The sequence below is a fragment of the Pseudomonas sp. DWP3-1-3b3 genome, assembly GCF_049896305.1.
Taxonomy (GTDB): domain Bacteria; phylum Pseudomonadota; class Gammaproteobacteria; order Pseudomonadales; family Pseudomonadaceae; genus Aquipseudomonas; species Aquipseudomonas azotoformans_A.
In genome coordinates, this window is sequence record NZ_JAFCUA010000010.1 from 57672 (window position 1) to 115342 (window position 57671).

41 protein-coding genes and 1 pseudogene (2 of these 42 cut by a window edge) are annotated in these 57671 nt (G+C 62.0%); 21 read left to right on the top strand and 21 right to left on the bottom strand.

Annotated elements, in window-relative coordinates; genetic code table 11:
• Together ACP7BX_RS25495 and ACP7BX_RS25500 are read right to left on the bottom strand one after the other, a co-directional pair.
• On the bottom strand, positions 1 to 7466 hold the 5' portion of the coding sequence (locus ACP7BX_RS25495) for an amino acid adenylation domain-containing protein (RefSeq protein ID WP_426161317.1). It extends 316 nt beyond the left edge of the window; 7466 of the gene's 7782 nt are visible here — the first part of the coding sequence; the start codon lies at positions 7464 to 7466; the stop codon falls past the left edge of the window.
• Positions 7467 to 7469: 3 nt separating this feature from the next.
• Positions 7470 to 21506: a non-ribosomal peptide synthase/polyketide synthase gene (locus tag ACP7BX_RS25500; protein WP_426127912.1), complete on the bottom strand. Its 14037-nt coding sequence runs from the start codon at positions 21504 to 21506 to the stop codon at positions 7470 to 7472.
• Between the two features lie 209 nt (positions 21507 to 21715).
• Here ACP7BX_RS25500 and ACP7BX_RS25505 point away from each other — a divergent pair, with 209 nt between their 5' ends.
• Positions 21716 to 21967, top strand: coding sequence for a type II toxin-antitoxin system HicA family toxin (locus tag ACP7BX_RS25505; RefSeq protein WP_426127910.1), 252 nt, complete (start codon positions 21716 to 21718; stop codon positions 21965 to 21967).
• A complete protein-coding gene (locus ACP7BX_RS25510) occupies positions 21964 to 22329 on the top strand; it encodes a type II toxin-antitoxin system HicB family antitoxin (protein ID WP_314532425.1) in 366 nt (121 codons plus the stop codon). The genes ACP7BX_RS25505 and ACP7BX_RS25510 overlap by 4 nt, the downstream gene beginning before the upstream one ends.
• Here ACP7BX_RS25510 and ACP7BX_RS25515 read toward each other — a convergent pair whose 3' ends face one another.
• The 3 genes from ACP7BX_RS25515 to ACP7BX_RS25525 are packed head-to-tail and all read right to left on the bottom strand — an operon-like array spanning position 22330 to position 25495.
• On the bottom strand, positions 22330 to 23502 hold the full coding sequence (locus ACP7BX_RS25515; protein ID WP_426127908.1) for an MFS transporter: 1173 nt from the start codon (positions 23500 to 23502) through the stop codon (positions 22330 to 22332).
• A gap of 39 nt (positions 23503 to 23541) precedes the next feature.
• Positions 23542 to 24897 carry an MATE family efflux transporter gene (locus ACP7BX_RS25520; RefSeq protein ID WP_426127906.1) on the bottom strand — a complete coding sequence of 452 codons (1356 nt, stop codon included), beginning with the start codon at positions 24895 to 24897 and terminating at the stop codon, positions 23542 to 23544.
• A gap of 25 nt (positions 24898 to 24922) precedes the next feature.
• Positions 24923 to 25495, bottom strand: a complete 573-nt coding sequence (locus ACP7BX_RS25525) for a DUF2239 family protein (RefSeq protein ID WP_426127904.1) — start codon at positions 25493 to 25495, stop codon at positions 24923 to 24925.
• A 296-nt stretch (positions 25496 to 25791) separates the two neighbouring features.
• Between ACP7BX_RS25525 and ACP7BX_RS25530 the strand changes: the two are divergent.
• Positions 25792 to 26283, top strand: a pseudogene (locus ACP7BX_RS25530) (MCP four helix bundle domain-containing protein); the annotation flags it as partial.
• Between the two features lie 417 nt (positions 26284 to 26700).
• Positions 26701 to 27408 (top strand): methyl-accepting chemotaxis protein, encoded by a 708-nt coding sequence (locus tag ACP7BX_RS25535; RefSeq protein WP_426160903.1) that lies wholly within the window; start codon positions 26701 to 26703, stop codon positions 27406 to 27408.
• Here the strand turns inward: ACP7BX_RS25535 and ACP7BX_RS25540 are convergent.
• Entirely contained in the window at positions 27405 to 28136 is a 732-nt protein-coding gene (locus ACP7BX_RS25540) for a GntR family transcriptional regulator (protein WP_177076877.1), read from the bottom strand. The two genes, ACP7BX_RS25535 and ACP7BX_RS25540, sit on opposite strands and share 4 nt — an antisense overlap.
• 113 nt (positions 28137 to 28249) lie before the next feature.
• On the opposite strand from ACP7BX_RS25540, the gene ACP7BX_RS25545 reads away from it, so the two are divergent.
• From ACP7BX_RS25545 to ACP7BX_RS25555, 3 genes are all read left to right on the top strand, one after another.
• Positions 28250 to 29605 carry a class-II fumarase/aspartase family protein gene (locus ACP7BX_RS25545; RefSeq protein ID WP_426127902.1) on the top strand — a complete coding sequence of 452 codons (1356 nt, stop codon included), beginning with the start codon at positions 28250 to 28252 and terminating at the stop codon, positions 29603 to 29605.
• 128 nt (positions 29606 to 29733) lie between these two features.
• Positions 29734 to 31038, top strand: coding sequence for a cation:dicarboxylate symporter family transporter (locus tag ACP7BX_RS25550; protein WP_033897419.1), 1305 nt, complete (start codon positions 29734 to 29736; stop codon positions 31036 to 31038).
• 12 nt (positions 31039 to 31050) lie between these two features.
• A complete protein-coding gene (locus ACP7BX_RS25555; RefSeq protein WP_426127900.1) occupies positions 31051 to 32439 on the top strand; it encodes a class II fumarate hydratase in 1389 nt (462 codons plus the stop codon).
• 105 nt (positions 32440 to 32544) lie between these two features.
• Here the strand turns inward: ACP7BX_RS25555 and ACP7BX_RS25560 are convergent, their stop codons facing one another.
• Positions 32545 to 33675 carry a hypothetical protein gene (locus ACP7BX_RS25560; RefSeq protein WP_426127898.1) on the bottom strand — a complete coding sequence of 377 codons (1131 nt, stop codon included), beginning with the start codon at positions 33673 to 33675 and terminating at the stop codon, positions 32545 to 32547.
• A gap of 178 nt (positions 33676 to 33853) precedes the next feature.
• A complete protein-coding gene (locus tag ACP7BX_RS25565) occupies positions 33854 to 34684 on the bottom strand; it encodes an IclR family transcriptional regulator (protein ID WP_178953162.1) in 831 nt (276 codons plus the stop codon).
• 243 nt (positions 34685 to 34927) lie between these two features.
• Here ACP7BX_RS25565 and ACP7BX_RS25570 point away from each other — a divergent pair, with 243 nt between their 5' ends.
• The 7 genes from ACP7BX_RS25570 to ACP7BX_RS25600 are packed head-to-tail and all read left to right on the top strand — an operon-like array spanning position 34928 to position 41367.
• Complete coding sequence (locus ACP7BX_RS25570; protein ID WP_426127895.1) at positions 34928 to 35956, top strand: ABC transporter ATP-binding protein; 1029 nt, start codon at positions 34928 to 34930, stop codon at positions 35954 to 35956.
• On the top strand, positions 35953 to 36798 hold the full coding sequence (locus ACP7BX_RS25575) for an ABC transporter permease (protein ID WP_426127893.1): 846 nt from the start codon (positions 35953 to 35955) through the stop codon (positions 36796 to 36798). Before ACP7BX_RS25570 ends, ACP7BX_RS25575 begins: the two co-directional genes overlap by 4 nt.
• Before the next feature lie 4 nt (positions 36799 to 36802).
• The gene (locus tag ACP7BX_RS25580; RefSeq protein ID WP_426127891.1) at positions 36803 to 37597 is read left to right on the top strand and encodes an ABC transporter permease; all 795 of its coding nucleotides are present in this window, start codon (positions 36803 to 36805) and stop codon (positions 37595 to 37597) included.
• A complete protein-coding gene (locus ACP7BX_RS25585) occupies positions 37597 to 37887 on the top strand; it encodes a (2Fe-2S)-binding protein (RefSeq protein WP_038846668.1) in 291 nt (96 codons plus the stop codon). The genes ACP7BX_RS25580 and ACP7BX_RS25585 overlap by 1 nt, the downstream gene beginning before the upstream one ends.
• A complete protein-coding gene (locus ACP7BX_RS25590; protein WP_426127889.1) occupies positions 37884 to 39227 on the top strand; it encodes an FAD-dependent oxidoreductase in 1344 nt (447 codons plus the stop codon). Before ACP7BX_RS25585 ends, ACP7BX_RS25590 begins: the two co-directional genes overlap by 4 nt.
• A complete protein-coding gene (locus tag ACP7BX_RS25595; protein WP_426127887.1) occupies positions 39224 to 40321 on the top strand; it encodes an NAD(P)/FAD-dependent oxidoreductase in 1098 nt (365 codons plus the stop codon). The genes ACP7BX_RS25590 and ACP7BX_RS25595 overlap by 4 nt, the downstream gene beginning before the upstream one ends.
• Before the next feature lie 14 nt (positions 40322 to 40335).
• A complete protein-coding gene (locus ACP7BX_RS25600) occupies positions 40336 to 41367 on the top strand; it encodes an ABC transporter substrate-binding protein (RefSeq protein WP_426127885.1) in 1032 nt (343 codons plus the stop codon).
• Here the strand turns inward: ACP7BX_RS25600 and nadE are convergent, their stop codons facing one another.
• The 3 genes from nadE to ACP7BX_RS25615 are packed head-to-tail and all read right to left on the bottom strand — an operon-like array spanning position 41368 to position 44055.
• Positions 41368 to 42177: an ammonia-dependent NAD(+) synthetase gene (nadE, locus tag ACP7BX_RS25605; RefSeq protein WP_426127883.1), complete on the bottom strand. Its 810-nt coding sequence runs from the start codon at positions 42175 to 42177 to the stop codon at positions 41368 to 41370.
• A 1-nt stretch (position 42178) separates the two neighbouring features.
• Positions 42179 to 43396 (bottom strand): nicotinate phosphoribosyltransferase, encoded by a 1218-nt coding sequence (gene pncB, locus ACP7BX_RS25610; protein WP_426127881.1) that lies wholly within the window; start codon positions 43394 to 43396, stop codon positions 42179 to 42181.
• Positions 43397 to 43407: 11 nt separating this feature from the next.
• Complete coding sequence (locus tag ACP7BX_RS25615; protein WP_426127879.1) at positions 43408 to 44055, bottom strand: nicotinamidase; 648 nt, start codon at positions 44053 to 44055, stop codon at positions 43408 to 43410.
• A 147-nt stretch (positions 44056 to 44202) separates the two neighbouring features.
• Between ACP7BX_RS25615 and ACP7BX_RS25620 the strand changes: the two genes are divergently transcribed.
• Positions 44203 to 44895, top strand: a complete 693-nt coding sequence (locus tag ACP7BX_RS25620; RefSeq protein WP_314532357.1) for an NUDIX hydrolase — start codon at positions 44203 to 44205, stop codon at positions 44893 to 44895.
• A 136-nt stretch (positions 44896 to 45031) separates the two neighbouring features.
• Here ACP7BX_RS25620 and ACP7BX_RS25625 read toward each other — a convergent pair whose 3' ends face one another.
• Positions 45032 to 45805: an L-iditol 2-dehydrogenase gene (locus tag ACP7BX_RS25625; RefSeq protein WP_314532355.1), complete on the bottom strand. Its 774-nt coding sequence runs from the start codon at positions 45803 to 45805 to the stop codon at positions 45032 to 45034.
• Between the two features lie 18 nt (positions 45806 to 45823).
• Entirely contained in the window at positions 45824 to 47083 is a 1260-nt protein-coding gene (locus ACP7BX_RS25630) for an ABC transporter substrate-binding protein (RefSeq protein WP_426127964.1), read from the bottom strand.
• A gap of 261 nt (positions 47084 to 47344) precedes the next feature.
• Here ACP7BX_RS25630 and ACP7BX_RS25635 point away from each other — a divergent pair, with 261 nt between their 5' ends.
• The 3 genes from ACP7BX_RS25635 (at position 47345) to ACP7BX_RS25645 (ending at position 50429) form a co-directional block, all read left to right on the top strand.
• Entirely contained in the window at positions 47345 to 48283 is a 939-nt protein-coding gene (locus ACP7BX_RS25635; RefSeq protein ID WP_426127876.1) for a helix-turn-helix domain-containing protein, read from the top strand.
• Positions 48284 to 48438: 155 nt separating this feature from the next.
• Positions 48439 to 49386, top strand: coding sequence for a nucleoside-specific channel-forming protein Tsx (locus ACP7BX_RS25640; RefSeq protein WP_426127874.1), 948 nt, complete (start codon positions 48439 to 48441; stop codon positions 49384 to 49386).
• 14 nt (positions 49387 to 49400) lie between these two features.
• On the top strand, positions 49401 to 50429 hold the full coding sequence (locus tag ACP7BX_RS25645) for a purine-nucleoside phosphorylase (protein ID WP_426127872.1): 1029 nt from the start codon (positions 49401 to 49403) through the stop codon (positions 50427 to 50429).
• Between the two features lie 9 nt (positions 50430 to 50438).
• On the opposite strand, the gene ACP7BX_RS25650 is transcribed toward ACP7BX_RS25645, so the two are convergent.
• The 3 genes from ACP7BX_RS25650 to ACP7BX_RS25660 form a co-directional block, all read right to left on the bottom strand.
• Positions 50439 to 51398 (bottom strand): quinone oxidoreductase family protein, encoded by a 960-nt coding sequence (locus ACP7BX_RS25650; RefSeq protein WP_426127871.1) that lies wholly within the window; start codon positions 51396 to 51398, stop codon positions 50439 to 50441.
• Positions 51399 to 51428: 30 nt separating this feature from the next.
• Positions 51429 to 51602 carry a DUF1427 family protein gene (locus ACP7BX_RS25655; RefSeq protein ID WP_080642457.1) on the bottom strand — a complete coding sequence of 58 codons (174 nt, stop codon included), beginning with the start codon at positions 51600 to 51602 and terminating at the stop codon, positions 51429 to 51431.
• 89 nt (positions 51603 to 51691) lie between these two features.
• Entirely contained in the window at positions 51692 to 52456 is a 765-nt protein-coding gene (locus tag ACP7BX_RS25660; RefSeq protein ID WP_314532462.1) for a helix-turn-helix transcriptional regulator, read from the bottom strand.
• 146 nt (positions 52457 to 52602) lie between these two features.
• Here ACP7BX_RS25660 and ACP7BX_RS25665 point away from each other — a divergent pair, with 146 nt between their 5' ends.
• The gene (locus ACP7BX_RS25665; RefSeq protein WP_314532335.1) at positions 52603 to 52875 is read left to right on the top strand and encodes a hypothetical protein; all 273 of its coding nucleotides are present in this window, start codon (positions 52603 to 52605) and stop codon (positions 52873 to 52875) included.
• A 29-nt stretch (positions 52876 to 52904) separates the two neighbouring features.
• Here ACP7BX_RS25665 and ACP7BX_RS25670 read toward each other — a convergent pair whose 3' ends face one another.
• The 3 genes from ACP7BX_RS25670 to ACP7BX_RS25680 all read right to left on the bottom strand — a co-directional run bounded on the left by ACP7BX_RS25670 (position 52905) and on the right by ACP7BX_RS25680 (position 54110).
• Positions 52905 to 53075 (bottom strand): metallothionein, encoded by a 171-nt coding sequence (locus ACP7BX_RS25670; protein WP_016977247.1) that lies wholly within the window; start codon positions 53073 to 53075, stop codon positions 52905 to 52907.
• An 89-nt stretch (positions 53076 to 53164) separates the two neighbouring features.
• On the bottom strand, positions 53165 to 53617 hold the full coding sequence (locus ACP7BX_RS25675) for a DMT family transporter (RefSeq protein ID WP_314532331.1): 453 nt from the start codon (positions 53615 to 53617) through the stop codon (positions 53165 to 53167).
• Between the two features lie 4 nt (positions 53618 to 53621).
• Entirely contained in the window at positions 53622 to 54110 is a 489-nt protein-coding gene (locus tag ACP7BX_RS25680; protein WP_033901583.1) for a DMT family transporter, read from the bottom strand.
• Between the two features lie 118 nt (positions 54111 to 54228).
• Here ACP7BX_RS25680 and ACP7BX_RS25685 point away from each other — a divergent pair, with 118 nt between their 5' ends.
• Together ACP7BX_RS25685 and ACP7BX_RS25690 are read left to right on the top strand one after the other, a co-directional pair.
• Positions 54229 to 55161 carry a LysR family transcriptional regulator gene (locus ACP7BX_RS25685; protein ID WP_061449448.1) on the top strand — a complete coding sequence of 311 codons (933 nt, stop codon included), beginning with the start codon at positions 54229 to 54231 and terminating at the stop codon, positions 55159 to 55161.
• A gap of 128 nt (positions 55162 to 55289) precedes the next feature.
• The gene (locus ACP7BX_RS25690) at positions 55290 to 55556 is read left to right on the top strand and encodes a type II toxin-antitoxin system Phd/YefM family antitoxin (RefSeq protein ID WP_426127867.1); all 267 of its coding nucleotides are present in this window, start codon (positions 55290 to 55292) and stop codon (positions 55554 to 55556) included.
• 8 nt (positions 55557 to 55564) lie between these two features.
• On the opposite strand, the gene ACP7BX_RS25695 is transcribed toward ACP7BX_RS25690, so the two are convergent.
• Positions 55565 to 56884, bottom strand: a complete 1320-nt coding sequence (locus tag ACP7BX_RS25695; RefSeq protein ID WP_426127865.1) for an Nramp family divalent metal transporter — start codon at positions 56882 to 56884, stop codon at positions 55565 to 55567.
• A 41-nt stretch (positions 56885 to 56925) separates the two neighbouring features.
• On the bottom strand, positions 56926 to 57671 hold the end of the coding sequence (locus ACP7BX_RS25700) for a DUF726 domain-containing protein (protein ID WP_426127863.1). It continues 808 nt past the right edge of the window; the window shows 746 of its 1554 coding nt (coding positions 809–1554); its start codon lies off the right edge, out of view — the gene reads right to left on this strand; the stop codon is at positions 56926 to 56928.

Here is a 57671-nt window from a genome sequence, read left to right on the forward strand (position 1 = left end):
GGGGCGACGTATTCCCGGGCTTGCAGGCTGGAGTCCGCTTTCGGCAGGGCCTTGCGGTCCAGCTTGCCGTTGGGGCTCAGGGGCATCTGCTCCAGCAGCATCCACTGGGCCGGGACCATATAGTCCGGCAGCTGTTGGGCCAGGTGGGCGCTCAGCACATCACGCCAGTCGTCACCGGTGTTTTGCAACACCAGGTAGCCCACCAGGTATTTGCCGTCCACCGCCAGCACGGCGGTCTCACGCACCCAGTCGTGTTCCAACAGACGCGCTTCGATTTCGCCCAACTCGATGCGCAGGCCACGCAGCTTGACCTGATGATCGATACGCCCGGCGTACTCGATCACACCGTCTTCGCGGTAGCGCGCCAGGTCGCCCGTGCGGTACAGGCGTTCGCCCTTGACGAACGGGTGGGCAACAAAACGCTCGGCAGTCAGTGCCGGACGGCGATGGTAACCTCGCGCCAGGCCGATGCCGCCCAGGTACAACTCGCCCAGCACACCGACGGGGACAGGTTCGAAGTTGCTGTCGAGGATGTAGCAACCGAGGTTGGCAATCGGGCGACCAATGGGCACCGCATCGCGGCCTTCATCGACACAGGTCCAGTGGGTCACGTCGATGGCGGCTTCGGTCGGGCCATACAGATTGTAGAGCCCGGCCTGGGGCAGCTTGGCGAACACCTGCTGCTGGGCATCCACCGGCAAGGCCTCGCCGCTGCATACGATGCGGTGCAGGGTATGACAGGTCGCCACCGTCGGGTCTTGCAGGAAGGCCTGCAACATCGACGGCACAAAGTGCAGCGTGGTGACCTGCTCTTGGTTGATCAGCTTGATCAGCTTGGCCGGATCGCGGTGATCCCCCGGCGCGGCCACCACCAGGCGCGAGCCGGTCATCAGCGGCCAGAAGAACTCCCACACCGATACGTCGAAGCTGAACGGGGTCTTTTGCAGCACCGTGTCGCTGACGTCCAGGCCATAAGCCTCCTGCATCCAGTGTAGGCGGTTGGCCAGGGCTGAATGACGGTTGCCGGCGCCTTTGGGTTGGCCGGTGGAGCCTGAGGTGTAGATCACGTAGGCGAGGTTTTCGCCATGCACCACGATTTGTGGATTGGCGTCGCTGTAGCCTTCGAATGTGGCTTCACCCAGCACCAGACTATTCAAGCCTTGCGGAATCGGCAGTTGCTCAAGCAAATGTGCCTGGGTCAACAGCAGTTTCACACCGCTGTCGTCGAGCATGTAGGCCAGGCGATCACGCGGGTATTCCGGGTCCAGCGGCACATAGGCGCCACCGGCCTTGAGTACGGCGAGTAGACCGACCACCATTTCGATGGAACGCTCCACGGCCAGGCCCACCAGCACGTCCGGGCCCACACCCGCTTCGATCAGGCGATGAGCCAGGCGGTTGGCACGACGGTTCAGCTCGGCGTAGCTCAAGCGCTGCTCGGCAAACACCAATGCCGGGGCGTGCGGCGTGCGCGCTGCCTGCTGCTCGATCAGTTGATGCACACAGTGCTGCAACGGGTAATCCCGCGCCGTGACGTTCCAGTCAACGACCACTTGTTGGCGTTCCGCCACCTCCAACATCGCCAGGTCGCCCAGGCGTTGTTGGTCGCCGTCGAGCATGGCTTGCAGCAGGTTGACCAGATGGCGGCCATAGCTTTGCACCGTGCTTGCCTCGAAATGCGCACGCGCATAGCCGAACTGCACTGACAGCGTGTCACCGACGTCCACCAACACCGTCAGCGGGAAGCTGGTTTGCTCGCGCGAATCCGGCAGGCCAAAACGGATACCGCTGCCGCCGCTCTGCTCCAGGGCCTTGGACACCGGGTAGTTTTCGAACACCAGGATATTATCGAACAAGGCCTCACCGCCCTGCCCGGCCCAGCGCTGGATATCGTACAGCCCGGTATGTTCATGCTCACGCAACGCCAGGTTCTGCGCCTGCACCGCTTGCAGCCAGTCGGCCACGGTCTGCTGGGCATCCACCGCGCAGATCACCGGCAAGGTGTTGATGAACAGGCCTATCTGCTGCTCCACCCCCGCCAACTCTGCCGGACGCCCGGCCACGGTGGCACCGAAAGACACCACCGACTGTCCGCTATGGCGCTGCAACAGGACCAGCCACGCCGCCTGGATCAAGGTGTTGAGCGTGACTTTGTTGTTGCGCGCGAAGGTTTCGAGGCGCGCAGTCAGCGGGCGATCCAGGCTGAGCTGATGCTCGCCATGCCCATCTACCGCCATCGGCTGGCTGCTGCCCAAACGCGTCGGCGCTTGCAGAGTGCTCAGTTGCTCACGCCAGAACGCTTCAGTCGCTGCGCCATCACGCTGTTGCAGCCAGCCAATGTAGTCGCGATAACGCCCGGCCGCTTCAGGCACCGCGACACCGGCATAACGTTGCAGCACTTCGCCGAACAGCCGCGAATTGCTCCAGCCATCCATCAAGATGTGATGGCTGGTGTAGATCAGTTCGTGGCGTTGCTCCTCGGTACGCACCAGTACCAGGCGCACAAGGGGCGCCTTGGACAGATCGAAGCCCTGACGACGTTGAGCTTCCTGAAGGTTCTGCAACTCCAGTTCGCGCTCCGGCATGGCGCGCCAATCGAGCTGTTCGATGACCAAACGGGCTTCGCGGTAGACCACTTGGCAGGGCCATTCCAGCTGGCCTTCCCAGAAGAACCCGCTGCGCAGTACGTCATGGGCTTGCACCGTGGCGTCCCAGGCCTGCTGGAACCGCGTCACATCCAGGCCATCGGCCGTCACGCGGATCTGGTTGATGTAGTCACCGGCCGCCTGTTCGTACAGGGTGTGGAACAACATGCCCTGCTGCATGGGCGACAGGGTGTAGATGTCTTCAACGGCTTCGGCGGCCAGCGGCAGGGATTCCAACTGCTGCTGGTTCAAGCGCGACAACGGGAAGTCGGAGACCGTCACGCCGTTGTTGCCGGGGGTGCAGCAGTGTTCGACCAAGGCCGTCAGTTCGCGGGTGAAGGCCTGGCTCAAGGCTTCGATCTGCGATGCATCGAACATCAGCGGACTGAACGTCCACCCCATGTGCAGTTCACCGCCGTACACCTGGCCATTCAACGTCAACCAGTTGCCCAGCGGCGCATCCGGACTTTGTTCGGTGCCGGAGCTTTCTGCCGAGGGTACGAACAGCCCTTGCGGCTGGTCAAAGCTGCCGTCGATCTGACCCAGGTAGTTGAAGGTGATGCGCGGTACCGGCAACGCGCTGAACACCTCACGCGTGGCATCGTCGCCCAGGTAGCGCAGTGCGCCGAAGCCCAGGCCCTTGTCCGGCACCGCACGCAGTTGCTCCTTGACCTGCTTGATCGAGGTGGCGAGGGATTCGGCCGGAGTCAGGCGCACCGGGAACAGGCTGGTGAACCAGCCCAGGGTGCGGGTCAGGTCGATGTCGTCGAACAGGTCTTCACGGCCATGGCCTTCCAGCTGGATCAGGCTGGAGGCTTGCCCGGTCCACTGGCAGATAACGCGCGCCAGGGCAGTCAGCAGCAGGTCGTTGATCTGGGTGCGATACGCCATGGGCGCCTGTTGCAGCAATTGCCGGGTGCGCTCGGCATCCAGTTGGCTGACCACCGTTTGGGCCAGGCGGCCCGGACGTGCGCCTTGCGGATCACGGCAAGGCAAATCCGTCGGCACGCCTTGAAGCTGTTGCAGCCAGAAGGCTTTTTCCGGCTCGATTGATTCGCTGCGGGCATGCGCCTGCAAACGCTCGGCCCAGGTTTTGAACGACGAGGTTTTGGCCGGCAATTTCTGCTGGCGATACAGGCTTTGCAGGTCTTCGAGGAACACCCGCCAGGACACACCGTCCACCACCAGGTGGTGCATGACCAACAGCAGGCGCTGTGAGCCGTCAGCCATGTCTGCAAGTACCGCACGCAACAATGCGCCTTGTTGCAGGTCGAGACTACGCTGGGCGCGTTCGCACAGGGTTTGCAGTTCAGCGGCGTCCTGCACGTTGGCCTGCCATAGCAGCGTTGCAGGTTGCGCATCATGCCGCGCGGTCCAGCCCTCGGCTTGCTGGCTAAAACTCAGGCGCAGTACGTCGTGGTGCTGGGTGAGCGCTTGCAGCGCAGCTTCCAATGGCTCAGCAAGAAGATATTGGCGTGGCGTTAGCAGCAAGGACTGGTTCCAGTGATGACGGTCCGGCAGGTCCATGTCGAAAAACAACTGTTGGAACGGCAACAACGGCGTCTCGCCCTGCACCGGGCCCTGGTCGATCACCTGTGCCGTCTGCAATTGCGCCACCCGCGCCAGGCTGCGCACCGTCTGGTGCTGGAACAGCGCCTTGGCGGTGAAATGAATACCGGCCGCCCGCGCGCGGCTGACCACCTGGATGGAGATGATCGAATCGCCGCCACGTTCGAAGAAGTTGTCGTTCAAACCCACCTGCTCGACACCCAGCACGTCGGCCCAGATTGCGGCGATCTGCTGTTCAAGCGCACTTTGCGGCGCTTCGTAGTGCTGAGTGGCTTCGGGTTTGGGCAGCGCCTTGCGGTCCAGCTTGCCGTTGGGGCTCAGGGGCATCTGCTCCAGCACCACCCATTGTGCGGGCACCATGTAGTCCGGCAGATGTTGACCCAGGTGCACGCCCAACGCGTCGCGCCAGTCATCACCGGCGTTTTGCAGCACCAGGTAACCCACCAGGTATTTGCCGTCGACCGCCAGCACAGCGGCCTCACGTACCCAGGCGTGTTCCAGCAGGCGCGCTTCGATTTCGCCCAGCTCAATGCGCAGGCCACGCAATTTGACCTGATGGTCGATACGCCCGGCGTATTCGATCACGCCGTTGTCGCGGTAGCGCGCCAAGTCGCCCGTGCGGTACAGGCGTTCGCCCTTGATGAACGGGTGAGCGACAAAACGTTCGGCGGTGAGCGCCGGACGACGGTGGTAACCCCGCGCCAGGCCGATACCGCCCAGGTACAACTCGCCCAGTACACCGACCGGCACCGGCTCAAAGTTGTTGTCGAGGATGTAGCAGCCGAGGTTGGCAATCGGACGGCCGATTGGCACCGCATCGCGGCCTTCATCGACGCAGGTCCAGTGGGTCACGTCGATGGCGGCTTCGGTCGGGCCGTACAGGTTGAAGAGCCCGGTGTGCGGCAGCTTGGCGAAGACCTGCTGCTGGGCGTCCACCGGCAGGGCTTCGCCGCTGCACACGATGCGCTGCAAGCTCTGGCAGGTCGACACCAACGGATCCTGCAGGAAGGCCTGCAACATCGACGGCACAAAGTGCAGCGTGGTGACCTGTTGTTGATTGATCAGGTTGATCAGTTTGGCCGGATCCCGGTGATCACCCGGCGCGGCCACCACCAGGCGCGCGCCGGTCATCAGCGGCCAGAAGAACTCCCACACCGACACGTCGAAGCTGAACGGGGTCTTTTGCAGCACCGTGTTGCTGGCGCCCAGGCCATAGGCTTCCTGCATCCAGTGCAAGCGGTTGAGCAACGCCGAATGACGGTTGCCCGCGCCTTTAGGCTGGCCGGTGGAGCCCGAGGTGTAGATGACGTAGGCAAGGTTTTCGCCATCCAGGGCAATACCTGGGTTGGCGTCGCTATAGCCTGAGTAATCGGACTCACCCAACACCAGGGTTTCCAGGCCTTGGGGAATCGGCAACTGTTCACGCAGATGCGCCTGGGTCAGCAGCAGTTTCACGCCACTGTCTTCCAGCATGTAGGCCAGGCGCTCACGCGGGTATTCCGGGTCCAGCGGCACATAGGCGCCACCGGCCTTGAGCACGGCAAGCAGGCCGACCACCATGTCGATGGAGCGCTCCACGGCCAGCCCCACCAGTACGTCCGGTCCAACGCCGGCCTCAATCAGGCGATGGGCCAGGCGGTTGGCGCGGCTATTCAATTGTGCGTAGTTCAGGGACAAGTCGTTGAAACACAGCGCCAGTGCTTCCGGCTGCGCCAGCGCCTGGGCTTCGATCAACTGGTGCACCCACTGCCCTTGCGGATAGTCGCGCTCGGTGGCGTTCCACTGACAGAGGATTTGCTCGCGCTCATGGGCGTTGAGTGTCGCCAGGTCCTGCAAAGGCAACGCGCTGTTCGCCACCGCGTCACGCAGCAGGCTCAGCCAATGTTCACCCATGCGCGTGACAGTCGCAGCGCTGAACAGGTCGGTGGCGTAGGTCAACGAGGCCCAGATGCCCTCGCCGCTCTCCTGGGTATCCAAGCTCAGATCAAACTGAGCGCTGTGGCTGTCCCATTCCAGGTTGGCCACGCGCAGGCCGGGTAGCTGCTGCGCGGCGGCAGTTGAATTGGCCTGGTGGCTGAACATCACCTGGAACAGCGGGTTATGGCTCAGGCTACGCTCGGGTTGCAGCGCTTCCACCAGTTGTTCGAAGGGCAGGTCCTGGTGGGCCTGGGCTTCCAGCGCACGGCGCTTGGTGTGCTGCAGCAACTGGGCAAAACTCATCTGGCCATCAAGGTCGGCCTTGAGCACTTGCGTGTTGACGAAGAAGCCGATCAGTGACTCGGTCTCGACACGGTTGCGGTTGGCAATCGGCACGCCGACGCGAATATCCGGCTGGCCGCTGTAGCGGTACAGAAACGCCTGGAACGAGGCCAGCAACAGCATGAACATCGTCACACCTTCACGCTGTGCCAAGGCTTTCAATCCTGCAGCCAATGCCGGTTCCAGCGCGATGTCCTGACGCGCACCACGAAAGCTCTGTTGCGCCGGGCGCGGCTGGTCGAACGGCAGTTCCAGAACCGGCTGCGTACCGCTGAGCTGCTCGCGCCAGTACGCCAGTTGACGGGCCTTCTCCCCCGCTTCCATCCAGCTGCGCTGCCACAGCGCGTAGTCGGCGTACTGGATCGGCAGCGGCGCCAAGGCACAGTCCTGGCCCTGGCTGTAGGCAGCGTAGAGTTGCATCAGCTCTTGCACCATCACGCCCATCGACCAACCGTCGGAGACGATATGGTGCTGCACCAGGACCAGCACGTGCTCCTCTTCACTCAGTGCGAACAAGCTGACGCGCAGCAACGGGCCTTGCTGCAAGTCGAAGGGACGGGCGATTTCAGCTTCTACCAATGCCTTGAGGTTTGCCTCCTCAACCGTGCTTTCGACAATTTGAATCTCTGCACAGGCCAGCACCTCCTGGGCACGCTGCTCACCGTCCAGGTGCAGGCGCGTGCGCAGGCTTGCGTGACGTGCCACCAGGGTGTCGAAACTGCGTTGCAAGGCCGCCTTGTCCAGGCGCCCACTCAGGCGCAGGGCGCCGGGGACGTGGTAGGCGGCACTGTCCGGGTCCAACTGCCAGAGAAACCACTGGCGTTCCTGGGCGTAGGACAGCGGCAGGTGCTGGCCGTCCTCGCGGATGGAGGCAATCGGCATCTGGGCGAAGCTCATGCCCCGGCTTTGCAGACGCTGGTAAAACTGCTCGCGCTGTTCCAGAGGCAGGCGAAGAAAGCGCGAAACCAGATCGATGTTAGGGTTGGAAAGCATGGTTCAAATCGCCTCTAGTTCGCTCAAAAAGTCACGAAGATCATCAAAGTCTTCCGCGCTGCCGGCACGGAAGGTAGCGGCTGCCTGTACATAGGCGCGCAGCGTTTCGGTCTGGAACACTTCCAGCAGCGGCACTTCCAGGCCCAGCTCGGCCTGGACCCGTGAGGTAATCTGGATCGCCAGCAGGGAATGGCCGCCCACTTCAAAGAAGTTGTCGTTCAGGCCCACTTGCGGCAGGCGCAGCACCTCGGCCCAGATCGCGGCGATCTGCTGCTCAAGCTCAGTTTCGGGGGCCACATAGGCTTGTTGCAGCAGGCTTGCGTCCGGTTGCGGCAAGCCTTTGCGGTCGAGTTTGCCGTTGGGCGTCAGCGGCATCTGCGCCAGGAACATGAAGTGCGTCGGCACCATGTAGTCCGGCAGGCGGGCTTTCAGGGCGCGGCGCAGGCTGTCGCGGAACTCCGCCTGGTCGGCCAGGTTGGCATCCGCCGGCACCACGTAGGCCACCAGTTGCTTGCCGGTCGGACCTTCCTGGGCGACCACCACGGTTTCACCGACGTTGTCCTGCTCACGCAGACGCGCTTCGATCTCGCCCAATTCGATACGGAAACCACGGATCTTCACCTGATGGTCGACACGCCCGAGGTAATCCACCACCCCGTCCGGACGACCACGGGTCAGGTCGCCGCTGCGATACACGCGGCTACCTGGCTTGCCAAACGGGTCCGGCACAAAGCGTTCCGCCGTCAGTGCCGGACGCTCCAGGTACCCACGGGCCACGCCTTCGCCGCCCAGGTACAACTCGCCGGCCACGCCGACAGGTTGAAGATTGAGTTGCGAGTCGAGTACGTAGCCGCTGCGGTTGCCCAGCAAGGTGCCGATTGGAGCATAAACCGCGCCGCACGGATCGCCTCGGCGGGCTTTCCACAGCAACGGCGTGACCACGGTTTCAGTCGGGCCGTAGCCGTTGAACAGGTAGGTCGGTTTGAGCGCGCGCCAAGCCAGGTCATAACTGGCCTGGGCGACCGCGTCACCGCCAAAGCAGTACACACGCACCTTCGGTGGGTTGCCGTCACGCTCAGCATGCTCGGCCAGCTGTTGCAGGTAAACCGGCGGGAACACCGCCATGGTCACGTTATGGCGATGCATTTGCTGGTAGGTGTATTCCGGCAGCCACAGGCTGTCGTCACGGATCAACACGCTGGCGCCGTTGATCAACGGGTGCATCCAGCCTTCGTGGGAGCCGTCGAAGGCGAACGACATGAAGTGCAGTTCGCAGTCAGACGGGCTGGTTTCATAACGCTCGCCGGTCGCGATGATGTGCGCCACCAACGGGCCGTGGGACACCGCCACGCCCTTGGGCAGGCCGGTGGAGCCGGAGGTGTAGATCACGTAGGCGAGGTTGTCGCCGTCCAGTTTCACGTCCGGTGCGGTGTCGCGGTAATCAGCCCAGTCTTCGCTGCGATCAATCGTCAGAGTGTCCAAGCCCTCGGGAATCGGCAATTGCTGCAACGCGCGGCTATGGGTCAGCAACAATTGCGCACGGCTGTCTTGCATCATGTAGAGCAGGCGGTCACGCGGGTATTCGATGTCCAGCGGCACATACACGCCACCGGCTTTCATCACCGCCAGGAACGCCACCATGATTTCAGCACTGCGCGGCATGGCAATCGCTACGCGCACTTCCGGGCCGACGCCACGGGCGATCAGCGCATGGGCCAGGCGGTTGGCCTGGCGGTCCAGCTCGCCGTAGGTGAGTGTCTGCGCATCGAACTTCACCGCCACGGCCTGCGGGGTTTCACCGGCACGATCAGCCACCCGCTCGTGCACCAGACGCTCGGCCGAGAAGCCGGCGTCGGTCTGGTTCCACAGTTGCAGGATGTGCTGTTGCTCATCCGGGCCCAGCAGGTTCAATTGGCTGATGGGTTGCTGTTGATCGACAACCATCGCCTGCAACAGGTTCTGCCAGTGGCCAGCCATGCGCTCGATAGTCGCCGGGGAGAACAGGTCGGTGGCGTAACTCAGCGAGGCACGCAGCGTCGCCTGGCTTTCTTCCACGTCCAGTGCCAGGTCGAACTGCGCCACGCCTTCATCCCAGCTCAGCACCTCGACGTCCAGCTCGACAAGGCGTTGCAAATGACGATCGGCCGAAGTCACGCGATGGTTGAACAGCACTTGGAACAGCGGGCTGAGGCTCATGCTGCGTTCGGGTTGCAAGGCTTCGACCAGTTGCTCGAACGGCAGGTCCTGATGGGCCTGGGCTTCGAGGGAACGCTGGCGGGCCTGTTGCAGCAGTTGCACCACGCTCATCTGCCCGTGGATATCGGCCTTGAGCACCTGGGTGTTAACGAAAAAGCCGATCAGCCCTTCGGTTTCCAGGCGATTGCGGTTGGCAATCGGCACGCCGACACGCACGTCTTCCTGGCCGCTGTAGCGGTGCAGCAACGCCTGGTAGGACGCCAACAGCACCATCGGCAACGTCACGCCGACGCTCTGCGCCAAGCGACGCAGACCGGCCAGGAGCTGCGGCTGCAGTTCAATACCCAGACGCGCACCACGGTGACTTTGAACCGCTGGGCGCAGGTAATCGAAAGGCAACTCCAGTACCGGCTGCACGCCGCCCAACTGGGCCTGCCAGTAGGCCAATTGGCGGGCCTTTTCACCGGCCTCCATCCAGTTGCGCTGCCACAGGGCGTAGTCGGCGTATTGAATCGGCAAGGCCGGCAAATCGGGCATCTGCCCCTGGCTGAAGGCAGCGTAAAGCTGCACCAGCTCCTCGACCATCAATTGCATCGACCAGCCATCGGAGACGATGTGGTGCTGCACCAGCACCAGCACATGATCCTCTGTGGCCAGGCGCAGCAGCTTGGCACGCAGGAGCGGCCCGCGCAGCAGGTCGAACGGTTGCGCAACGACCTCTGCGACCTGAGCCTTGAGGCTGGCTTCAGCAGCTTCAGCCTGGTCGATTTCAATCAGGCCCGAGTCTTCAATCACCTGCACCGTACCGACGGAGTCCTGGCGCAAATGGGTACGCAGGCTTTCATGGCGTGCCAGCAAGGTGTCGAAACTGCGTTGCAGTGCGGACAAGTCCAACGGGCCTTTCAAACGCAATGCGCTGGGGATGTGATACGCCGTGCTGTGCGGGTCCAGTTGCCAGAGGAACCATTGGCGTTCCTGGGCATAGGACAGCGGCAATGGTTGGTTGCGATCGGCCTTGAGCAACGCTGGCGCCGTCACGCCCGCCTCACCCAGGGCCCGCACGAAATCACCCAGCAACGGGTGTTCAAAGAGGGTCTTGAGCGGCACTTCCAACGCGAGAGCCTGGCGAACCCGCGACACGATGCGCGTGGCCAGCAGTGAATGCCCGCCGAGTTCGAAGAAGTGGTCGTCGAGACCGACCTTCGGCAGGTCCAGCACTTCGGCCCAAATGGCCGCGACCTGTTGCTCACGTGGCGTCACTGGCGCGACATGGCCCTTGCTCAGCAGCGCTGCGTCCACTGCCGGCAATGCCTTGCGGTCCAGCTTCCCGTTGGGGGTCAGCGGCAGGCTGTCGAGGAACATCAGGTGCGCCGGCACCATGTAGTCCGGCAGGCGTTCGCGCAGGGCGGCCTTGTAGACCTCTGGCGCATCAGGCGCAGGGCTGACCAGATAAGCGATCAGGCGGTCGTTGTCGGCCAGGACCACGGCCTCGCGCACGCCGGCATGCTCGCGCAGGCAGGCTTCGATTTCGCCGAGTTCAATGCGGAACCCACGCACCTTGACCTGATGGTCGACCCGGCCGATGTACTCCACCACACCGTCGACACGGTAGCGGGCCAGATCGCCAGTGCGATACAAACGCTCACCGGGTGCACCATACGGGTTGGGCACAAAGCGCTCAGCCGTCAGTGCGGGGCGCTCATGGTAACCCCGCGCCAGGCCAACGCCGCCGATCAGTAGCTCACCCGCCGCGCCTACCGGGCTGGGTGTCAACCCGGCGTTGAGGATAAACAATGCGGTATTGGCGATAGGCCGCCCGACCGAAGGTTGCGCCTCATGCAGGCGATGGGCGGCCGACCAGATGGTGGTTTCCGTCGGTCCATACAGGTTCCACAAAGTCCCTTGCAGGTCGAGCAGACGCTGGGCGAGGTCCGTCGGCAAGGCTTCGCCGCCGCACAGGCTCTTGATCCCGTGCAGCAGTGGGGCACGCGGGCTCTCCAGCAGCATGCGCCAGGTCGACGGCGTGGCTTGCAGTACGTTGGCGCACTGGCTGCGCACCAGGTCGATGATCGCTTCCGGGTCGAGGGCCAGTGACTGGTCACTCAACAACACGGTGGCGCCCACCGCGAGCGGTACAAAGAGCTCCAGGGCGAAGATATCGAACGAGAACGTCGTCAGCGACAACATCCGCGCGTCCGTACCGATGTCCAGCGTGCTGGCCATCCCACAGGTAAAGCTGCACAACGCCTGGTGGCGCACCATCACCCCCTTGGGCTTGCCCGTGGAGCCGGAGGTGTAGATCACGTAGGCCAAGTGTTCCGGTGTGACATTGACGTGCGGGTTGTGCTCGGCAGCGTTGGCATCATCGACCATCAGCACCTGCAGCCCCTGCGGCTGTACCAGACGACCCTCAAGATGTGACTGGGTCAGCAACACGCGAGCGCGGCTGTCTTCAAGCATGTAAGCCAGGCGCTCCGCCGGGAACTGCGGGTCGAGCGGTACATAGGCGCCGCCTGCCTTGAGGGTCGCCAGCAAGCCGACCACCATCTCCACGGAGCGCTCGACATGCACCGCCACCAGCACGTCCGGCCCCACACCGGCCGCGATCAGGCGATGGGCCAGGCGATTGGCGCGACGGTTGAGTTCGCCGTAGCTGAGGGCTTGGCCATTGAATTGCAGTGCCAGCGCGTCCGGTTGTGCCAGGGCTTGAGCCTCGAACAGTTGCTGGACGCAGCGCTCGCGGGGATAGTCGACAGCCGTGTCGTTCCAGGTCTCGACCATCTGTTGCCAGTGCGACGCGCTGAGCATCGCCAGTTCGTCCACAGCTTGTGATGCATCGCGCACCACGGCGCGCAGCAGGTTTTGCCAGTGCTCGGCCAAGCGCTCGACGGTCGCGGCGTCGAACAGGTCGGTGGCATAGGTCAGGGACGCCCACAGACCGTCGGCGGACTCTTCGGTCTCCAGGTTCAGGTCGAACTGTGTGCTGTGCCCGGCCCAATCCACCGGCTGCAAGTCCAGGCCAGGCAAGCGCACCGACGCGGCGCGCGGGTTGTCCTGGTGGTTGAACATCACTTGGAACAGCGGGTTGTGGCTGAGACTGCGCTCCGGTTGCAGGGCTTCCACCAGTTGTTCAAACGGCAGGTCCTGGTGAGACTGAGCTTGCAGGGCGTGCTGCTTGACCTGGGCGAGCAATTGCTCGAATGCCATCTGCCCGTGCACATCGGCCTGCAACACTTGGGTGTTGACGAAAAAGCCGACCAGGCGCTCGGTTTCCAGGCGATTACGGTTGGCGATCGGCACGCCGACGCGAATCTGCGACTGGCCACTGTAGCGATGCAGCAGGGTCTGGAACGACGCCAGCAGCACCACGAACAGGGTCACGTCCTGACGCTGGGCCAGGGCCTTGAGTTCAGCCACCAACCCGCTGTCCAGATGGACTTGCCGGCGCGCGCCGCGATGGCTTTGCACCGCAGGGCGCGGATGATCCAGGGGCAACTCCAGCACCGGATGCTCGGTGCCCAGGCGTGTGCACCAGTAATCGAGTTGGCGCTGTTTTTCACCGGCCGCCATCCACTCGCGTTGCCACAGGGCATAGTCGGCATATTGAATCGGCAGCGCAGCCAACGGGGTGTGGCCCTGATAGAGCGCCACCAGTTCGTCGACCATCACGTGCATCGACCAACCGTCGGAGATGATGTGGTGCTGGGTGATCACCAGCACATGGTGCTCAGGCTCGACTTCCAGCAATTTGACGCGCATCAGCGGGCCAGTCACCAGGTCGAACGGGCGCTGGATTTCCTGCGCCACGGCGTGCTCGATGGCCGAGGCCTCCACGCGCTGCTGTTCGATCGGTACAGCCAGGCTTGGATGAATGACTTGCCAGGTGTGCTCGCCCTCTTCCACAAAGGTGGTGCGCAACGGCTCATGACGTTTCACCAGGGCCTGGAACGCCTGCTCCAACGCCGCGACATCCAGCTTGCCGCGCAGGTGCAGCGCACTCGGCACATGGTAGGCAGCGCTGGACGGGTCCAATTGCCAGAGGAACCATTGGCGTTCCTGGGCAAATGACAGTACCAGCGGCTGGTCACGTGTCACCGCCACAAGTGGCAGTGCCGTGGTGGCCTGCAACCCTGCGCAAGCGGCTGCGAACGCTTCGAGCGTCGGCTGTTCGAACAGCGTGCGCAAAGGCACTTCCAGCTTGAGGTCATGGCGCACCCGCGAGACCACTTGGGTGGCCAGCAGCGAATGGCCGCCACGCTCGAAGAAGTGGTCATTGAGGCCCACCTGCTCCACCTGCAACACGGTTTGCCAGATGGCGGCCAGTTGCATTTGCAGGGCATTTTGCGGGGCAGCATAGGCCTGGCGCGCTTGATTCAGGTCTGGCGCCGGCAGCGCGCGACGGTCGAGCTTGCCGTTGTTGTTCAATGGCAGCGCATCGAGGATGACCCAATGCCCCGGCACCATGTAGTCCGGCAGGGACTGGCGCAAGGTGGCGGCCAATGCGGGCATGTCCAGGGGCTGCCCATTGACGGGCACCACGTACGCCACCAATTGCGTGCCCGTCGCACTCGACTGCGCGATGACGGCGGCTTCGCGCAACTGCGGCATGGCTTGCAGGCTGGCTTCGATCTCGCCCATTTCCACGCGGAAACCACGGATCTTCACTTGATGATCGATGCGGCCGACGTACTCAAGCGCACCCGCCGCGTTGTAACGGGCCAGATCGCCGCTGCGGTAGAGACGCGAACCCGGCACGGCGGAAAACGGGTCCGGCAGGAAGCGTTCAGCGGTCAGCGCCGGACGATCGAAATAGCGCTGGGCCAGGCCGTGTTCGGCGCCGATGCACAATTCGCCAACGCCCTCTGTTGCCAACAGGTCGAAACCGCTGTCCAGCACATACAAGGAGCGCCCCTGGATCGCCCGGCCAATCGGCACGCCGAACGCATCGCTGGCATCCGCCACCTGGCAGTCGTGCACGCTGGACACCACGGTCGCCTCGGTAGGCCCGTAGGTATTGACCAGGCGCACGTCGCCCAGGCCAGCGGCGTACCAGGCGCGCAGCCCTTCCACCGACATTGCCTCGCCGCCCACATGCACCTGGCGCAGGTTGCCCAGGCTGCGTGAGTCGACAGCACATTCCTTGGCGAGCAAGTACCAGTAAGCGGCTGGCAAATCCGCCAGGGTCACGCCTTGTTCGACGATTTCCCGAGCCAACTGCCCGGCGTCCCACAGTTCGTCGCCGCGCATGATCAACGCAGCGCCGACACACAGGGGTGGGTAGCATTGCTCGACGAAGCCGTCGAAGCTGAAGGTCGCGAATTGCAACACGCGGTCCGCAGCACTCAAGCGGCTATAGGCCTCGGCGCTGTCGCAGAATTGACCGAGGGCGGCATGATCGATCGCCACACCCTTGGGCTGGCCAGTAGAGCCGGAGGTGTAGATCACATACGCGAGGTCAGCGGCGTTTGTGTGATTGAGTGGATTGGTCGACGGGTAGTCTGCCAACTCTGTACCGGAGGCGGTGAAGTCCACACGCTCCAGCCCTTGAGGCAGCGGCAGGTCGGCGAGCAACCCGATTTCGCTGAGCAGCAGATCGAGGCGGCTGTCCGACAGCATGTAAGTCAGGCGATCCAGCGGGTAGCTCGGGTCGAGCGGCACATAGGCGGCGCCGCTCTTGAGCACGGCGAGCAAGCTGACAATCAATTGCGGACCCCGTCGAGCCGCCAGACCGACGCGTTGGCCAGGCCCAATGCCCAGCGCCAACAGGCGATGGGCCAGACGGTTTGCAGAATCATTGAGCTGCGCATAGCTCAAGCGTGCATCGCCAGCTTGTACCGCCAGCGCCTCCGGCGTGGCGACGGCCTGGGCGGCGATACGTTCGTGTACGCGCAGGTCATTTTGTGCAGCACCTGCCGACTGGCTGAGGGCGAGCACGTCGCGCTGGGCAACGGTATCGAGCAGACGCAGATTGCCAAGCGGTGCCTGGGCATCGGCGAGCATCTGAACCAGCAGATGTTGCAGGTTGCCACTCAGCCGAGCGACCTGCTGCGCGCCGAAACGCGCTTGGTCATAGCCAAACTCCAGGCGCAGGCTGGCGCCCAGCTCGATCCCCAGGGTGAGCGGATAGTGGGTCTGTTCATGGTTGTGCAGGCGGCCGAACGCCAGGCCGGCGGGCGCGCCTTGTTTCAAGGCTTCGGCCACCGGGAAGTTTTCGAATACCAGCAAGGTGTCGAACAGCGCACTGCCCTGCTGCCCCGCCCAACCCTGGATGTCATACAGAGGCACATGTTCGTGGTCGCGCAGGCTCAGGTTGAGCGCTTGCAGTTCGCTCAACCAGCCGGCAACCGACTGCGCGGGCGAGGCTGCGCTGACAATGGGCAGCGTGTTGATGAACAGGCCCAGTTGTTGCTCGATCCCCGGCAATGGCGCCGAGCGGCCTGCGACAGTGGCGCCAAAGGCCACGCAGTCTTGCCCGGTATAGCGTTGCAGCAACAGGCTCCAAGCGCCTTGCAGCACGGTGTTGAGGGTGATTTTCTGGCGGCGGGCAAACTCACCGAGGGCCTGCGTGAAATCGCCCTCCAGCAGCACTTGATGATCGGCCATTCCCTTGCCGTCGGTCGGCACACGCAGCGCCTGCGCCAGTAAGGTCGGCGTTTGCAACGGTGCCAGGCTGGCCTTCCAGAACGCTTCGCCTGAGGCTTGCTGCTGCAACCACCCCAGGTAATCACGGAACTGCCCCAGCGGCGTCGGCACCTGTTGCCCGGCATAGTGAGCGATGACTTCGCCGAGCAACTGGGCGTTACTCCAGCCGTCCATGAGGATGTGGTGGCTGGTGAAAATCAGATGCCAGGCAGTGCCGGAACCTCGCACCAGCATCAGGCGAAACAGCGGCGCCGCATTCAGCGCAAAGCCTTTCGCCCGTTCGGCAGCGGCGAGCGCATCAAAATCGGCTTCGATGTCTTCGATCACTTGCAACTGCACATCCACCTGGCGCTGGATCACTTGGTGGGCGCTTTCCAGACCAAGCCAGTGGAAGCTGCTGCGCAGGATGTCATGGCGGTCCAGCGCGGCCTGCCAGGCACGGCCGAATGCCAGCAAGTCCAAACCGTCGATATCCAGGCGCAACTGGTTGATGTAAGCCTCGGCCTCGGGCTCGTACAGCGTATGGAACAACATACCCTGCTGCATCGGCGACAGCGGGTAGACATCGGCAATCGCCGGCCCGGCGATGGGCAAGGCGTCCAACTGCTGCTGGGTCAGGCGTGCCAACGGAAAATCAGAAGGGGTGACTTGCCCTGCCGGCGTGTCGCAGCAATGCTCGATCAAGGCTTTGAGTTCGGCCACGTAGTCATCCGCCATGCGCTGGACCGTCGCGGCATCGAACATCTCACGGCTGAAACCCCACTGCAGGGCCAGTTCACCGCCATACACCTGCCCTTCCACCGTCAGCCAGTTAGCCAGCGGCGCGTCAGGATCCTGGGCCTGCCCACTGCCTTGGGTAGCCGGAACGAACAGCGCCGACTCGTTGAACTGGCGGTCGAACTGGCCCAGGTAGTTGAAGGTGATGCGTGGCGTAGCCAGGTTCGACAGGGCTTCGCGGGTATCCGGCGTACCCAGATAGCGCAGCAGGCCGTAGCCGATGCCCTTGTGCGGTACGGCGCGCAGTTGCTCTTTTACCGATTTGATTGCAGCCGACAGCTCGCCATCGGCTTGCAGGCGTACTGGGAACAGACTGGTGAACCAGCCGACAGTGCGGCTCAGGTCAACCGTGTCGAACACGTCTTCGCGACCATGGCCTTCCAGTTGGATCAGCGCGGCGGGCTGTTCGCTCCAGCGGCTGATGACGCGCGCCAGGGCAGTCAGCAGCAGGTCGTTGACCTGGGTGCGGTAGGCCGCTGGCGCGTCCTGCAGCAGTTGACGGGTATGTTCGGCACTCAGGCGAATATCGACTTTGCTGCCCAAGCGGTTTTGCAGGCCACCGTGGGGGTTATCGCACGGCAGATCGACGTTCGTGGTCTGGGCCTGCCAGTACGGCAGTTGCTCGTCCAGCGTCAACGCATGGGCCTGCAATTGCTGCGCCCACAGTTGATAGGCGCTGGTCTTGGCCGGCAATGCGGTATTGCGGTAAGCCTGTTGCAGGTCTTCGAGCAGGATGCGCCACGATACGCCGTCTACCGCCAGGTGATGCACCACCAGCAGCAAGCGCTGGGAGCCGTCGGCCATCGCCACCAGGGCAGCACGCAACAACGGGCCCAGCTCAAGATCAAGACTGCGCTGGGCTTCGTCGCAGAGTGCGGCCAACTCAGCATCGTCAGCCACTTGGGTTTGCCACACCTCAGCCGTGGTCACAGGCTCGGCATGGGTTTGCTGCCACCCGTCAGCCTGTTGCACAAACCGCAGGCGCAGGGCGTCGTGGTGGTTGATCAGTTGGGTCAACGCCGCTTCAAGCCGTGCAGGCTCCAGGGTTTCCCGTGGCGTCAGCAGCAGCGACTGGTTCCAATGCTGACGCGCTGGAATCGCCTGCTCGAAAAAGCTCTGTTGCACGGGCGTGAGAATGACTTCGCCGGTGACTGGCCCTTGGTCGATGATAGTCGCCTGCTCGCGGGTCGCGACCAGCGCCAGACTACGCACGCTCTGGTACTGGAACAGGTCTCGCGGGCTGAGGCGAATCCCCGCCTGGCGTGCACGGCTGACCACCTGGATGGAGATGATCGAATCGCCGCCCAGCTCGAAAAAGTTGTCTTCCAAGCCGATCTGCTCCACACCCAGCACATCGCACCAGATCGCTGCCAAGGTTTTCTGCAGGTCGTTTTCCGGTGCGACATAAGCCTGTTGTGGCGCAGCATCCGGCACCGGCAAGGCCTTGCGATCAAGCTTACCGTTGGCAGTCACCGGCAGCTTGGCCAGGTGCACCCTATGAGTGGGTACCATGTACTCCGGCAGGCTGCTCAGCAGCCAGGCCTTGAGATCGACCGGCGCCTGGTCTTCCAGCACCAGGTAGGCCACCAACTGCTTGCCGCCCTGCACCAGCACCACCGCCTCGCGCACCGAAGGGTGTTGCATCAGGCGCGTCTCGATTTCACCCAGCTCGATACGCAAGCCACGCAGCTTGACCTGATGGTCGAGGCGGCCGAGGTATTCGATGACGCCGTCGCCCCGTTGGCACACGCGGTCGCCGGTACGGTACAAGCGCGCACCGTCACCGAAGGGGCTGGGTACAAAACGTTCTGCGGTGAGCGCCGGACGCCGATGGTAACTACGGGCCAGACCAATACCGCCCAGGTACAGCTCGCCGCTGACGCCAGCGGGAACCGGGTTGAGCTGGGCATCGAGCACGTAGGTGCCGAGGTTAGCGATGGGGCGGCCGATGGGCACGCTGTCGGCGCCTTCGTCGACGCAGGTCCAATGGGTGACGTCGATGGCGGCTTCGGTTGGGCCGTACAGGTTGAACAGACCGGCTTGGGGCAACTTGGCAAACACTTGCAATTGCGCATCCAGCGGCAAGGCTTCGCCACTGCAGACGATGCGGCGCAGGCTCGTGCAAGCCTGCACGCCCGACTCATGGATAAACGCCTGGAGCATCGACGGCACAAAGTGCAACGTGGTGATGCCGTGCTGCCCAATCGTCTCGATCAGGCGTGCCGGTTCGCGATGCTCGCCGGGCGCTGCTACCACCAGGTGTGCGCCGGTCATCAGCGGCCAGAAGAACTCCCACACCGACACATCGAAGCTGAACGGGGTTTTCTGCAGGACCGCATCGCTGGCGTCCAGGCCATAGGCTTGCTGCATCCAGCACAGGCGGTTGACCAGCGCACGATGGCTGTTGCCGGCGCCCTTGGGCTTGCCGGTGGAGCCGGAGGTGTAGATCACGTAGGCCAGGTTCAGCGCGTGAAGCGTAACGTTTACCGGTTCGGTGCTGTAACCATCAAGCCAGCCGGCAGACTGGTCCAGGGCAATCACTTGAATGCCTTCGACAGGCAACAACGGCAACAGACTGTGCTGACTGAGCAGTAACTGAATACCGCTGTCCTCGATCATGTAGGCCAGGCGTTCCTGGGGATACTCAGGATCCAAAGGGACGTAGGCGCCACCTGCCTTGAGGATAGCCAGCAGGCCGACCACCATTTCAATCGAGCGCTCAACGCAGATTCCGACCAGAGCGTCCGGACCTACGCCCTTCTCGCGCAAGGCATGGGCCAGTTGGTTGGCGCGGGCATCAAGCTGGGCATAGGTCAGCGTTGTGGCACCGAACACCAGCGCTGGCGCGTCGGGCGTGGCCTGTACCTGGTCTTCGATCAGGTGATGGATGCCGCGCTCGATCGGGTACGCCTCGGCGGTCTGGTTCCAGCTGTGGACCAGCACTTGCTGCTCATCCGCATCCAGCATCGGCAACTCACCGATGCGCTGCGCACCGTCGGCCACCATGGCCTGCAACAGACGGATCCAATGCCCAGCCATGCGCTCGATGGACGCCGCGTCGAACAGGTCATTGGCGTAGGTCAACGCGGCGTGCAGGGTGCCGGATTTTTCATAGGTGTCGAGGGTCAGGTCGAACTGAGTGGTGCGGCCTTGCCACTCCACCAGCGCCAGCTCCAGGCCGGAGGCCGTGCTGACGCTCGCAATGTCGGCCACCACCGGCTGGTGGTTGTACATGACCTGGAACAACGGCGTATGGCTGAGGCTGCGCTCGACCTTGAGGGCCTCCACCAGGCGCTCGAACGGCAATTCCTGATGGGCCTGGGCGCCCAGTGCGTGTTCCTTGATGCTTTGCAATAACTCGGTGACAAGGGTTTGCCCGGTCAGCTCGGTGCGTAGCACTTGGGTATTGACGAAAAAGCCGATCAGCCCTTCGACTTCAGTACGGTTGCGGTTGGCGATTGGCACGCCGACGCGGATATCGCCCTGCCCGGTGTAGCGATGCAGCAGTACGTTGAACGCGCCGAGCAACAGCATGAACAGGGTAACGTTGTGCTTTTGCGCGCAGCTGCGCAGTTGTGCGGCCAGCGCGGGTTCGATCGCGAAGTTATGGCGCGTACCCTGATAGCTCGGCATGGCCGGGCGTGGGCGATCCGTGGGCAGTTCCAGCACCGGGTGCTCATCGCCCAGGCGCGCTTGCCAGTACTCCAATTGTCGAGCCTGCTCACCCGCTTCCAACCAGCGACGTTGCCACAGGGCGTAGTCGCTGTACTGGATCGGCAAGGCCGGCAGTTGCGGCGTTTCATTGCGCTCATGGGCGTCGTAGCAGCGGATGAACTCCTCGATCAGCACGTTCATCGACCAACCGTCGGAGACGATGTGATGCAGGGTCAGCAGCAACACGTGCTCCTGCGTGTCGAGCGTGAGCAATTGCACGCGCAATAGCGGGCCGTTCTCCAGATCGAACGGCAGCAGCGATTGACGGATCGCGGCGTCGTTGACGGCTTGTTCGCGCTCAGCAGGAGCCATGTGGCTCAGGTCGAGTTGTTCGACGACCAATGATTTTGCTGTCGCGACCTGCAATAGGCGCTCATCGGCCTGTTGCTGGAACACGGTGCGCAGGGTTTCGTGGCGCGCGACCAGGCTCGCAAATGCTTGCTCCATCGCTTCCAGGTTCAACGTGCCTTTGAGGCGTACAGCGCCAGGCAGGTTGTAGGCGCCACTGGCCGGGTCCAATTGCCAGAGAAACCACATGCGCTGCTGCGCGTAGGACAGCGCCTGGCGATCCTGCGCCTCCACCCCTGCCGGAATCGGAAACCGGGAAAAATCGACCCCTTCTTTCTGCAAGGCCTGCAGGAACAATTGGCGTTTTTCCAGGGGCAACCCGATAAACCGGCGAGCAAGTTTCAAGGAGTCTTCAGCATTCATTTCTTGGAGTCCGGAGCAATAGGCGGGAAGCACAAAGGCACGTCGTCCCTATAAAACGAACCGGACAGGGAAAAATTAGCGGGGAGTCGATGGCGTGGAGCGAGGTGTCATCAAGGGTTACATCAATCTCAGCAGAGACACCCGAACCCGAGCTAGCATTGACGAACACCACTTTTTGCAACTACATTTAGTTACACGCAGGGAACGCCGTGTCCAAAAATGAAAAGCTGCTTGCCAACCTGCTCAATGAGCACATGGCATTTACCTGGCCTGAGCTCGTAACGCTGCTGCGACGACTGGGCTACACACAGATTGAAGGGGCTGGAAGCCGGGTCAAATTCGACATCGGCGACCCCAGTGCAATGATCACCTTGCACAAGCCTCACCCTGGCAACGAACTGAAACACTACATTCGGCGCCAGATCATCGAACAGTTGAAATCAGGAGAACTGATTCAGTGAACAACCAACTGAAACACAAGGGCTACATCGGCTCCATCGAAGCCAGCGTCGAAGACAACTGCCTGTTCGGCAAGATTCTGTTCATCAAGGCGCTGGTGAGCTATGAAGGGAAAACCGTCGCTGAACTGGACGCTGCATTTCGTGAGGCGGTGGATGACTACCTCACCACTTGCCAGACCCTCGGGCAGACCCCGGAGAAGCCCTGCAAGGGTTCCTTCAATGTCCGGGTCGGCCATGACTTGCACTTGGCGGCAGCCCTGGCGGCAACCCGCAAAAAAGTGACCCTCAATGACCTGACACGCCAAGCCTTGAATGAGTTTTTACAGCATCATGGCAATGATGCATGCCCTGCGGTTAGCTGATTAACCCAACCGCCGATAACCCAACACTGCCGCCCCCAGCACCACCGCCCCCGCCGCCAACGCCACGTAGAACCCGCTGGTGGCGCCTAAGTGGTCAATCATCCAGCCGGAACTGGCAGCGCCAATGGCCACGCCGATGCTGAGGCCGGTGATCAGCCAGGTCATGCCTTCGGTCAGGCGGCTGGCCGGTACGATCCGCTCCACGAGGGCCATGGATACGATGAGCGTTGGAGCGAAGAACAACCCAGAGATAAAGATCGCCACCGCGAGCCCAGGAATATTGGTCACCAGCAGCAATGGCAAGGTGGTCAACGCCGTCGCCACGCCACAGAACAGGAACTGCCGGGGCAGCGGAGCCTTGAGTTTGAGCGTACCGAACGCCAGCCCTGCCAGGCATGAGCCAATGGCGTACACCGACAGCACGATACTCGCCGCCGCTGGCTGGCCCTGATGCTGGGCAAATGCGACGCTGACCACATCCACCACGCCGACAATCACGCCCATGGCCAGCAGCAGGATCATCAGGATCAGCACCGAAGGTGACGCAATCAGCCAGCGGCCGTGGTGGCCCTGGTGCGCATGCACAGGTGGTTCGGTCTCACGCTGCAACACAAAGGTGGTAACACCCACCGCCAGCAACAACCCTGCAACCAAAGGCCCCGCCTCCGGAAACAGCACCACGCTCAACCCCACAGAAATCGGTGGCCCGATGATGAAGCACACTTCGTCCAGTACCGACTCCAGGGCAAACGCGGTCTGCAGCTTGGGTTGGCCCCGATACAGCTCGGTCCAGCGCGCCCGCACCATGGCCGACATATTGGGCATGCAACCCGCCAACGCGGCGAACAGGAACAGCAGCCAGTTCGGTGCTTGCAGACGGGTACACAGCAGCAACATCAACAACGCCCCGCCGCCGATCAATGCGGCAATCGGCAGCACTCGGCCCTGACTGTATTGGTCCACCAGCCGCGACACCTGCGGCGCACAAAACGCCGTGGCCAAGGCGAACACCGCTGCGACCGAGCCCGCCAGGCCATAGCCGCCATGCACCTGCGAGAGCATGGTGATCAAACCGATCCCCGTCATCGATACCGGCATGCGTGCCAACAGGCCCGCCAGCACAAAAGCCCGGGCACCAGGGACCTGGAACAACTCGGCGTAAGGGTTTGCCATGACTCAGAAACCTTCTGTCCTAAAGTGCGCGACCTTTTATCACACCAACCGCTTGATCTGCTTGTGCCGCCACACCAACCGGTAATACGCGGTCTGCAATACCAGCATTGCCAGGTAGGTCACCGGGAACGCCATCCACACGCCTTCCAGGCCAAAATGCGCGTTGAACAGGTAAGCCATCGGCAGCTCCACGCACAGCACGCAGAAAATCGAAATCACCACCGGCATCAGCACCACACCGCTGGCACGCATGATCCCGCCCACCACCGCCTGGAAGCCAAACACCAGGATGCTCCACAGCATGATGTGCAGCAGGTGCTCAGCGTTGACCCGTGCCGCATCGTCGGTAATGAACAGCCCGAGCAACCAGTGGGACAACACATAACCCAATACAATCAGGCCACCGGTGAGACACAGGTTGATCAATAACCCCGTGCGCAGAATCGGCCCGATACGCTCCAACCGTCCGGCGCCAATCGCCTGGGCACCCAGGATCGAGGCGGTGATGGCAATCGACAGTGCCGGGAACTGCACGTAGTTGACGATCTGTGTCACCGCGCCATACGCCGCCGTGGCCTGGGAGCCGTGGCCGTTCACCAGGGCAAGGATGACCAATTCCGACAGCGACAGCACCACCATCTGTAGGCCGGTGGGCAAGCCGATGCGCAAGACTTTTCCGAGAATCACGCGGTCCAGGCGCAAGGCCGCAAGCAACTCACGATCGGGCGCCATCACATGATTCTTGTGGCGCAGGCGCAAGATCAAAAACAGCATGGCCAGGGCGTTACCCACCAGCCCGGCATACACCGCGCTCTGGATGCCCATGGGCGGCAGGCCGATCCAGCCGCCAATCAGGGCCGGGGTCAGCAACAGGCCGACCAGGGTCGACACCATCAACGCCAGCAACGGCGAGATCGTGTCGCTGACGCCACGCAGCAGCTGGGTGTAGAGGATGAACACCAGCAATAACGGCATGATCAACATCATCTTCTGCGCATAGCCGACCGCATCGTCCAGCACATCAACCGGCGTGCCTAATGCCTGCAACGCCGGACGTGCAAACAGACTGCCCAGCACCGCTGCGATCACACCCACCAGCGCGCCCAGCGTCAAGGTTGCTCCGGTAATCACCTTGACCATCCCCGTTTCCTGCGCCCCCCAGGCCTGGCCGATCAACACCGAGGCGCCCGCCCCCAGGCCGATCACCAAGGCAATGAAGAAAAACACGATGGGGAACATGCCCGACACCGCCGCCAACGCTTGGGTCCCGAGCATTTGCCCGACATAGATACCGTTGAGGGTGCCGGAAAAACTTTGCAGGAAATTGGACAGCACCATCGGTGCCAGAAAGATCAGGTAGATCTGCCACAACGGCCGTTGTTGAGTGACGTCCATGAAGGTAGGGATCCAGGAAGGGTGATCAGACAGGGAACGCGTTGCGAGACAACCAGGCCAGGTACGTTTGCACGTCCAGCGGCCAGTGTGCGATCTTGCGGGAGAAGTCCACCGCATCAAAGGCAAACAACGCCCGTGAAGCCTCTTCGAAACCGGGCAGGTCACCGCCGATAGCGCTCATGAAGCGATACCCGGCTTCCTTTGCCTGGCGTATCTGATCACGGGAAGCATGGGCCGCGCGAGCCTCATCCACCAGCCGGCGCAACGCCGCCGATGCGCCGCCGCGTTGCTGGCTCAGCCATTCCCAATGGCGCGGCAATAACGTGACCTCCCGAGCGACCACTCCCAGTTTAGGGCGCCCGACCGAGGGCGTGACGGGAGGCTCGTCCGTGACTTCGGCCTGGACCGGTTGTTCAGGCGCATAGCCTGCGGGCCAGGGGAAGTCGACTTGGAGCCCGGTGGCGTCATCGAATACCAGAAAGCTGCCCGCTGGATGATCAAGACTGGCGAGCGCATCGGCGACATCAGCGTAGGAACCCGCCGCCACACGCTGGTGGCCAACAAAGGCCGTACACTTAGGAAGGTTTTGCGTAGGCATAGTTATTACCCGGATATTAATCATTTTACCCGGATCATATTAGCCGAAGTTTTATGACATGCAAGGCGATATTGTGGTGAAACTTCCAACTGCCTGCCGCTGAGCGGCAAAAATACATCGGATGACGTGTCAATCCAGGTTTTATTCCATCAATTCGCTCGATGGCAGGGTCAGCAATTTCTGATTGGACGCGTGACAGGCGGGTCGATAGATTCCCCAGCGAAGATAGCTATTAGCCATCATCTCTCAATTCCCTGAATATCGAGCTTTCCATGAAAAAACCTGTCTCGTTGGCGATGCGTATCGGACTGGGCTTTGCGTCCACCCTGTCATTGCTGGTGCTGATCACCGCCGTCGGTATCCAGCGCGTGGGTTTTATCGACAGCACTCTCAAGGAAGTGGCCGAAAAAGCTGCTGTGGTGCAGCGCTATGCGATCAATTTCCGTGGCAGCGTGCACAACCGCGCCATCGCCATCCGCGATGCCGTATTGGTCAAGGATGAACCGTCGCTCAACCGCCACCTGGCCGAGATCGACCAGCTCAAGCGCGATTACCAGGACTCTGCGGTGATGATGGATCGCCTGTTCGCCAACACCGCCGCCAGCGCCGAAGAGTCCCGTCTTTTGGCTGATATCAAGGCCATCGAGACCCAGGCCCTGGCCTCCACCGAACGGGTGATCAGCCTGCGTCGCGGCAATGACATCACCGGCGCCCAGGACTTGCTGCTGGCCCAGTCGTCGGCTCACTACACCGAATGGCTCAAACGCGTGAATGCCCTGATCGACTTCGAAGAAGCCCAGATCAAGCAACGCCTGGACACGGTGCAAGCCGCCGCCAGTAACTTTGCCGTGCTGATGCTGCTGGCCAGCGCCGTCGCGATCCTCTTGAGCGTGCTGGTGTCCCTGTTGATCATCCGCAAGGTCAAGGCCACTCTTGGCGCCGAGCCGGAGGAAGTCGCCGAGGCGATCCGTCGCCTGGCCAATGGCGACTTGAACCAGCCTATCGAAACCCGCTACCCCGACAGCGTGATGGGTATTCTGAAAAACGCCCTGGCGCGCCTGGGCGACACCATCACCGAAGTACGTTCGGCGGCCCAAGCCCTGCGTCACGCCTCGGTCACCCTGTTGTCCGTAGCCAGCGACAACCGTCAGCAGATCACCCTGCAAACCAGCGAAGCCCAGCACGTAGCGGCTGCGATCACGCAAATGGCGGCCTCGGTCAGCGAGGTCTCGGGCTACGCATCCGCTGCGTCCAAGGCGACTATTTTGGCGGACGCAGAAGTCGACAGCGGCCACCGCCTGGTCGGCGAAGTGACCGTGGCTATCGAGGAGCTCGCAACCATCCTCGACCAGGCCACCAGCCGGGTCAACCAAGTGTCCAGCGACAGTGAAAGCATCGAAACCGTGATCGAAGTGATCAACGCGATCGCTGCCCAAACCAACCTGCTGGCACTCAACGCGGCCATCGAAGCGGCGCGGGCCGGTGAACATGGCCGTGGTTTTGCGGTAGTGGCCGATGAAGTGCGCTCGTTGGCGACACGCACCCAGGAATCGACCCAGGAGATCCGCGACATGATCGGCAAGCTGCAAAGCGGCACCCAGGACGCCGCCGATATCATGCAACGCAGCCGCAGCCTGGCCCAGGTCACCGTGGCGCAGACCCGCGACTCACAGGTGGCCCTGGGCAAGATCAGCCAGGAAGTGGGAGCGATCAATGCGATGAACGCGCAGATCGCCAGTGCTTCAGTGCAGCAAAGCGCGGCAGCGGAAGAAGTTGCGCAGAATGTCACACGCATCCACAGCTCCACCGTGCAGTCGGCGGCGGGCTCCGAGCAGGTGGAGCATTCCAATCACGAACTGGCGGAGCTGGCGGATCGCTTGAGTACCAAGGTGGCGTTTTTCAACGTGGCCTAGCGTTTGTCGCGCTTCATCTGCATGGTCAAGGTAAAACGGTCTGCGGGGTAGACCGTTTCCGATACCGCGATCACCCCGCCAGCCTCGTCGCGATACTGGCGGATGATATTGAGCCCCAACGCGCCACCCTGCGCCTTGAGGCTGGCGGCCAACTCAGCTGACAGCTGCACCGGCCGCACCTGTTGGTCCACCACATCGATATGCCGCGAGAACGCCTTGCCGATCAACGCGGCGATCAGTTCATCCGGGTGCTTGCGCGCTTCGGGAATTACCTCGGCATAGGTCTGCTCGGCGTACACGTCGGTCCAGCACAGCGGCGCGTTGCCGGCGCTGGCATCGACCTTGATACTCGACACGCAGAAGTAATGCCCGCCCGGTTCCAGCCCCAGGCGCCGCGCCAGCGCGATATCAGCGACGAACTCGCGCACGTCCTGGATATCGCGGATATGGGTTTCGGCCACCTGCACCAGGTCGGCCACCGACGCCATCGCCTGGGAATACCCGCCCTGAGGTGAGGCGGCTTCGACCCGCGTGCCCACGCGCTTGCGCCGCGAGACCATGCCCTGCCCCTGCAACTGATCGATGGCCGCGCGCACGGTGTGCCGGCTCACCGCGTACAGCGAGCAGAGTTCGAATTCGGTCGGCAACAACGACCCCACCGGGTAATGGCCGCTGCCAATCTGATCGATCAAGTCCTTGGCAACCGCCGCATAACGCCTCTGGCTCACGCTTTCCATTTTTACCCTCGTTGTCGAGTTGACAGTGTATCAGCACAGGCGTAATCATAATGTACGGACATATTAAATATGTATGGTTTAAAAATAACAATTAGGATTTTCCCATGTCGAGTACCGTTTTTGATTCCGCCCTGTTCCGCGACATGTTCGGCACCGCCGAAATGCGCGGTGTGTTTTCCGATAAAGCCCTGATCGAACGCTACATCGAAGTGGAAGTCGCCCTGGCCCGCGCCGAAGCCCGTTGCGGCGTGATCTCAAGCGAGGCCGCCGAGCAGATCGCCACGCTGTCGAAATACGAGGCCCTGGACCTGGCGCTGATGCAACACGAGACCGAGATCGTCGGTTACCCGATCCTGCCGTTGGTGGAGCAACTGTCGAAGATCTGCGGTGAAGCCGGCCGCTATGTGCACTGGGGCGCCACCACCCAAGACATCATGGACACCGCTGTGGTCCTGCAGGTCCGCGCTGCGCTGGCCATCGTCGAGCGTGATATCCAGGCCGTACGCGGCTTGCTCGCCGGCCTGGCCGAGCGTTATCGCGACACACCGATGGCGGGCCGCACCCACTTGCAACACGCGCTGCCGATCACCTTCGGCTACAAGTGCGCGGTGTGGTTGAGCATGTTCGATCGCCACGCCGAGCGCCTGGTGGAGCTGCGTCCACGCGTCGAAATCGGCCAGTTCGCCGGGGCCGCCGGCACCCTCGCCTCCCTCGGCGACAAGGGCCTGGAAGTACAGGAAGCCCTGATGGCCGAACTGGGCCTGGGCGTGCCGCAAGCCACCTGGCACGTGGCCCGCGATGGCCTGGCCGAAACCCTGAACTTCCTCGGCCTGGTCACCGGCTCCCTGGGCAAGATCGCCCTCGACATCATGATGATGATGACCAGCGAACTGGGCGAAGTGTACGAACCTTTCGTAAAAGGCCGTGGCGCCAGCAGCACCATGCCGCAGAAGCGCAACCCGATTTCCTGCGAGCTGATGTACGCCGCCGCCAAGGGCGTGCGCCAACACGCCGGGCTGATGCTCGATGCGATGATCCAGGACTTCGAACGCTCCACCGGCCCGTGGCAGGCGGAGTGGATCGCCATCCCCGAAGCCTTCGCCCTCAGCGCCGCGTCCCTCGGCCAGGCGACCTTCATGCTCGCCGGCCTGGAAGTGCGCCCCGAACGCATGCGCAAGAACCTCGACATGACCCAGGGCCTGATCGTCGCCGAAGCCGTGATGATGGGCCTCGCCCCGGCCCTCGGCCGCCAGGTCGCCCACGATGTGGTCTACGCCGCGTGCCGCATGGCCAATGACCAGGGCACCAGCCTGCTCGACGCCCTGCTCGCCCAGGGCGAAGCCACCGCGCAACTGGACCTGGCCGAACTGCAACGCCTGACCGACCCGGCCAACTACCTGGGACTCGCGCCACAGATGGTCGATATCGCGCTGGCGCGCCCAGGCTCAGTCAAACGCTGATCTTTCGGGCACATCGGGTTTTTGTAGTGAGCGGGCTTGCCCCGCGCGAGGCAAGCTCGCTCACCACAAAAGCCAGGCTCCAGACACATCGCTCAAACACAGCCAATAACAACAATGAGATCACAGACATGTCATCCACCCCCGCAAAAAAACCGCTCTACAAGGACCTGACTTTCCAGGTCGTCGCCGCCATGTTCCTCGGGATCGCCTTCGGTTTTCTCGCCCCGGAGCTGGCCGCCAGTTTCAAGATCCTCGGCGATATCTTCCTCAAGCTGATCAAGACCGCCGTCGCGCCGCTGGTGTTTTTCACCGTGGTCCACGGCATCGCTTCGGCCGGTGATATCAAGCGCGTCGGCAAAGTCGGCCTGCGTGCGTTGATCTACTTTGAGGTGGTGTCCACCATCGCCCTGGCCATCGGCCTGCTGTGGGGCAACCTGTTGCAGATCGGCTCCGGCATGCATGACGCGCACCCGAGCAGTGCCGCCGCTGCCGCCGCCAGTGCTGCGGTTGCCAAAGGCCATGCGCCCGCGTCGACCATGGACTTCATCTACGGCATCTTCCCGGACAATTTCGTCGGTGCCTTCGCCGGTGGCCAGCTGTTACAGGTGCTGGTGATCTCGGTGTTGTTCGGTTTCGCCCTGCTGGCCTTGAAGCCTGAGCGTCGTGAGGTCATCGAAGACGGCCTGAACCGCATCTCCGAATGCTTCTTCGAGTTCATCAACCTGATCATGAAGTTCGCACCCCTGGGGGCCTTCGGTTCGGTGGCGTATGCCGTGGGCAGCAATGGCACCGCGGTGCTGATGTCCCTGGCCAACCTGGTGTTGATGTTCTACGTCGGCATTGCGTTCTTTATCTTCGTGGTGCTGGGCGCGGTGTGCCGGTTGAGCGGCTTCAGCCTGTGGCGCTTCCTCACCTACATCAAGGATGAAATCTTCATCGTGCTCGGCACCGCGTCGTCGGAAAGCGCCCTGCCGCGCCTGCTGCAAAAGCTCGAAAAATTCGGCTGCTCCAAGCAGAGCGTCGGCCTGGTCTTGCCCACCGGCTACGCGTTCAACCTCGACGGTACATCGATCTACATGTCGCTGTGCGTGCTGTTTATCGCTAACGCCTACGGCGTGCCGCTGAGCTGGGAGCAACAGCTGGGCATCATCGCGATCATGTTGGTGACCTCCAAGGGCGCGGCGGCGGTGTCGGGTGGCAGTTTCGTGGTGTTTGCCGCGACCGTCACTGCTATCGGCGTGCTGCCGGCAGAAGGGCTGGCGCTGCTGTTTGGCGTGTACCGTTTCATGTCCATGGCGATTGCCACCTGCAACACCATCGGCAACAGCGTGGCGACGGTGGTGGTGTCCAAGTGGTCTGGCGAGTTCTCCCAGCAGACCGCCCAGGATGAATATCAACGCGTGCTCGGCCGTGCTGCCGGCGCGGCGCTTTAACGGAGCCTGGTGATGACTGCTCTGCGAATCGAACATGACGCGTTCGGCCCGGTGTCGATCCCGGCCGACCGTTACTGGGGCGCACAGACCCAACGGGCACTGGAGGTGTTCGGCAGCAAACAGCCGTTCCCCGCCAGCCTGATCCGCGCCTTTGGCCAACAAAAACGCGCGTGTGCCCGCGCCAATGCACGGCTCGGCACGCTGGCGCAGAGCCTGGCACACGCGATCGAACTGGCGGCGCAGGCCTTGGCCAACGGCGACCTTGACCTGCACTTCCCGCTGTCGATCTGGCAGACCGGTTCCGGCACCCAGACCAACATGAACGCCAACGAAGTCATCGCCAACCACGCCAACCTCGCGCTTGGTGGTGACCTGGGCAGCAAGTCGCCGGTGCATCCCAATGACCATGTGAACCGCTCGCAGTCGTCCAACGACAGTTTCCCAACGGTGATGCACCTGACCACCGTGCTGGAACTGCGCGGTCGCCTGCTGCCTGCTTTGGGCCATCTGCGTGATGGACTCAATGCGAAGGCGCAGGCCTGGCAGGACGTGCTGAAAATCGGCCGCACCCACCTGATGGATGCGGTGCCGATGAGCCAGGGCCAGGCCTTTGGTGCGTTTGCCCAGCAGATCCAGCATGGCATCGCGCGACTCGAAGCCTGCCTGCCGCGCCTGCGCCTGCTGCCCCAGGGCGGCACGGCGGTGGGCACCGGGTTGAACACACCGGTCGGTTTTGACCTGGCGTTCTGCGAGGAAATCAGCCGACTCACTGGCGAACCCTTCGAAACCAACCCCTGCAAATTCGAAGGCATGGGCACCCACGATGCCTTGGTCGAAGCCTCCGGGGCGCTGAATGTACTGGCTGTATCCTTGACCAAGATCGCCAATGACATCCGCCTGCTCGGTTCGGGTCCGCGTTGCGGCCTGGGTGAATTGATCGTGCCGGACGATGGCCTCACCTCCTCGATCATGCCCGGCAAACGCAACCCGACCATCGCGGAAGTGCTGGTGCAGGCGGCGATGCAGGTGATGGGCAACCACACCACCATTACCTTGGCGGGCGCTTCCAGCACCTTCGAATTGAACGTGGCCAAGCCGGTGCTGATCCACAACCTGCTGCACTCAATCGAGGTCCTCACCGACTGCGTCAGCCTGTTCACCCACAAGCTGCTGAGCGGCCTGGAGGTGAACCGTCCGCAGCTGGCGCGCAATGTGGAGCATTCATTGCTGATGGCGACGGTGCTGAACCCGCTGCTGGGTTACGACCGCGTGGCGCAGATCACCCGCAAGGCGGCGGATGAAGGCTTGTCACCCAAGGAGGCGGCGGTGAAGTTGGGGCTGATCACCGCCGCAGAGTATGAGCAAAGGGTGCGACCTGAGAGCATGATCAGCCCCGGCTGATCACTGAACGTTACGCTCCTGGAAGTTCAACCCGACAATCAACGATAGAGCCGTTGCGGGTGCCGTCTCTCTATCTGGCGGCACCCTGTTGCTGAATCGTCTACGTTAGCGATTTAATTGCTTCTGCATATACTCAACATTAGCCATATCAAATCGGTCGTCCTTGTAACCACGTCCGCCCTCGCCATTCGTGCCTAGATCCAATTCCTTATAAAGCGCCGGTCTGTTGAGAATCGCGATGGCCGCCTGACGTTCCTCCGCAGTATATTCGCGATCAGAAGGAACCTTACCTGCCGCCTGCTCCAACTCTTTCTTATTTACATACTCATCACCGCCACCGTACTTGACGAAAAACTTTTTCATCCCATCAATAACTTCCGCATCTGACATTTCAGCAGCTTTGAGGTGATCCGATACACGAGCGATGTCGTCCCTCGAAAATCTGCCATCAAACTTTCCAGTTCCGTTTTGATCGAGTTGATTGAACAATGCAAATTTAGTCTTCAATTCCTGGGCAACTTGCATTTCCTCCGGCGTAGCAGGAGTACCATCCATACGACGGCCTGATATCACTGAGGCAAGGGATTTATCGGATATAGAGCCCGGAGTGCTCGGATCCTCCAATGAACTGAAATGAGCGTTCAACTTCGCGACAAAGTCCCCGTCTGTCGTTGGAGTAGAAGGTGTAGATACTGACGGTGCTATTTGCGACGTCTGCGGAAAATAACCCGAGTTATTTTGCATCTGCGGTGGCACAGCATATTGCGGGAAGTATTGGCTATTTATTCTCTGCTGCTGCATAGCACCATAATCGGGCCTGGGCGACGTTTGCATACCACCGCCGTAGCCGGTAGCAGATTCTTTCCCTTCAAAAAACGTTATAGCGTTCATTACATTCTCCCGGGAGATCGGGACATCTAACCCAACCCCCCCTCGAATCGACCCAACAATGTTTCTTGCCAGATGGATCAACTGATTCTCTGCCTCATCCCCCCCTTCAGACCGACTGGCATAATGTTGCAGCCCGCGCAGCGTGACACTGCCACCGCTCGCGGCCTCAAAAGCGGTAAAGTTGTTCAGGAAACTCCGCGCTACATCAGACTCTCTGACACCACTATTACCCGGCCAAGGATTATTCACTACAGCAGGAGAACAGAAATTGCTCGGGCCGTTGAATCCTACGTTGCCGCCCGACTGAAAAAGTGGTTGCTGATGATTTTGAGCTAAATAAAACATGGCGACACCTCAGATCTAGGGTTCAATAATGGTCAGCCCAGCACAATCTATTACTGGATCTACGCTCTGTCTGTGGCCAACCACACCCGAACAGTTCCGAACCCTTCAACCGTCCCTTCTCGATCACCAGGAGTTGACCGAGCGCGAGGTGGAGGTGTTGCGTTGCACCCCCTCTGAACTACCCACCAAAGGTCTGCGAAGGCCGGCGCAACGTCGGATCAAATGGGTTGATCCTTGGACCAATCGCCGCCGCTTCGCGCTTGAGCAACTCCACCACCATCGGCAACCGGCTCGGCCCCAGCCGATCACTGATGGTCGCCACACTCAACGCCGCCACTGCATGCCCATCGCGATTGAGGATCGGCACCGCCAACCCCGCCATGCCTTCCAGCACTCCGGTATTGCGTGCCGCATACCCAAGATTGCGCACGTTCTCCACTTCCGAGCGCAACAGCACTTCGTCATACAAGTGGAAGTCCTTGAGCCGTGGCAGGTTGTAGCGGATCACCGTCTCGCGCTCTTCCTCCGGCAGAAACGCCAGGATGGCCAGGCTGCCCTGCCCTACGCCCAACGCCACACGCCCGCCGATGTCCCCGGTGAAGGTGCGGATCGGGTACGGGCCTTCGCTGCGGTCCAGGCAGATTGCGTCGAAGCCGGAGCGCGCGAGCAGGAACAGCGAATCACCCAATGACGCACTCAGGCGCAGCATGCTCGGTCGCACCAGATCACGCAGATTGCCGGTCTTGCCCGCATTCGCCGCCAGGGCAAAGAACTCCAGGCTCAGGCGATAGCGCTTGCTGCGCGCGTCCTGCTCGACCATGCCTTCGTCCATCAGGCTGCGCAGCAGGCGATGGGTGGTGGGTTGGGACAGGCCCACCTGTTGCGCAAGCTGAGTGACGCGTTCGCCGCCCTCCGGCACGTCACCCAGGGTGCGCAGCAGCGCGAACAGCCGAGACACCCCACCGGAGCCAACTTCTTTGGCGCTGTCATTTCGATCAGTGGAATCCATAACAACCTATCTCTTAGTAAATTCCGGTGAGTGAATAAATATGAAAATAATAGTTCGTTCAGTGAAATTCCATCTTCCGCCCATCCTAGTCTTCGTCCTAATCTGCGTCCACAGGGGCGACATGAACAACTAACGGCAGCCGACTCAAGATCGAGCGCCAACGCACCGGCAACACTTCATTCGCATCTGCCCAAAACAAAAAAAGCGCGTTTCGACGCGACTCAAAAAAGGTGGAACGCAGACATGGCATTTCTCCAACTCAACGCCTTGAGCAAACGCTACGGCGCCGTCGATGCCGTGGTCGCCACCGACCTTGCGGTGGAAAAAGGCGAGTTCGTTTCCCTGCTCGGCCCCTCGGGCTGCGGCAAGACCACCACCCTGCAAATGATCGCCGGCTTCGTTGACGTGAGCGGCGGGCAGATCCTGCTCGACGGTCGCGACATCACCCACGCCAAACCCGCCAGCCGTGGCCTGGGCGTGGTGTTCCAGAGCTACGCGCTGTTCCCGCACATGACCGTGCGCGACAACGTTGCCTTCGGCCTGAAGATGCGCAAGGTGCCGGCGGCGCAGATCGCCAGCAAGGTCAAGACCGTATTGGAACTGGTGCGCCTGGCGCCCCACGCTGACCGTTACCCACGCGAGCTGTCCGGCGGCCAGCGCCAACGTGTGGCCCTGGCCCGTGCCCTGGTGATCGAACCGCCGGTATTGCTGCTGGATGAACCACTGTCCAACCTCGACGCCAATCTGCGCGAAGAGATGCAGTTCGAAATCCGCCGCATCCAGTGCGCCGTGGGCATCACCACCTTGATGGTCACCCACGACCAGGCCGAGGCGCTGTCGATCAGCGACCGCGTGGTGGTGATGCAGGCCGGGCGCGTGACCCAGATCGACGCGCCGTACAAGCTCTACGAATACCCGCGCACGCGGTTCATCTCTGACTTCGTCGGCAAGGCCAACCTGTTGCCGGGCGACTACGATCAGTTGGGCACTCCACAGGTCCGCCACGAAAGCGGTGACGGCGAGCTGACCCTGAGCCTGCGTCCGGAAAAGATCCAACTGGTGGACGCCGGCACCGGCCGACTGCAAGGCAAGGTGCTCGACAGCTACTTTTTCGGCAGCCAATGGCTGTATCGCATCCACACCCGCCTGGGCGAAATCACCGTGGTGCGCAGCAATGACGGCAGCGCGCCCCTCGGTTGCGGTGCAGCGGTGGGCCTGGACTGGCAAGCCAGCCTGCTGCGGGTGTTGGCGGCGGATGAGGTGCGCGCATGAGCCGGGGCTATCTGTTGTCGTTGCCCGCCCTGGTGCTGTTTGTCGGGCTGCTGATTCTGCCGTTGGGCCTGACGTTGGTGTTGTCGTTCAACGTGTTCGATTACCAGGTGGGCGTAAAGGGCAATGAGTGGACCCAGGCGCATTACCGGTCGCTGTTCAGCGATGCGTACTTCTATGAGATCTTCTGGCGCACCTTCTGGATCAGCGCCTTGGTCACCCTGCTCTGCGTGGTGATCGGCGTGCCCGAGGCTTATATCCTCAGCCGCATGGGCACCCCGTGGCGCTCGATCTTCCTGATCCTGATCCTCACGCCGCTGCTGATCTCGGTGGTGGTGCGTGCCTTTGGCTGGAGCCTGCTGCTCGGCGCGGACGGGCTGGTGAACCAAGTCATTCAGTTCCTCGGCGGGCGCCCGGTAAAGCTGTTGTACACGCCGTTCGCGGTGATCATCGCCCTGGTGCACGTGATGCTGCCGTTCATGATCATCCCGGTGTGGACCTCCCTGCAAAAGCTCGACCCGTCGGCTGAACAAGCAGCGCTGTCCCTCGGCGCCAGCCAGACCACGGTGATGCGCAAGATTGTGTTGCCGCAGGTGATGCCGGGCGTGCTGTCCGGCACGCTGATCGTGTTCGGCCTGGCGGCCAGCTCCTTTGCGATCCCCGGCCTGCTCGGCGGACGCCGCCTGAAAATGGTCGCCACCGTGGTGTACGACCAGTACCTCTCGGAACTCAACTGGCCCATGGGCGCGACCATCGCAGTGGTGCTGCTGTTGGTCAATCTGCTGATCATGCTGAGCTGGAACCGCATGGTCGAAGGCCGCTACAAAAAGTCCCTGGGGGTTTAGGCGCATGTCCAGAAACGGTCCTTTGGCCCTCGGCTTTCACACGCTGGTGGTGCTGTTCATGATGGCGCCGCTGGTGGTGGTGTGCCTGGTGGCCTTCACCCCTGAAAACACCTTGAGCCTGCCTACATCGGGCTTCTCGCTGCGCTGGTTCCGTGCGGTGTTCGAGCGCGCGGATTTTATCCAGGCGTTCTACAACAGCCTGATTTTGGCGTTTATCGCCGCGAGCCTGGCGACCTTGATTGCAGTGCCGGCCGCCTTGGCGATCAGTCGCTATCAGTTTGCGGGGCGTAATTTTTTCAGTGCGTTGTTCCTGTCGCCGATCATCATTCCGCACCTGGTCCTCGGCGTGGCGATGCTGCGCCTGTTCGCACTGATGGGCGTCAACGGCAGCTTCACCTGGCTGATGCTCGCGCACGTGGTGATCATCACGCCGTATGTGCTGCGCCTGGTGCTGGCCGCTGCCATCGGCATTGATCGCAGCGCCGAGCAGGCCGCCGAGTCCTTGGGCGCCAGTCGCTTTACGTTGTTTCGCCAGATCACCCTGCCGATGATCCTGCCCGGTGTGGCGGGCGGCTGGTTGCTGGCGTTCATCAACAGCTTCGATGAGGTGACGTTGTCGATCTTCGTCAGCTCGCCGGCGACCCAGACCCTGCCGGTGCGCATGTATGTGTACGCCACCGAGTCCATCGACCCGATGATGGCGGCGGTGTCGGCACTGGTGATTGCACTCACGGCCGCCACCATGATTTTGCTGGACCGGGTCTATGGCCTTGACCGCGTGCTGGTGGGGAAACACTGATGGCTCTGTTCAAACGCCTGGCCGAAACCCAACGCCCTGCCCTCGCCTTCACGCTGGACGGGCAACCCGCCAGCGGTTTACTCGGTGACACCTTGCTGACCGCCGTCCTGACCTGCGCTGAACACCTGCGTGGCAGTGATTTCAGCGCCGAACCGCGGGCCGGTTTCTGCCTGATGGGCGCGTGCCAGGATTGCTGGGTGCGACTTGAAGACGGGCGCCGCGTACGCGCCTGTTCGACGCTATTGGAAGAAGGCCAGGCCATCCGCCGCGAACCGGGGCGCCAGTCATGAAGCCTGTGGTGATTGTAGGCGCAGGCCCAGCCGGGATCAGCGCGGCGCGCACATTGCTCGACCATGGGATCAGACCTTGCCTGGTGGATGAAAGCCTGCGCGGTGGCGGGCAGATTTATCGGCGTCAGCCACAGGGATTTCAACGCACCGCCAAGCAGCTTTACGGATTTGAAGCACGCAAGGCCGAGGCCGTGCACCGCACAATGGATGAGCTGGCACCGCTGATCGACTACCGCCCGCAAACCCTGGTGTGGAATGCCGAGGGCGGCCGCCTGGATATGCTCAACAACGGCCGCGCCGAAAGCCTCGACTACGCGCAACTCATCGTCGCCACGGGCGCCACTGACCGCATCCTGCCCGTGCCGGGTTGGACCCTGCCGGGCGTGTACAGCCTGGGCGCGGCGCAAATCGCGCTGAAGTACCAGGGCTGCGCCATCGGCGAGCGGGTGGCGTTCTGTGGCAGCGGGCCGTTGCTGTATCTGGTGGCTTACCAGTACGCCAAGGCCGGCGCCAAGGTGGTAGCAGTGCTCGACAGCGCGCCGTTCAGTGCCCAATGCCGTGCATTGCCGGCGCTGCTAGGGCAACCGGTCACCTTGGCCAAAGGCTTGTACTACCGCGCCTGGTTGACGGCCCATGGGATTCCCGTGCATCAGGGCGCCACGCTTGAACAGATCGACGGCGCGCAACGGGTCAGCGGCATTCAATGGGCTGATCAGAGCTTGGAATGCGACGCCGTGGCCTTCGCCCATGCCCTGCGCAGCGAGACGCAACTGGCGGATTTGCTTGGCTGTGAGTTCGCCTGGAATGCCTTAAACCGCGCGTGGCTGCCACAACGGGACAGCGCCGGACGCAGCAGCGTCAACGGCGTGTACCTGGCGGGCGATGGGGCCGGGATCATGGGCGCGGACGCCGCGCAAATGGCCGGTGAACGTGCAGCGCTGGCGGTGCTGGAGGACTCGGGTGTCGCCATCGATCAGCGCCGCCCTGCTGTGCTGGAGCAACAATTGGCGGCCATCCAACGCTTTCGTCATGGTTTGGAAACCGCGTTCCCTTTTCCAGAGAACTGGGCAGTCGAAGCCCCCGATGAATTGATCCTCTGTCGCTGCGAAGAAGTCCGCGTCGGCGACGTGCGCGCGGTGGTGGATGAGGGCCACTGGGAGATCAATCGCGTCAAGGCCCACTGTCGCGTCGGCATGGGCCGCTGCCAGGGCCGGATGTGCGGGTTGGCGGCAGCGGAAATTATCGCGGAGCGCAGTGGCCGAGCCATCGAAAACGTCGGCCGCTTGCGGGGCCAGGCACCGATCAAGCCGCTGCCGTTTGGCGTGGAGGTGCAGCCGTGATTGACGTCATTGTATTGGGTGGCGGGATCGTCGGCGCGTCGGCCGCGCTGATGCTGGCGCAGAAAGGTCAACGGGTGGCACTGGTGGAGCGGGATTTCTGCGGCTCCCATTCCAGCGGCGTCAACTACGGCGGCGTGCGGCGCCAAGGTCGGCCATTGCACCAATTACCGCTGTCGCAGCGTGCCCACCAGCTGTGGGCAGACTTGCCGGGATTGATCGGTATCGACGGCGAGTACTTGCGCTCCGGTCATTTGAAGCTGGCGCGCAGTCATGCCGATTTCGCCGCGTTGCAGGCGTATGCCGAGCAGACACGCGGATTTGGCCTGGGTTTGCAGTTGCTGGATTACGCCGAGCTGCGCGCGCGATTTCCCTGGGTCGGCGATATCGCCGTCGGTGCCTCGTTGTGTCCGGAAGACGGCCACGCCAACCCACGCCTGGTGTCGCCCGCCTTTGCCCGCGCGGCGAAACAACACGGCGCGCAGGTTTATGAACAGTCGCCCGTCACACGTATCGAGCATGACGGCCAGCACTTCCAGGTTCACTGCGCCAACGGTCTGCATCTGCAAGCGCCGTGGCTGCTCAATTGCGCCGGGGCGTGGGCCGGGGCGGTGGCCGAACAGTTTGGCGAAGCGGTGCCGATGACCTCGGCACACCCGGCGATGCTGGTCACTGAGCCCTTGCCGGTGGTGATGGACGTGAGCACCGGCGTTGAAGGCGGTGGGATCTATGCGCGACAGGTCGCTCGGGGCAATTGCATCCTCGGCGGCGGTCGCGGTTTTGCCCTCGGCCCGCAACAAGCACGTCCAGGGCAAGCTGCGGTGCTGGAGATCCTGCGCAATGCCGGTGAGCTGTACCCGTTTCTCAAGGGTGCCCAGGCCATCCGCACCTGGAGTGGCACCGAAGGTTATCTACCCGATCACGAACCAGTGATCGGCCCCAGCAGCACCCAACCCGGCTTGCTCCACGGTTTCGGCTTTGCCGGCGCCGGGTTCCAGCTCGGTCCCGCGGTCGGTGAAGCCTTGGCAGAGATCGTCTGCACCGGTGCCAGCCGCCAACCCATCGAAGCGTTTTCCATCCGTCGTTTCCAAGCCTGAGAGGAAAAACATCCATGAACCCACGTATTGCGCTGTCCTGCTTGTCCCTCGCTCTGCTCGCCTCAACGGCGCACGCCGCGCCCACGCTGTACCTGGGCATGAACGGCGGCACCATGGAACGGGTGTACGCCGACAAGGTGCTGCCCGCGTTCGAAAAGGCCAATAACGTCAAGGTGGTGATCGTGCCCGGCACCTCGTCGGACATCCTCGCCAAGGTCCAGGCCAACAAAGACAACCCGCAGATGCACGTGATGTTCCTCGACGACGGCATCATGTACCGCGCCATCTCCATGGGCCTGTGCGACAAGCTGGCGCCCAGCCCGACCCTGGAGCAGATCCCCGCCAAGGCGAAGATCAAGGAACACGCCGTGGCCGTGACCCTCGGCGTCACCGGCCTGGGCTACAACGCCAAGATGTTCAAGGAAAAGGGCTGGGCCGCACCCACCTCGTGGATGGACCTGGCCGACCCGCGCTTCAAGGACAAAGTGGTGTTCCAGTCCCTGGCCTCCTCCACCTTCGGACTGCATGGTTTCCTGATGTTCAACCGCCTCCAGGGCGGCGACGAAACCAACGTCGACCCCGGCTTCAAGGCCTGGCCAAAAACCGTCGGCCCCAACGTACTGGAATACATCGCCAGCTCCGCGAAGATCTCTGAAATGGTGCAGACCGACGAAGCAGCAATCTTCCCGCTGACGCCCACCCAGGTCGCCACCCAGAAACTGCTCGGCGTGCCCATGGAATATGCGCAACCCAAGGAAGGCGCGGTGGTGCTGAACGTGGCCGAATGCGTGATCGCGCGCAACGACCAGCCGGAACTGGCGCAGAAACTCGCCGCGTTTTTGCTGACCGCCCAAGCCCAGGCCCCGGCGCTGGAAGAAGGTGACCAGATCCCGTCCAACCCGACCACGCCAACCACCGACAAGACCCGCGCACGGGTGGAAGCGATGCAGGGTTACTTGCAGACGGCAATTTCGATTGATTGGGACCAGGTCAACCAGGCGCGGCCGGAGTGGAATGCGCGGTGGAGTCGGTCGATCGAGCGTTGATCAAAGGGGAACAATCGGCAGCGCACGCTTGTGCGCTGTCTTGCTGTACGCGCCCTCGACAATCGCTCTCACCCGCTCACTCACTGGTTCACCCATCAGGTACGCGTCGATCTCTGCGTAAGTGCAGCCGTAGGCGTGTTCATCCAGCTTGCCCGGCACAAGCTCTTCCAGGTCCGCAGTCGGGTGTTTGTGCACCAGGTTGTCCGGGGCGCCAAGGGCCGTGGCGAGCAGGCGCACCTGGGTTTTGGTCAGGCCCGACAACGGAGCCAAGTCACAGGCGCCGTCGCCGAACTTGGTGAAAAACCCCATCAACGCTTCAGCGCCGTGGTCGGTGCCGACCACCAGGCCGTTGTGCAGGTTGGCCACGGCGTACTGGGCGATCATCCGTGTGCGTGCCTTGACGTTGCCCTTGATGAAATCGACATGGGCGGCGCTGGCTTCAGTGGCGGTCAGGCTGGCCATGAGGCCGTCGACGCTGGCGGCGATGTTGAGGGTGTCGATCTGGTCCGGGGTGATGAAGTCCAGGGAGGCCTGGGCGTCGCGTTCGTCGGCCTGGGTTTTGTAGGGCAGGCGCATGGCGATGAAGCGTGCAGCGTAGCCTTCGCCGCGCAGTTGCTCCACGGCCAACTGGCACAGACGGCCGGCGGTGAGTGAGTCAACACCCCCGCTGATGCCCAGTACCAACGCCTTGCCGCCGGAGCCGCGCAAGGTGGTCTTGATGAAGTCGATGCGCCGCTGGATCTCTTTGGCTTCGCCGCCTTTGACCAGTTGCCGATTGATGTTCAGTTCCTGTGCGATACGTGCTTGCATGTCACACCTCCACGCTGCCGACATTGAATACGTGTGCTGCGTACTGCAAAAACGAGGCGTCTTCGCAGACGTTCTTGATCGGATCATCCGAGAATTTCACCACCGGTTCGCCGTGCACCCGCACCAGTTTCATCACGATACTCAGCGGTTCGACGCCCTCCACATCGCAGGCCAGGCTGGTGCCCATGCCGAAGCCAAATTTGGCCTTGCCACGCACGTGACGCAGGATCGGCAGGCATTTTTCGAAATTCAGGCCGTCAGAGAACATCAGGTCCTTGGTCATCGGATCGATGCCCAGTTGCTGGTAGCGGGCCAGCACTTTGTCGGCCCAGATGATCGGGTCGCCGGAGTCCTGGCGCAGGCCGTCATACAGCTTGGCGAAGTAAAGGTCGAAGTCCTTGAGGAAGAAGTCGGTGCTGATGCAGTCGGTCAGGGCGATGCCCAGGCGACCACGGTATTCGCGTACCCAGTTTTCCAGGGCGGCGTTCTGGCTTTCGCGCAGGCGACCCAGTTGCTGGTGCACCATCAGCCATTGGTGGGCCATGGTGCCGATCAGCGGCAGGTCGAATTCGTAGGCCAGGTGCGCATTGCTGGTGCCGACGAACTGGCCAGGGAAGTCGCGACGCATGATGTCGACCACTTCACGCTGGGCCTTGAACGACAAGCGACGCCGGGTGGAAAAGTCAGACACACGTAGGTCGGCGAGTTCTTCGCGGCTGAGGTTTTTCTGCAGCCAGTCGAATTTCTGGTAAAGCTTGCGGGTGACATCTTCCAGGGTCACGTCGGGGTATTTGTTGCGGTTGCGCAGCTCACTGACCAGGGCCAGGACCGGCTGTTCGAACATGATGCAGTGCAGCATCGGGCCGACCACGCGGATGTTGAGTTGGCCGTCGATTTCGCTGACGTGGATATAGCGCAGGTTGAAGCGGAACAGACCGAGGAAACGCTCGTAGTCCGGGGTGAGGTATTCGCGAAAGCGTGGATTGAACAGAAAGCGCAGCTCACCTTCGCGCATACGCAGGCTGGCGAGTTGCTCCAACTCGGCACGGATTTCGGGAATCAGGTGACCGAGCTTTTCCTTGGACCGCACGATGAAGTTGTACTCCACATCGACATTGGGGTACTGGTGCAACACGGCCTGCATCATGGTGAAGGTGTAGTAGTCGGTGTCGAGCAAACCCTGGATAACGGGTGTTTCGTAGTCGTAGGCACTTTCCATGGTGTGTCTCCTTAACGCGCGGCCATCGCGGCCAGTTCTTCGCGGGTGCTGCTGATGACAGCACCGGCATTGAGCAACTCATTGACCGCCTGTACGCCGCCCTCCTGCGTAATGGCCCGGCACGCCGGCAAGTGCAAAACCACTTCCAGGCCAGCCTTGAGCAGTTGCAAGGCGGTGGTCTTGACGCAGTAGTCCAAAGCCAGGCCGCCGACGATGACGCGGGTCACGCCCTGGGCCTTCAAGTACTCGATCACGCCGGTAGACAGTTTGTCGTGCAGGTCGTGGTAGCAGGCGCCGTAGGGGTGCAGGTCGGGTTCCACGCCTTTCCAGATGAAGTAGTCGTAGTCATAAGGCGTGGGCAATTCATCCAGCAAGGTGAAGCCCTCGGTGCCCGGCACACAATGGCTCACCCAGGTCACATCGGCGTGAGCCAGGCCGGTGGGTTGCAGCATCTCGCTGTGCTGCGACACCACCCAGGGCGCGTGCGGGGTATGGGCGTCCTTGCTGCCGACGCGATGGCCAGCCAGGCTCGCCATGTAGTTGAGCTCGGCACCGATCTGGTCGCCACCGGCCACAGGCAACTCACTGGGGCACAGCGGCGTGAAGCTCTTCTGGGCGTCGACATCGAATGAAGCAATGGCGGATATCGAAAAGGTCATGATGGTTCTCCTGTGGCCTGGAGACAAAAGTACACGTCATGTACTTTCATTGCAAGAAACATTTGGTTGTCTACCCTGGAGCAAGTACATGACATATCTGCTCGATTGGTTAGACTGTGCGTCATCGCTGTCTAGAAGGACGTCCACATGCCCCTGAGCCCCTACCTCCACACCGTCGACCTGTGCGTAGTGTTTTATTGCCGCGCCTCAGGGGAGCTGAAATTGCTGCTGAACAAGCGCGACGCCGAGCCCTTCACCGGGCACTGGGCGCTGCCGGGCGTGGTGGTGAATGGCGGCGTGCAAGATCTGAGCCTCAAGGATGCGGTGGAGCGCTTGCGGGCGAGTGACAAAGTGGGCCTGGCGCTGGCGTGGAGCGAGCAAGTGGGCACGGTGGGGGATGCGTTTCGTGATCCGCGCTGCTGGTCGTCGTCCACTTACTACCTGGCGATCGTGGCGGATGAGGTAGCGCTGGGTGAGCATCAGGCCTGGTTTTCACTGGCGGGGGTCGCGGATGGCCGCATCAAGCTGCCGTTCGATCACAACAGCATCGTGGCCGCCGTGCAGGAGCGCTTGTTCTCCAAGTCGCTGTACAGCAGCTTGCCGCTGATGTTCCTGGGTGATGAGTTCAGCGCGCCGGAAGCGACCACGATCTTTTCCCTGGTGCTGGGGCGGCCGGTGTTGAAGACCAGTATTCGCCAGCGCCTGCTGAAGCTGACTGAGGCGGGGTTTCTGCGCGAGACCGGGCGCAAGAAGAATGGTGAAGGCGGCAGGCCCCAGGCGACGGTGACGGTTCTAAAACCAGGAGAAATCTACTTCTTCGACCGCAGTTTTGCCGAATAGCCTCGATTCAAGAAACGAAGAAAATCAAATGTGGGAGCTGGCTTGCCTGCGATAGCTTACTGTCAGTTGAAACTTTACTGCCTGACACACCGCCATCGCAGGCAAGCCAGCTCCCACATTTTGATCGGTGCATGGCTTAACTCATCCAATTGCCGCCATCGACGTTATAGGTCTGGGCCACCACATAGTCGGCGTCCTTCGAGGCCAGGAAAACCGCCATGCCGGTCAAATCCTCCGCCGTGCCCATCCGCCCAAACGGCACCTCATCCCCTACCCGCTTTTTCTTCTCGCCAGGCGCCAGCCCCTCATGCCTGGCAAACAACGCATCCACGCCATCCCAATGCTCGCCATCCACCACGCCCGGAGCAATGGCGTTGACGTTGATCCCCTGCTTGATCAGGTTCAACCCCGCCGATTGCGTCAGGCTGATCACCGCCGCCTTGGTCGCGCAGTAGATCGCCACCAACGGCTCGCCACGGCGTCCGGCCTGGCTGGCCATGTTGATGATCTTGCCGCCATGGCCCTGGCTGATCATCTGCCGCGCGGCGGCCTGCAAGGTGAACAGCGTGCCGGCGACGTTGATCGAGAACAGCCGTTCGTAGCTGTCGCGGGTGATGTCGACGATGGGCGCCAAGTCGAACAATGCGGCGTTGTTGATGAGGATATCCAGCTTGCCCGCCTGGGCCACCACGGCGGCAATCGCGCTGTCGATGGACGCCTGGTCGGTGACATCCATGGCGACGGCATAAGCCTGTGGGCCCAGTTCAGCGGCTGTGACCTGGGCCCGTTGCAGGTTGATGTCGGCGATGGCCACGGTGGCGCCCTCGGCGATGTAGGCCTGGGCAAAGGCGCGGCCGATGCCACGCGCTGAACCGGTGATCAGTGCGCTCTTGCCTTCAAGTCGTTTCATGAAAAGGTCCTGTTGAAGTTATTTCGGATAGCCGGCGCGTTTCATTTCGCGCTCGGTGGTGGACTGGGCTTCCAGCAAGGCCTGGTCAACCGACATGCCACCGGTCAGCGCCGCAGAGAACAGCTTGCCGACCGAGGTGCCGATCGCCTGAAACTCGGGAATGGTCACGTATTGGATGCCTACGTACGGCACCGGCTTGGCAGACGGGTGCGCGGGGTCGGCGTGCTTCATCATTTCCAGGGTCACCTGGGCAAACGGGGCGGCCTTCAAGTACGCCTCGCTGTAGGTAGATTGTCGGGTGCCCGGCGGTACGTTGGTGATGCCTTCTTTATCAGCGACCAACTGGATGTACTCCTTGGAAGTCGCCCAACTGATGAAGGCCTTGGCGGCGTCCTTGTGCTTGGACGTGGCCGGAATTGCCAGGGACCAGGCATACAGCCATGACGAGCCTTTATCGGTGACTTCGGTAGGCGCGGCAGCGAAACCGACGCTGTCGGCGACCTTGCTCTGGCTCTTGTCGGTGGTGAAGGAACCGGCGACGCTGGCATCCACCCAGATCGCGCACTTGCCGCTGTTGAACAGCGCCAGGGTTTCGTTGAAACCATTGCTGGACACCCCCGGCGGGCCGTATTGCTTGAGGGTATTGACGTAGAAGTTGGCGGCCGCCGTCCACTCGGGGCTGGTCAGCTCGGGCTTCCACTGCTCGTCGAACCAGCGTGCACCAAAGGCATTGGCCATGGTGCTCAGCAAGGCGATGTTCTCGCCCCAGCCGGCCTTGCCGCGCAGGCACAGGCCGTATTGGTCCTTGTCCCTGGCGGTGAGTTTGGCCGCGAACTCGCCGAGTTGGGTCCAGGTAGGATGCGCGGGCATGCTCAACCCGGCCTGCTTGAACAGGTCGGTGCGGTAGTAGGTGACGGTGCTTTCGCCGTAGAACGGCAAGGCGTACAGGGTGTTGTTGACCGACAGGCCCTGGCGCACCGAAGGGAAGATATCGTCGGCGTCATAATCGGCCGGCAGCTGGGTCAAGGGTTCAAGCCAGTGCTTGGCGCCCCAGAGAGGGGTTTCGTACGTGCCGATGGTCAGCACGTCGAACTGCCCGCCCTGGGTAGCGATGTCGGTGGTGAGGCGCTGGCGCAGCACGTTTTCTTCCAGCACCACCCAGTTGAGCTTGATGTCCGGATGCTGCGCTTCGAACACCTTGGACAGGCGCTGCATGCGGATCATGTCGCTGTTGTTGACCGTGGCGATGGTCACGGTGTCGGCGGCGTGGCTGGGCATGGCCAGCGCCAGGCCGGAAAGCAGGAGCAACGCTTGCGGGAGCTTGGACATAGCGGTTTCTACCTGTTGTTTTTGTTGTTGAGGGCCGATTACAGCAGCTTGGCCAAGCCCCCACAAACGCCTGGAGGATGGGCGACTGGTACTTTTTTAACCTGGATATCAAAGTTAAAAAAGTATCAGTGCCAGGCGAAACCAGGGGTAGCGCGCTCACGGTTGAGGCGCGTATTTTGGAGCGATTCCAAGAACCCTAAGAACCCCACCATGCCCATCAGCCGCGCCAAGCTGTTCGAGCACCGCCCCGCCGAACTCGAAGTGATCCTGCCCGAGCCGGACCATTGCTTCCGCTGGTTCGAACATGACTACCCCTACGACCTGGCGCGCTGGAACCACCATCCCGAATTTGAAATCCACCTGATCCGCCAAGGCAGCGGCAAACTGGTCGCGGGCGACTACATCGGTGCGTTCAGTGCCGGCCATGTGGCCCTGATCGGCCCCGACCTGCCCCACGACTGGATCGGTGAACTCGCCCCCGGCGACTACCTGAGCGGTCGCGATGTGGTGTTGCAATTCGACGGCGCCGCCCTCCTCGCCCTGCGCAAGACCCTGCCGGAACTCGGTGACCTGCAACCGCTGTTCGAGCATGCCCGGCGCGGGCTGGAGTTCACCGGCGACACCGCGTTGCAGGCTGCGAGCTTGATGGAAGCCATCGGCAGCGCCCACGGCCTGCAACGCTTGATCCTGTTCCTGCAACTGCTCGACACCCTGAAGAACGCCCCGATGCAACAGGTCAAGGCCCTCGCCAGCCCATGCTATGCGCCGACGTTGGATGCACGCAGCGCCGAACGCATCAACAAGGCGTTCGACTATCTGATGCGCGAGCTGACCGGCGATGTGCGCCTGTCGGTGATTGCGCAACAGTTGGAAATGAGCGAGCCGGGCTTCTCACGCTTCTTCAAACGCAACACCGGCCACGGCTTTATCGACCTGATGCGCAAGTTCCGTGTACAGCGCGCCTGCCGACTGCTGCTGCAAAGCGACATGTCAGTGGCGGACATCTGCTTTGAAGTGGGCTACGCCAACCTGTCAAATTTCAATCGACATTTTCGTATCGAAATGCACCAGACGCCGAGTGACTATCGACGGGAAACCGCGATGCATCTGTTCCAGCACATTGAAAAAATGACACCCAGTCAATTCTGACCAAAAGGTCGACTAAATCCCGTTTTTTTCAACTTGATCAACCGATTGAGCAAACTTGGTACAGCCTGTGCAAACGTTTGCGGTACGAACTTGCCAGCCAAGTTCACCCTTACCCGAAGAATCGGGTTCAAACCGCGTACGAATAGGGATTTTCAATGCACTTCACCTCAAGGCGTTCTGCCTCCTTTGGTGTTTCCTTGCTACTGGCTGCCGTTACGGGAGTACTCAGCGCTCCCATTTTGGCGCAGCAAAAACCCGTGGATGATTCAGCACAGGGCGAAACCCTCAGCCCGGAAGCCAGCCCGGCGAAAAAAGGCGTGTACCTGTCGGACTGGTTCAACCAGGACCTGACATTGATCGGCAGCAAAGACATCAGCTTCGGCCCCAAGCCACAGGATGATGTCTACCTGGAATACGAGTACTTCGGCCGCAAGGGGCCTTTTGAGCTGTACGGCTACATCGACGTGCCGAAGATCCTCACCATCGGTAACAGTAATGACAAAGGCGTGTGGGACCATGGCTCCCCGGTGTTCATGGAGCACGAGCCGCGTATCTCCATCGACTACCTGGCGGGCCGCAGCCTGGCCATCGGGCCGTTCAAGGAGTGGTACGTGGCGTTCGACTGGATCTACGACCATGGTAGCCGCAAGGAAAACCGCGCCAACACTCTGTACAGCGGCCTCGGCACCGACATCGACACCCATTCGCGGGTGAACCTGTCGGCCAACTTCTACGGGCGTTACCAGTGGGAAAACTACGGCGCCAGCAATGAATACTCATGGGATGGCTACCGTGCGCAGATGAAGTACATCGTGCCCATCGGCAAGTTTGATAACGGTGCTTCGCTGACCTACATCGGCTTCACCAACTACGATTTCGGCTCCGACCTGCACAAGGACAACCCGGCGCGCACCGCCAACTCGCTGGTCGCGACCAATGTGCTGCTGTACTCGTTCACCCACCTGCGTTTCACCCTGGTCGGCCGTTACTTCCATAACGGCGGCAACTGGGAAGACGGCAGTGAGTTGAATTTCGGCGAAGGCAACTTCCGCGCCCGTTCCGATGGCTGGGGTTACTACGCCGGCGTAGGCTACCAATTCTGATCAAGGAGCTTTAGATGAACGCGCTTACCCGTCTCTCCCTGGCTGTCAGCCTGGCCCTACTGCCCCATGTGGTGTTGGCCGATACGCCTGCACCGATCAAACCCAAGGTCATGCTGATCACCATGTTCGCCCCTGAGGCGCAAACCTGGATCGATCGCCTGGAACTCAAGCAGGAAGTCCGCGTACCAGGGCTGTCGGCCGAATACCCGGTGATCCGCTGCAACACCCAGGACGTGTGCCTGTTGGTCACCGGCATGGGCCAGACCAACGCCGCCGCGTCCACCCTGGCCTTGGCCTTGTCGCCCAAATTCGACCTGCGCCAGAGCTATTTCCTGATCGCCGGGATCGCCGGCATCAGCCCCAAGCACGGCACCATCGGCACCGCCGCCTGGGCGCATTACCTGGTGGAATTCGGCACCCAGTGGGAGTTGGATTCGCGGGACGCGCCCAAGGATTGGCCGACGGGTTATATCGGCATCAACACCAAAGGCCCCAACGAGAAACCACCGTTGGACTACAAGACCGAAGTGTTTGAGCTAAACCCCAAGTTGCAGGCCAAGGCGTTTGCCTTGTCACAAAAAGTGGAGCTGACCGAAAGCAAGGAGTCCGCCGCCTGGCGCAAACACTACCCCGCCGCCCCGGCCAACCAGCCGCCGCAAGTCACCCGCTGCGACACCCTGGCGGGCAACACCTGGTTTTCCGGTACACGCCTGAGCGAACGCGCCGAAGTCTGGACCAAGCTGTTGACCGACAACAAAGGCGAATACTGCACCACCCAACAGGAAGACAACTCCACCTACGAAGCCCTGCTGCGCGCCAGCCGCGAAGGCCTGGTGGATATCCAGCGCCTGGCGGTGGTACGTGCAGGCTCGGACTTCGACCGCCCGTACCCTGGCTACAGCGAAGTGGACAACCTGCTGAAGTACGCGGATCAGGGCGGTTTTGTGCCGGCGCTGGAGAACCTGTACCGCACGGGCAACCCGCTGGTACAGGCGATTCTCAACAACTGGTCGGCCTGGGAGAAAGGTGTTCCCGAAGCCTGACCGCCGGAATCAAGGCAGGAAGATGATTTTGTCCGCGCTGCCTTGATTCACGTCCTCATAGCACTGCACCCCATCGGCCAACGCCACTTCACGCAGGCCGGTGGGCAACGGCAACAGGCCTTCATCAAAGAATCGTCCGAACTGCTCCAGCATCACCGCGCACTGCTCGCAGTTGTAGAGCAACGAATTGATCCCCACCACCGAGCCACCTTTGCGATACAGCGCCAGGGCCGGCAGTTGTACATGGCCGTCCACCGGCGCGGCGATGATCGCGATGCGGCCGAACGGTGCCAAACCTGCAACGGCCGCCGGCAGCCAGAAACCGGTGGTGTCGAAGATCACATCGGCACCGCCCTTGAACACCGCATTGACCTGCGCACCGAGTTCTTCCGGTTTGCCCAAGGCAATCGCCTCAAAACCTTGCGCCTGCAATACCTCGACCTGCCCTGGTCGACGTACAGCGGCCAGCACCTGGACGCCACGGATTTTCGCCAGGGCCAGGGTGGCGCTGCCCACCGCGCCATTGGCACCAATCACCAACAAACGCGTGCCTTGGGTCACGCCACTGCGTTCCAGGGCATCCCAAGCGGTGGTATAGGGCACACCGAGGCTGGCGGCCTGGGCAAAACTCAAATGGCTGGGCTTATGCGCCACGCCCTTGGCCGACACGGTGAGGTACTGGGCGTGGGAGCCATCGGCGAAAAAGCCCAGGTCGCGGCCGGTTCCCCAGACTTCCTGGCCCAGCAGTGCCTGCGGCCCTTCCACCACCACACCGGCAAAATCGCGACCGGGAATGCGCGGCAAGGTGGTGTAGGGAAAGCGGCCGAGCACGTTTTTGACGTCGCTGGGATTGAGGCCGGCGGCCTTGACCTGAACCAGCACTTCACCGGCGGCCGGCACCGGGGTGGCGACGTCAACGAAGCGCAGGGCGGCGAGGTCGCCGGTGGCGGAAAATTGCAGTGCTTTCATGGCCAATATCCATCGAAGTTAAGAGAGAGATCAGGAGAACCAGGCGCCCACCAGCTGTCGGCCCATGGGCCAGAGCTTTTCACCCAGCAGCATGCCCATCAGGCCCACCAGGGCGATGGCCGGCGGTGCGGGCGAACGGAAATCCAAGGCGCCGTAGATCACGCCGACAAACAGGCCGATGGCGAGGGAAATCAGGTAGTTCATGGGGCAGCGCCTTGTGGGTGGATGCGCTCAATCTAGAGCGCTGAATCCTGAAGCATCGGCCAAGTGCTTCAGGATTTCGGCCAAACCCGTCAGCCGACGTACTGCGAAGGCGCCACGCCAAGTTCGCGGCGGAACATGTCGCTGAAACTGCTGGGGGAATAGCCGAGGGAACGTGCGATGGCACTGACCGGCTGGCCTTGGATCAGCTCCGCCACCGCCGTGGCCAATTGCACCTGGCGCCGCCATTCGGCAAAGCCCATGCCCAGGTTATTCTGGAACAGCCGCGACAAGGTACGCACACTGGCGCCGGCAGCTTCGGCATGCTGTTCGAACGGGATCTCCAGGGACGGCGCAGCCATGACCGCCTGGCACGCGCTGCTCAGCCGTCGGTCGGCGTCCACCGGCATGGCGATGCGCATCGGTGAACGGCGCGCCCGCTGCAGCTCCAGCAAAGCCAGGCTGACCAACGCTTCGTAATACGCCACATCGCCGTTATCGTCCTCGTCCACCAGTGTGACGATCAGCTCACGCAATAACCCACCGACTTCGATCACCTGCACCTGGCTGTCCAACGTGGCTGCCAGGGCCGGGCGCAGGTAGATGTTGCGCATCTGCAAATCCGACACCACGCGAATCCCATGTTCCACCCCCGGCGGCAGCCAGACGGCACGCTGTGGCGGCACCACCAGGGCCTCACACGGCGTCTCGACCCACATCACGCCGCTCATGGCATAGAGCAATTGGCCCCAGTCATGGCTATGCGGTTCAACGTACAGCCCGCGCGGATAAGTACGCGCCAAGGGCTGCACGGGGACGGCGTGATCACTGAGGTCGGGAGGCGCAGCCAGGGCCATGATGTACACATCAATCAAGGGTGAGCCGCCATGGTAATGACCACCGTTCGACAATCCGAGTGAATTTTTACGGGCCACGGAGATCATTGGCTTATACCGGCGCCGCTCGGAAGCGTGCGCTACAGGCTTGATCAAGGAGAGAGACCATGGATGCAATACTGTCGGTCAACGGCAAGGCACGGATCGATTACACCCAGGACACCCTGTTCGGGCCGATTACCCGGCATGTCGAATGCCAAGTGAGCTTGCAACACCAAGCTACCGGGACAGTACTGAAGGTATTCCAACCGCTGCCGGACGATCTACGTGATGCACAAACGGTGGTGTTTGCGCTGGAGGGACGGCGCACCCGTGGTGTGGTCAAGCATCGTCGACACCTGGCCGACCATAGCCTGCGGCTCGAACTCGAACGTCAATAGGAGCCGGCTGGCCGGCTCCCGCAAGCACGTCAGCCTTTGGCGGATTTGGCGCATTCGCACCCGGTCGCCGCCGCACACGGCTCACCATGGGCATGGTGCTCCGCACAGCCCTGACAGCAATAACCCTTGCCGTCCTTCATTACCGCGTCAGCTCCCAGCACACACTTACAGTGTGGGCAGGCACAGGTTTTATCTGGCATGGTCAGACTCCTTTTTCGTGGTCGTCCCGGTGCGGCGGGCGCCGGCACCTTAATGAGGGACTGCGGCCCGCCGGCGATGGTTCAAACCGTCAGTCGGCGCGGGTATTGCTGCGGTACATGAACAGCAGCGCCAGGGCCAGGCAGACCATCGCCACGATCCGCGCACCCGACAACTCAATCGCTGGATTGCCCAGCCAACCGAAGTTGTCGATCAACATGCCCATGCCCAATTGCCCGACGATCACCGCCACCGTCGCCACCGCCGTACCGACGACAGGCACCGCGCCGACCATCACCATCATGTACACCACACCGAACAAGGCACCGGTCAGTTGCCATTTCGGCACGTCCAGCAGGCTCACCGCCTGGGCCGGTTCAAAGAACAAGATCATCAATGCAGTGACAATCGCCCCCACGCCAAAGGTCACCAGGCTGCCGCGCAGCACGCCCACCGCCTGGCCCAAGCGACCATTGATGGCGGCTTGCACACTCAACACCGCACCTGCGGCGACCACCACGACCAGCAACAAAATCAGGTTCATCGCTTTAACCTCGCGCAATCAGAACAAGTGCCACCACAATCAACGCCAGGGCGATCCAGCGTTCGCCATTGACCCGCTTGCGGGCCGCGCCGAACCAGCCAAAATGGTCGATCAGCACGCTCTTGCCGACCTGCCCCGAAAGAATCGCGATCATGGTCATCGCAATACCGATATGCGGTGTGGCCAGGGTCAGTACCACCACGTAGATCGGCCCCAGGAAACCACCGATCAACTGCCAGCGCGGCAGCTCGGACAACGCCGGGCCTTTTCGCGGACCACTGAACAACAGCAGTAGAAACAGGATCGCCGAGCCCACGCCAAAGATGCTCAAGGTGGCCCACAAATGCCCGACCTGCACACCCAATGGCCCGAGCAGGCCGGCTTCAACCGACAAACCCATGCCAGCCAGGATCACCAGCGGCAAAAGCAGTAGCCGCAGGCCGTTTTTTTTCGGCTTGGCTGGCGCCACGCCCTCGATGGAACTTGCTTGCATACACCACCTGCACATCAACAAAGGATTGGATGGCGCGCATTATCCGGTGGCCGTGCTGTGCGATAAATGGGAGCATGCCAACAACACCTTTGCGCAAAACGCACAGCCTGGAGGCACGATGCAAGGCTTGAATGAACTGAGCTTCAAAGCGCTGCGCCTGTTCGTCGCCGTGCTGGACTTGGGCAGTTTCTCCGAAGTGGCACGCCGTGAGGGCCTGGCGCCCTCTTCCATCTCCCGGCAGATCCAACTGATGGAACAGGCCCTAGGCCAGCAACTGCTCTATCGGCACACCCGTGCCGTCAGCCCCACCGAGGCCGGGCGTTTGCTCGGGCGACATGCGCGCTTGATGCTGGAACAACTGGAAGCCGCCGGCCAGGCGCTGCAGGAACAGGAAAGCGAGCCCAGCGGCCTGGTGCGCATCAATGCGCCGATGGTGTTCGGCCAGCGCCATCTCTCCCCTTGGCTGGGCGAGTTGTGCCGGCGTTATCCGAAGCTGCAACTGGATATCCAGCAAACCGACACCTATGTCGACCCGTTGCAGGACGGTACCGACCTGCTTTTTCGGATCGGCGTGCTCAACGACTCCAGCATGCAGGCGCGCATCTTCGCGCCCCAACGCTTTCGCATCGCCGCGAGCCCGGCCTACCTGGCCCGACACGGCACACCGCAACATCCTGACGAACTGATCAACCACCAGTGCCTGGCCTACAAAGGCATTACCGGCCAGCAACGCTGGTTCTTCCGCAAGGGCCAGGGCGACTGGACTCCTTATAGCGTCAAGGGCCCGATCACCGGCAACCATGCCGACACGCTCACCTACGCCGCCGAACAAGGGCTGGGGCTGGTGGTGTTTCCCTCCTGGTTGATCGGAGACAGTCTGCGGGCGGGCACTCTGCAGGCGGTGCTGACAGAGTACGACGTGGCGACGACATTGGAGCCCCAGCAAATTGCGGCACTGTGGCCGGGGAGCCGGCGCCTGTCGCTGAAGGTGCGCACGGTGATTGATTATTTTGTGGAGTGTTTTGGAGCGGTGCCGTATTGGGATCGGTGACTTAGGCAGACGCGTCACTGAAGGCATTTCCCACTTCAAAAAGTAGTTCCGGTCTGATTTTACTGGCCAGTATTTTTGCGCTCAGAGCGTTGCGGCAGACTGAGGCAACTTCCACGATGGAGAGAGCCATGAAACCGACATGCGCAGAAATTACGGTCACGCTAGATCAAGCCGAGGCAGATTTTTCAAATCTGGTTCATCAAGCCAGTGCCGGGCAACCCATAACGATCACCCAGCATGGACGTGCACTCGCTAGGCTCATCGCCATAGAGCCCTCACCTCAGCCGCGGATCGGCGCGATGAAAGGTAAATGGGCAATACCTGAAGACTTTGATGCACCCCTTCCGGAGGATACGCTGAATGCATTTGAACGAAGGTCTTGTTGTCCAACCTGAACCGCCACTCAGAACACCCACTGCCCTATCAACCAGGCATTCGCCCCACTGATCACCGCAAACAGAAACCACGCCAGCAAGCGTGTCGGCAGCCGATTCACGAACGGTCCCATCAGTTGCTTGTCGCCGGTCATGCGGATCAGCGGATACAGCGCGAACGGCAACTGCAGGCTGAGCACCACCTGGCTGAAGATCAGCAATTTGCCGATAGCATCGTCGCCCATCAGCCATACCCCCAAAAACGCAGGGATCAACGCCAGGCCACGGGTGATCAAACGCCGTTGCCAGCAGGGAATGCGCAGGTTGAGGTAGCCCTCCATGATCACCTGCCCGGCGATGGTGCCGGTAAAGGTGGAGCTTTGCCCGGAGGCGAGCAAGGCAATGCCGAACAGGATGCTGGCGAAGGCACCGCCCACCAGCGGGTCAAGCAGGTGATAGGCGTCCTGGATCTCAACCACGTCAGTGTGGCCGGTCTTGTGGAACGCTGCGGCGGCAAGCACCAGGATCGCGGCGTTGACCAACAGCGCCAGGGCCAGGGAGCCGATGGTGTCGATGCGCGCCAACTTGACCGCGTCCTGTTTGCTGGCCAGGTCCTTGCCGATCAGGCGGGTTTGCACGATGGAGCTGTGCAGGTAAAGGTTATGGGGCATCACCGTAGCCCCGAGGATGCCGATGGCCAAATACAGCGGCGCAGCATCGCTGATAGCCGACAGTGACGGGGTGAAACCCCTGAACACGTCCGGCCAGTAAGGTTTGATCAGGACCAGTTCGATGAAAAAACACACGCCGATGGTCGCGACCAGCGCCAGCATGATCGCTTCCAAACGGCGGAAACCACGGTTCTGCAGGGCCAGGATCAGCAGTGTGTCAAAGGCGGTGATGACAATGCCGGTGGTCAGCGACACCCCCAGCAGCAGGTGGAATGCCAGGGCGCAGCCCAGCACCTCGGCAAGGTCGGTGGCGATGATGGAGATTTCCGCCAGCACCCACTGGGTGCGTGCAGACCGCTGGCTATAACGCTCACGGCAGAGTTGCGCCAGGTCCTTGCCGGTGGCGATACCCAACCTTGAACACAGGCACTGCACCGCCATCCCCGCCAGGCTGGCCAGCAGCACCACAAACAACAGGTTGTAACCGTAGCGCGAGCCGGCCTCGATGGCCGTGGCCCAGTTGCCGGGGTCCATGTAGCCGATGGAGATCAGCAGCCCAGGCCCGGCAAACATGAGGATGCGCTTAAAGAACGAAGCCTTGGGATCAACGGCGACAGAACCCGCCACTTCCGGCGGGCAGAACGGGGCGGTGGCGATTTTTGGCAGGCTGAATTTCACGCGGTATCCCAGGCAAACACACAAGACAGAGGCGCAGCTTATCAGTCGGACGCAACCGTGCGCATCACCGTGTCCCGTGGCAGGTCGAACGCCTCGACCACTTGCACCACCAGGTCCATCTCCTGGTTCAAGGCTTCACGCTCCATGCGCTGGCGAATCACGCCGATCACCAGCACCGCCAGGGTGGTGATCGAATACGCAGGGCCGGAAAACGCGCGCACGCCGCTCACCACCAGCATCGCCGCAGCTACCGCCTGCCCCACCACCGGAATCGCCGTGGCCGCACCGCGTCGCAGGATAAAACCGGTCAACCCGGCCAGCGCTGTACCGCTCAACGCAGTGGTGGCCGACCGACCCACGTCAAAACGCCTGAACAGCCCCTGCTCCTTTTGCGCGGCAGCTTTGAGTTCCGCGTCGAACACCAGCCGGTCCGCATGGCTGAGTTTGTCTTTGTACTGTTCGATGAGTTTTTCGGCGACCAGGGTTTCAAGGTCAGCCAATTCGACGGTATCGAGCGGTTCATCGAACTTGATGCTCAGCCGCTGCGCCACATCCTCAGCAATCTGGCGATAACTCACGCCATGGCCACGGGCCAGGTTCATAAAGGTATCGCCGCCCATGCGCTGCAACTCGATGGCCAGCTTGAGCGGCTCGCGCACGCTGGCGTCTATGGATGCACTGCGTTTTTGCGCCATCAACTCGGCGAGGAACTTCAACTCTTCAGGCCGCGCCTGGACCAACGCCGGGAACAGGTCCGCGTCCTCTTCGGCAAAACGCACTTCAGTAC

Bases quoted from the DNA above. Each gene is read 5' to 3' on its own strand.
- ACP7BX_RS25520 (WP_426127906.1), bottom strand. From the start codon at position 24,897: ATGGACGTCACTCAACAACGGCCGTTGTGGCAGATCTACCTGATCTTT.
- ACP7BX_RS25635 (WP_426127876.1), top strand. From the start codon at position 47,345: ATGCCCATCAGCCGCGCCAAGCTGTTCGAGCACCGCCCCGCCGAACTC.
- pncB (WP_426127881.1), bottom strand. From the start codon at position 43,396: ATGGAAAGTGCCTACGACTACGAAACACCCGTTATCCAGGGTTTGCTC.
- ACP7BX_RS25670 (WP_016977247.1), bottom strand. From the start codon at position 53,075: ATGCCAGATAAAACCTGTGCCTGCCCACACTGTAAGTGTGTGCTGGGA.
- ACP7BX_RS25680 (WP_033901583.1), bottom strand. From the start codon at position 54,110: ATGCAAGCAAGTTCCATCGAGGGCGTGGCGCCAGCCAAGCCGAAAAAA.
- nadE (WP_426127883.1), bottom strand. From the start codon at position 42,177: ATGCAAGCACGTATCGCACAGGAACTGAACATCAATCGGCAACTGGTC.
- ACP7BX_RS25650 (WP_426127871.1), bottom strand. From the start codon at position 51,398: ATGAAAGCACTGCAATTTTCCGCCACCGGCGACCTCGCCGCCCTGCGC.
- ACP7BX_RS25645 (WP_426127872.1), top strand. From the start codon at position 49,401: ATGAACGCGCTTACCCGTCTCTCCCTGGCTGTCAGCCTGGCCCTACTG.
- ACP7BX_RS25620 (WP_314532357.1), top strand. From the start codon at position 44,203: ATGCCCCTGAGCCCCTACCTCCACACCGTCGACCTGTGCGTAGTGTTT.
- ACP7BX_RS25585 (WP_038846668.1), top strand. From the start codon at position 37,597: ATGGCTCTGTTCAAACGCCTGGCCGAAACCCAACGCCCTGCCCTCGCC.
- ACP7BX_RS25655 (WP_080642457.1), bottom strand. From the start codon at position 51,602: ATGAACTACCTGATTTCCCTCGCCATCGGCCTGTTTGTCGGCGTGATC.
- ACP7BX_RS25685 (WP_061449448.1), top strand. From the start codon at position 54,229: ATGCAAGGCTTGAATGAACTGAGCTTCAAAGCGCTGCGCCTGTTCGTC.
- ACP7BX_RS25575 (WP_426127893.1), top strand. From the start codon at position 35,953: ATGAGCCGGGGCTATCTGTTGTCGTTGCCCGCCCTGGTGCTGTTTGTC.
- ACP7BX_RS25615 (WP_426127879.1), bottom strand. From the start codon at position 44,055: ATGACCTTTTCGATATCCGCCATTGCTTCATTCGATGTCGACGCCCAG.
- ACP7BX_RS25545 (WP_426127902.1), top strand. From the start codon at position 28,250: ATGTCGAGTACCGTTTTTGATTCCGCCCTGTTCCGCGACATGTTCGGC.
- ACP7BX_RS25570 (WP_426127895.1), top strand. From the start codon at position 34,928: ATGGCATTTCTCCAACTCAACGCCTTGAGCAAACGCTACGGCGCCGTC.
- ACP7BX_RS25665 (WP_314532335.1), top strand. From the start codon at position 52,603: ATGGATGCAATACTGTCGGTCAACGGCAAGGCACGGATCGATTACACC.
- ACP7BX_RS25560 (WP_426127898.1), bottom strand. From the start codon at position 33,675: ATGTTTTATTTAGCTCAAAATCATCAGCAACCACTTTTTCAGTCGGGC.
- ACP7BX_RS25690 (WP_426127867.1), top strand. From the start codon at position 55,290: ATGAAACCGACATGCGCAGAAATTACGGTCACGCTAGATCAAGCCGAG.
- ACP7BX_RS25675 (WP_314532331.1), bottom strand. From the start codon at position 53,617: ATGAACCTGATTTTGTTGCTGGTCGTGGTGGTCGCCGCAGGTGCGGTG.
- ACP7BX_RS25535 (WP_426160903.1), top strand. From the start codon at position 26,701: ATGGCGGCCTCGGTCAGCGAGGTCTCGGGCTACGCATCCGCTGCGTCC.
- ACP7BX_RS25550 (WP_033897419.1), top strand. From the start codon at position 29,734: ATGTCATCCACCCCCGCAAAAAAACCGCTCTACAAGGACCTGACTTTC.
- ACP7BX_RS25555 (WP_426127900.1), top strand. From the start codon at position 31,051: ATGACTGCTCTGCGAATCGAACATGACGCGTTCGGCCCGGTGTCGATC.
- ACP7BX_RS25565 (WP_178953162.1), bottom strand. From the start codon at position 34,684: ATGGATTCCACTGATCGAAATGACAGCGCCAAAGAAGTTGGCTCCGGT.
- ACP7BX_RS25660 (WP_314532462.1), bottom strand. From the start codon at position 52,456: ATGGCCCTGGCTGCGCCTCCCGACCTCAGTGATCACGCCGTCCCCGTG.
- ACP7BX_RS25625 (WP_314532355.1), bottom strand. From the start codon at position 45,805: ATGAAACGACTTGAAGGCAAGAGCGCACTGATCACCGGTTCAGCGCGT.
- ACP7BX_RS25630 (WP_426127964.1), bottom strand. From the start codon at position 47,083: ATGCCCAGCCACGCCGCCGACACCGTGACCATCGCCACGGTCAACAAC.
- ACP7BX_RS25640 (WP_426127874.1), top strand. From the start codon at position 48,439: ATGCACTTCACCTCAAGGCGTTCTGCCTCCTTTGGTGTTTCCTTGCTA.
- ACP7BX_RS25515 (WP_426127908.1), bottom strand. From the start codon at position 23,502: ATGGCAAACCCTTACGCCGAGTTGTTCCAGGTCCCTGGTGCCCGGGCT.
- ACP7BX_RS25500 (WP_426127912.1), bottom strand. From the start codon at position 21,506: ATGAATGCTGAAGACTCCTTGAAACTTGCTCGCCGGTTTATCGGGTTG.
- ACP7BX_RS25590 (WP_426127889.1), top strand. From the start codon at position 37,884: ATGAAGCCTGTGGTGATTGTAGGCGCAGGCCCAGCCGGGATCAGCGCG.
- ACP7BX_RS25525 (WP_426127904.1), bottom strand. From the start codon at position 25,495: ATGCCTACGCAAAACCTTCCTAAGTGTACGGCCTTTGTTGGCCACCAG.
- ACP7BX_RS25600 (WP_426127885.1), top strand. From the start codon at position 40,336: ATGAACCCACGTATTGCGCTGTCCTGCTTGTCCCTCGCTCTGCTCGCC.
- ACP7BX_RS25580 (WP_426127891.1), top strand. From the start codon at position 36,803: ATGTCCAGAAACGGTCCTTTGGCCCTCGGCTTTCACACGCTGGTGGTG.